At 67.0% G+C, this 55893-nt stretch carries 51 protein-coding genes and 1 tRNA gene (2 of these 52 only partly in view); 15 read left to right on the forward strand and 37 right to left on the reverse strand.

The annotated features are described in order from the left end of the window. The 6 genes in view from SNE35_RS07225 to SNE35_RS07250 are tightly spaced (at most 37 nt apart) and all read right to left on the reverse strand, a layout consistent with a single transcriptional unit that may run on beyond the window. Positions 1-595: the 5' portion of an enoyl-CoA hydratase gene (locus tag SNE35_RS07225; RefSeq protein WP_320422188.1), read on the reverse strand. It extends 194 nt beyond the left edge of the window; 595 of the gene's 789 nt are visible here — the first part of the coding sequence; the start codon lies at positions 593-595; its stop codon lies beyond the left edge, outside the window. Further along, on the reverse strand, positions 592-1653 hold the full coding sequence (locus SNE35_RS07230) for a DUF3108 domain-containing protein (RefSeq protein ID WP_320422189.1): 1062 nt from the start codon (positions 1651-1653) through the stop codon (positions 592-594). The genes SNE35_RS07225 and SNE35_RS07230 overlap by 4 nt, the downstream gene beginning before the upstream one ends. Continuing rightward, entirely contained in the window at positions 1635-3371 is a 1737-nt protein-coding gene (locus tag SNE35_RS07235; RefSeq protein ID WP_320422190.1) for a M61 family metallopeptidase, read from the reverse strand. Before SNE35_RS07235 ends, SNE35_RS07230 begins: the two co-directional genes overlap by 19 nt. A gap of 8 nt (positions 3372-3379) precedes the next feature. Then, positions 3380-3853, reverse strand: coding sequence for a DUF3429 domain-containing protein (locus SNE35_RS07240; RefSeq protein ID WP_320422191.1), 474 nt, complete (start codon positions 3851-3853; stop codon positions 3380-3382). 7 nt (positions 3854-3860) lie between these two features. Then, a complete protein-coding gene (locus SNE35_RS07245) occupies positions 3861-4574 on the reverse strand; it encodes a DsbC family protein (RefSeq protein ID WP_320422192.1) in 714 nt (237 codons plus the stop codon). Positions 4575-4611: 37 nt separating this feature from the next. Then, positions 4612-5733, reverse strand: coding sequence for an FAD-dependent monooxygenase (locus SNE35_RS07250; RefSeq protein WP_320422193.1), 1122 nt, complete (start codon positions 5731-5733; stop codon positions 4612-4614). 102 nt (positions 5734-5835) lie between these two features. Between SNE35_RS07250 and ychF the strand changes: the two genes are divergently transcribed. From ychF to SNE35_RS07265, 3 genes are all read left to right on the forward strand, one after another. Next, the gene (gene ychF, locus SNE35_RS07255; RefSeq protein ID WP_320422194.1) at positions 5836-6927 is read left to right on the forward strand and encodes a redox-regulated ATPase YchF; all 1092 of its coding nucleotides are present in this window, start codon (positions 5836-5838) and stop codon (positions 6925-6927) included. A gap of 43 nt (positions 6928-6970) precedes the next feature. After that, positions 6971-10156 (forward strand): CHASE domain-containing protein, encoded by a 3186-nt coding sequence (locus SNE35_RS07260; RefSeq protein ID WP_320422195.1) that lies wholly within the window; start codon positions 6971-6973, stop codon positions 10154-10156. A 100-nt stretch (positions 10157-10256) separates the two neighbouring features. Then, a complete protein-coding gene (locus SNE35_RS07265) occupies positions 10257-10775 on the forward strand; it encodes a chemotaxis protein CheW (protein WP_320422196.1) in 519 nt (172 codons plus the stop codon). 1 nt (position 10776) lies between these two features. Here the strand turns inward: SNE35_RS07265 and proB are convergent, their stop codons facing one another. The 4 genes from proB to rplU form a co-directional block, all read right to left on the reverse strand. Next, entirely contained in the window at positions 10777-11886 is a 1110-nt protein-coding gene (gene proB, locus SNE35_RS07270) for a glutamate 5-kinase (protein ID WP_320422197.1), read from the reverse strand. 17 nt (positions 11887-11903) lie between these two features. Then, complete coding sequence (obgE, locus tag SNE35_RS07275) at positions 11904-12968, reverse strand: GTPase ObgE (protein ID WP_320422198.1); 1065 nt, start codon at positions 12966-12968, stop codon at positions 11904-11906. Between the two features lie 140 nt (positions 12969-13108). Next, positions 13109-13366 (reverse strand): 50S ribosomal protein L27, encoded by a 258-nt coding sequence (rpmA, locus tag SNE35_RS07280; protein WP_320422199.1) that lies wholly within the window; start codon positions 13364-13366, stop codon positions 13109-13111. Between the two features lie 45 nt (positions 13367-13411). Continuing rightward, on the reverse strand, positions 13412-13723 hold the full coding sequence (gene rplU, locus SNE35_RS07285) for a 50S ribosomal protein L21 (RefSeq protein ID WP_320422200.1): 312 nt from the start codon (positions 13721-13723) through the stop codon (positions 13412-13414). A gap of 288 nt (positions 13724-14011) precedes the next feature. Between rplU and SNE35_RS07290 the strand changes: the two genes are divergently transcribed. Both SNE35_RS07290 and SNE35_RS07295 read left to right on the forward strand, forming a co-directional pair. Then, entirely contained in the window at positions 14012-14941 is a 930-nt protein-coding gene (locus tag SNE35_RS07290; RefSeq protein ID WP_320422377.1) for a polyprenyl synthetase family protein, read from the forward strand. Positions 14942-15010: 69 nt separating this feature from the next. Then, positions 15011-15087: transfer RNA gene (locus SNE35_RS07295), tRNA-Pro, on the forward strand. 58 nt (positions 15088-15145) lie between these two features. Here SNE35_RS07295 and SNE35_RS07300 read toward each other — a convergent pair. Together SNE35_RS07300 and SNE35_RS07305 are read right to left on the reverse strand one after the other, a co-directional pair. Next, positions 15146-15883 carry a hypothetical protein gene (locus SNE35_RS07300; RefSeq protein ID WP_320422201.1) on the reverse strand — a complete coding sequence of 246 codons (738 nt, stop codon included), beginning with the start codon at positions 15881-15883 and terminating at the stop codon, positions 15146-15148. A gap of 138 nt (positions 15884-16021) precedes the next feature. Then, a complete protein-coding gene (locus tag SNE35_RS07305) occupies positions 16022-17056 on the reverse strand; it encodes a pirin family protein (protein ID WP_320422202.1) in 1035 nt (344 codons plus the stop codon). 36 nt (positions 17057-17092) lie between these two features. Here SNE35_RS07305 and SNE35_RS07310 point away from each other — a divergent pair, with 36 nt between their 5' ends. Then, a complete protein-coding gene (locus SNE35_RS07310) occupies positions 17093-17689 on the forward strand; it encodes a malonic semialdehyde reductase (protein WP_320422203.1) in 597 nt (198 codons plus the stop codon). Here SNE35_RS07310 and SNE35_RS07315 read toward each other — a convergent pair. Beyond that, on the reverse strand, positions 17676-18446 hold the full coding sequence (locus SNE35_RS07315) for a ChbG/HpnK family deacetylase (protein WP_320422378.1): 771 nt from the start codon (positions 18444-18446) through the stop codon (positions 17676-17678). The two genes, SNE35_RS07310 and SNE35_RS07315, sit on opposite strands and share 14 nt — an antisense overlap. Here SNE35_RS07315 and SNE35_RS07320 point away from each other — a divergent pair. After that, entirely contained in the window at positions 18438-18863 is a 426-nt protein-coding gene (locus SNE35_RS07320) for a GtrA family protein (RefSeq protein WP_320422204.1), read from the forward strand. The genes SNE35_RS07315 and SNE35_RS07320 overlap by 9 nt on opposite strands. On the opposite strand, the gene SNE35_RS07325 is transcribed toward SNE35_RS07320, so the two are convergent. From SNE35_RS07325 to SNE35_RS07340, 4 genes are all read right to left on the reverse strand, one after another. Next, positions 18811-20319, reverse strand: coding sequence for an ArnT family glycosyltransferase (locus SNE35_RS07325; RefSeq protein WP_320422205.1), 1509 nt, complete (start codon positions 20317-20319; stop codon positions 18811-18813). The genes SNE35_RS07320 and SNE35_RS07325 overlap by 53 nt on opposite strands. Then, positions 20316-21278: a glycosyltransferase family 2 protein gene (locus SNE35_RS07330; protein ID WP_320422379.1), complete on the reverse strand. Its 963-nt coding sequence runs from the start codon at positions 21276-21278 to the stop codon at positions 20316-20318. Before SNE35_RS07330 ends, SNE35_RS07325 begins: the two co-directional genes overlap by 4 nt. 178 nt (positions 21279-21456) lie before the next feature. Continuing rightward, entirely contained in the window at positions 21457-22890 is a 1434-nt protein-coding gene (locus SNE35_RS07335; RefSeq protein ID WP_320422206.1) for a sensor histidine kinase, read from the reverse strand. Beyond that, positions 22887-23549: a response regulator gene (locus SNE35_RS07340; protein ID WP_320422207.1), complete on the reverse strand. Its 663-nt coding sequence runs from the start codon at positions 23547-23549 to the stop codon at positions 22887-22889. Before SNE35_RS07340 ends, SNE35_RS07335 begins: the two co-directional genes overlap by 4 nt. Positions 23550-23765: 216 nt before the next feature. Between SNE35_RS07340 and pilB the strand changes: the two genes are divergently transcribed. The 6 genes from pilB to SNE35_RS07370 are packed head-to-tail and all read left to right on the forward strand — an operon-like array spanning position 23766 to position 29255. After that, entirely contained in the window at positions 23766-25436 is a 1671-nt protein-coding gene (pilB, locus tag SNE35_RS07345; protein ID WP_320422380.1) for a type IV-A pilus assembly ATPase PilB, read from the forward strand. Between the two features lie 34 nt (positions 25437-25470). Further along, on the forward strand, positions 25471-26691 hold the full coding sequence (locus SNE35_RS07350) for a type II secretion system F family protein (protein WP_320422208.1): 1221 nt from the start codon (positions 25471-25473) through the stop codon (positions 26689-26691). A gap of 6 nt (positions 26692-26697) precedes the next feature. Then, positions 26698-27627 carry a prepilin peptidase gene (locus SNE35_RS07355; protein ID WP_320422209.1) on the forward strand — a complete coding sequence of 310 codons (930 nt, stop codon included), beginning with the start codon at positions 26698-26700 and terminating at the stop codon, positions 27625-27627. Positions 27628-27640: 13 nt separating this feature from the next. Then, positions 27641-28276 (forward strand): dephospho-CoA kinase, encoded by a 636-nt coding sequence (gene coaE, locus SNE35_RS07360; RefSeq protein WP_320422210.1) that lies wholly within the window; start codon positions 27641-27643, stop codon positions 28274-28276. 17 nt (positions 28277-28293) lie between these two features. Next, positions 28294-29049 carry a cell division protein ZapD gene (zapD, locus tag SNE35_RS07365; RefSeq protein ID WP_320422211.1) on the forward strand — a complete coding sequence of 252 codons (756 nt, stop codon included), beginning with the start codon at positions 28294-28296 and terminating at the stop codon, positions 29047-29049. After that, complete coding sequence (locus tag SNE35_RS07370) at positions 29046-29255, forward strand: DNA gyrase inhibitor YacG (protein WP_320422212.1); 210 nt, start codon at positions 29046-29048, stop codon at positions 29253-29255. Before zapD ends, SNE35_RS07370 begins: the two co-directional genes overlap by 4 nt. Here SNE35_RS07370 and SNE35_RS07375 read toward each other — a convergent pair. The 3 genes from SNE35_RS07375 to tal are packed head-to-tail and all read right to left on the reverse strand — an operon-like array spanning position 29252 to position 32444. After that, positions 29252-29875, reverse strand: coding sequence for an HAD family hydrolase (locus SNE35_RS07375; protein WP_320422213.1), 624 nt, complete (start codon positions 29873-29875; stop codon positions 29252-29254). The genes SNE35_RS07370 and SNE35_RS07375 overlap by 4 nt on opposite strands. Further along, positions 29872-31494, reverse strand: a complete 1623-nt coding sequence (gene pgi, locus SNE35_RS07380) for a glucose-6-phosphate isomerase (RefSeq protein ID WP_320422214.1) — start codon at positions 31492-31494, stop codon at positions 29872-29874. Before pgi ends, SNE35_RS07375 begins: the two co-directional genes overlap by 4 nt. Continuing rightward, a complete protein-coding gene (tal, locus tag SNE35_RS07385; RefSeq protein WP_320422215.1) occupies positions 31491-32444 on the reverse strand; it encodes a transaldolase in 954 nt (317 codons plus the stop codon). Before tal ends, pgi begins: the two co-directional genes overlap by 4 nt. A 139-nt stretch (positions 32445-32583) precedes the next feature. Between tal and zwf the strand changes: the two genes are divergently transcribed. Continuing rightward, positions 32584-34029: a glucose-6-phosphate dehydrogenase gene (gene zwf / locus SNE35_RS07390; RefSeq protein ID WP_320422216.1), complete on the forward strand. Its 1446-nt coding sequence runs from the start codon at positions 32584-32586 to the stop codon at positions 34027-34029. 2 nt (positions 34030-34031) lie between these two features. After that, a complete protein-coding gene (locus SNE35_RS07395; RefSeq protein WP_320422381.1) occupies positions 34032-34892 on the forward strand; it encodes a MurR/RpiR family transcriptional regulator in 861 nt (286 codons plus the stop codon). On the opposite strand, the gene SNE35_RS07400 is transcribed toward SNE35_RS07395, so the two are convergent. The 17 genes from SNE35_RS07400 to SNE35_RS07480 form a co-directional block, all read right to left on the reverse strand. Then, positions 34880-35206 (reverse strand): STAS domain-containing protein, encoded by a 327-nt coding sequence (locus tag SNE35_RS07400; RefSeq protein ID WP_320422217.1) that lies wholly within the window; start codon positions 35204-35206, stop codon positions 34880-34882. The two genes, SNE35_RS07395 and SNE35_RS07400, sit on opposite strands and share 13 nt — an antisense overlap. Before the next feature lie 3 nt (positions 35207-35209). After that, entirely contained in the window at positions 35210-35866 is a 657-nt protein-coding gene (locus SNE35_RS07405) for an MlaC/ttg2D family ABC transporter substrate-binding protein (protein WP_320422218.1), read from the reverse strand. Positions 35867-35937: 71 nt separating this feature from the next. Next, positions 35938-36783, reverse strand: coding sequence for an MlaA family lipoprotein (locus SNE35_RS07410; protein WP_320422219.1), 846 nt, complete (start codon positions 36781-36783; stop codon positions 35938-35940). Then, on the reverse strand, positions 36780-37286 hold the full coding sequence (mlaD, locus tag SNE35_RS07415; protein ID WP_320422220.1) for an outer membrane lipid asymmetry maintenance protein MlaD: 507 nt from the start codon (positions 37284-37286) through the stop codon (positions 36780-36782). Before mlaD ends, SNE35_RS07410 begins: the two co-directional genes overlap by 4 nt. A 13-nt stretch (positions 37287-37299) precedes the next feature. Continuing rightward, the gene (mlaE, locus tag SNE35_RS07420; RefSeq protein ID WP_320422221.1) at positions 37300-38076 is read right to left on the reverse strand and encodes a lipid asymmetry maintenance ABC transporter permease subunit MlaE; all 777 of its coding nucleotides are present in this window, start codon (positions 38074-38076) and stop codon (positions 37300-37302) included. Then, entirely contained in the window at positions 38073-38903 is an 831-nt protein-coding gene (locus SNE35_RS07425) for an ABC transporter ATP-binding protein (RefSeq protein ID WP_320422222.1), read from the reverse strand. Before SNE35_RS07425 ends, mlaE begins: the two co-directional genes overlap by 4 nt. A 58-nt stretch (positions 38904-38961) precedes the next feature. Further along, positions 38962-39468, reverse strand: coding sequence for an energy transducer TonB (locus SNE35_RS07430; protein WP_320422223.1), 507 nt, complete (start codon positions 39466-39468; stop codon positions 38962-38964). Between the two features lie 125 nt (positions 39469-39593). Further along, positions 39594-44222 carry a pilus assembly protein gene (locus tag SNE35_RS07435; RefSeq protein WP_320422224.1) on the reverse strand — a complete coding sequence of 1543 codons (4629 nt, stop codon included), beginning with the start codon at positions 44220-44222 and terminating at the stop codon, positions 39594-39596. Between the two features lie 72 nt (positions 44223-44294). After that, the gene (locus SNE35_RS07440) at positions 44295-44906 is read right to left on the reverse strand and encodes a hypothetical protein (RefSeq protein WP_320422225.1); all 612 of its coding nucleotides are present in this window, start codon (positions 44904-44906) and stop codon (positions 44295-44297) included. A 41-nt stretch (positions 44907-44947) separates the two neighbouring features. Beyond that, complete coding sequence (locus SNE35_RS07445; RefSeq protein WP_320422226.1) at positions 44948-46063, reverse strand: PilW family protein; 1116 nt, start codon at positions 46061-46063, stop codon at positions 44948-44950. Further along, positions 46060-46470, reverse strand: coding sequence for a type IV pilus modification PilV family protein (locus tag SNE35_RS07450; protein ID WP_320422227.1), 411 nt, complete (start codon positions 46468-46470; stop codon positions 46060-46062). The genes SNE35_RS07445 and SNE35_RS07450 overlap by 4 nt, the downstream gene beginning before the upstream one ends. Positions 46471-46485: 15 nt before the next feature. Then, the gene (locus tag SNE35_RS07455) at positions 46486-47115 is read right to left on the reverse strand and encodes a pilus assembly FimT family protein (RefSeq protein ID WP_320422382.1); all 630 of its coding nucleotides are present in this window, start codon (positions 47113-47115) and stop codon (positions 46486-46488) included. Between the two features lie 2 nt (positions 47116-47117). Then, positions 47118-47573, reverse strand: coding sequence for a type IV pilin protein (locus tag SNE35_RS07460; protein ID WP_320422228.1), 456 nt, complete (start codon positions 47571-47573; stop codon positions 47118-47120). Positions 47574-47826: 253 nt separating this feature from the next. Further along, complete coding sequence (locus SNE35_RS07465; RefSeq protein ID WP_320422229.1) at positions 47827-49302, reverse strand: glutamate synthase subunit beta; 1476 nt, start codon at positions 49300-49302, stop codon at positions 47827-47829. Between the two features lie 12 nt (positions 49303-49314). Beyond that, positions 49315-54099, reverse strand: coding sequence for a glutamate synthase-related protein (locus SNE35_RS07470; RefSeq protein ID WP_320422230.1), 4785 nt, complete (start codon positions 54097-54099; stop codon positions 49315-49317). Between the two features lie 149 nt (positions 54100-54248). Beyond that, positions 54249-54944, reverse strand: coding sequence for a transposase (locus SNE35_RS07475; protein WP_320422231.1), 696 nt, complete (start codon positions 54942-54944; stop codon positions 54249-54251). Positions 54945-54975: 31 nt separating this feature from the next. Then, positions 54976-55893, reverse strand: the 3' portion of a protein-coding gene (locus SNE35_RS07480; protein WP_320422232.1) for a deoxyguanosinetriphosphate triphosphohydrolase. 207 nt of this gene lie beyond the right edge of the window; only the last 918 of its 1125 coding nucleotides appear in the window; the start codon falls outside the window, past its right edge; the stop codon is at positions 54976-54978.

The raw sequence follows: 55893 nt of genomic DNA on the forward strand, positions 1-55893 counted from the left end.
CGGCGGCGGCCAGTGCTTCGGTCATGAGCTGATCGGCCGGGACCACGCGTGAGACCTGGCCGGCGCGTTCGGCCTCGGCGGCGTCCATCATCCGGGCGGTCAGCAGCATGTCCATCGCTTTGCTCTTGCCGACGGCGCGGGGCAGGCGTTGCGTGCCGCCGGCGCCGGGGATGATGCCCAGCTTGATCTCGGGCTGGCCGAACTTGGCGGTGTCGGCGGCGATGATGAAGTCGCACATCATCGCCAGCTCGCAGCCGCCACCCAGCGCGAAGCCGGCCACTGCGGCGATCACGGGCTTGCGCACCTGCAGGATGGTCTCCCAGTTCTTCGAGATCAGGCCGCTCTTGAAGGCGCTCATGAAGGTGTGCGGCAGCATCGTCGGAATGTCGGCGCCGGCGGCGAAGGCGCGCTCGGAGCCGGTGAGCACGATGCAGCCGATGCCGTCGTCGGCGTCGAAGGCCAGCAGCGCCTGGCCCAGTTCGTCCATCAGCTGGTCGCTGAGCGCGTTCAGCTGCTTGGGCCGGTTCAGCGTGATCAGGCCGGTCTTGCGGGAGCCTTCACCGCGTGTCTCGACGAGGATGCATTCGTAGCTCATGGGGAGTCCTTCTGCGATGGGAGTGGCTGAACTATAGGGGCCTCCTGCAGCGGCGCACTGTCCATGCGCAGGTCGACGAAGTTCTGGGCATCCTCGCGGATCAGCAGGCGCACCGGCAGGTACTGCAGGCTCGGCGCCAGCCAGACCTCGGCGACCAGATCGCCGCCGCCGGGGCCTCGCGTCGGCTGCAGGTGCCAGGCGCTGAGCGGGCCCAGCGGCGTGTCCAGCACTTCCTCGCCCAGCACGCGGTAGGCCCACCAGTACTGGCGCCGCGGCAGGGCCAGCGGCAGCTCGACGACCAGGCCCGGCCGCATCTGCTGGCGGCCGGTAAGGAACAGCCAGGTGAGTTGCACGAACTGGCTGGAGGCGTCCTGCACGCCCGGCAGTGCGGGCTCGCGGCGGCCGTCGGCCAAGGTCACACCGTCGGCGTCGAACAGCAAGGTTCGACGCTGGCGTGGTGCGATCAGGATGCGCGTGTCCTCGTCGAAGCGCTGGGGCGCGATGCCGCGCGGGGTCAGCCGGCCATCGCTCATCATCTGGCGCGAGATCAGCGGCGCCACGCGCGGCCCGACGGCCACCTCGAGCCGGACCTGGTAGCGCGAGCCCTGGCGCAACCACTCGACGCTCGAGTGACCGCTGACCGGCCCGCGGAAGTAACCGGTCAGTTGGTAGCTGAGCCGCGTGGAGAGCGGCCACTCCGGTCCGGGCTCGCCATCGGCCGGGGCTTCCACCGGCGCCTGTGCCGTCAGCACATCCAGTTCCGGCGTTGACGCTGCGGCCTCCGGCGCGGGCGGCATGGCGTCAGCGCGATCGACGGAGACAGCAGCAGCATCGCCACTGCCTAGGCGACGCAGGCGCGGCGCGCGCGCGGGCGGCGGCGCACGCGGCACCAGCGGCTGCACGAAGCTGACCTGCAAAGGCGGCGGCATCGGCTCGACGGGCCGCCAGTCGGCCCGCAGCGATTGAAGCCATTCGCCCACGCCCAGGTGGAGCAGCAGCACCGCCAGCAGCAGCGCCGCCAACGCGAGCGGGCGGCGGCTCAGCCGCCCGACAGCCATGCCCGGCGACGGCCGAGCGCAGACTCCGGCGCCTTCTCATCAACGGCGAGCAGCACCGGTGCCGCTTGGCCCAGCTCGGGTAGTTCGGCGTTCAGTTCGACCAGGCGCTGATCGCGCGACACCAGCAGCCGCAGCGCCGCCGGTGCATCGCTCGCCAGGGTCAGCAGCGCGTCGTCCAGCCGGCGCAGCCGCCAGCCATTGCAGCCCAACAGTTCATCGCCGGCGCTGAGGCCCGCCGCCTGCGCGGCCGACCCGGCCAGCACCTGCGACACGCGCACGCCGGTCAGCGCGCTCTCGCTGGCGCGCAGGCCCAGCCGCTGCGCAACGCTGCTGCGGTCCTGGCGCCACTGCACACCCAGCGGCGCAAGCAGCGTCTGCAGCGGCAGGTCGTCGGTGCCGTGGACCCAGTCCTTGAGCGCCTGCGCAACGGCGGTGCCGGCAAGCTTCCCGACCTCCGCCAGCACGTCACCCTCGCCGATCGGCCCACCGCCACTGCGCTGCCACAGCGCGCGCATCAGCGCGTCCAGGCCGGCCTCGATGCCCGCCTCGCGAAGCCGCAGGTCCAGCGCCAGGCCCAGCAGCCCGCCTTTGCTGTAGTAGCTGATCGTGCTGTTGGGCGAGTTCTCGTCCGGCCGGTAGAGGCGCGTCCAGGCGTCGAAGCTCGATTGCGCCAGGCTCTGCGTCTTGCGGCCCGGCGTGGCCAGCACGCCGCTGATGTGGCCGGCCAGCAGCCGCAGGTAGCGGGCCTCGTCGATCAGGCCGGCGCGCACCAGGATCAGTTCGTCGTAGTAGGAGGTGAAGCCCTCGAAGAACCACAGCAGCTCGGTGTAGTTCTCGCGCGTGTAGTCATAACGCGCAAATTCAGCGGGCCGTAGCCGCTTGACGTTCCAGCTGTGAAAGTACTCGTGGCTGAACAGCGCCAGCAACTGCACGTAGCCGTCGGATGCATCAGCCTGGCCGAGCCGCGGCAGGTCGCGGCGCGGGGCGATCAGCGCCGTGCTGGCGCGGTGCTCCAGGCCGCCGTGGCCATCGTCGACGGCGTTCAGCATGAAGGTGTAGTGCTCGAATGGCACAACACCGCCCCAGAGGGCGATCTCCGTCTCGCAGATCCGCTGCACGTCGCCCAGCAGCCGCTCGCCGTCGAAGGACGGCAGCGCGCCGGCGATGACGATGCGATGAGGCACGCCGCCGGCGGTGAACGAGCCTTCCCAGAAGGTGCCAAGCTCGAACGGATGGTCGACCAGTTCGTCGTAGTCGGCAGCGACGAAGGCATCGCCGTCACGGGCGGCCGCGGTGGCGATCTGCCAGCCGGCAGGCAAGCCGCTGAAGCTCAGCCGATGCGGCAGCGCCTCCGCGCCATGTACGCGCAGGCACAGGCTGGTGCCGTTGAAGAAACCGCGCTGCGCATCGAGCCAGGCCGCACGCACCGAGTTGTCGAAGGCGTAGACGCGGTAGCTCAGCGCCAGCGGCTGCCCGGCACGGCAACCGGCCACGGTCCAGCTTGCCTTGTCGAGCTGCGTGACAGTCAGCGCCGAACCGTGCTGCTCGGCCACGAGCCCGTTGAGGTGGCGTGCGAACTCGCGCACCAGGTAGCTGCCGGGAATCCAGACCGGCAGGCTGACGGTGAGCGGGCCTTCAGCCGGTGCATCGACCCGCAGCGTGACGCGATAGACATGCTCCCGCGCCTCGTCCAGCGCGATCTCGTAGCGAATGCCCATGCCTCGATTCAGCTGCCGGCCGCGGCCAGGAAGCAGCACAGCGCGGCCACGGCGCTGAGGCGGAAACGCGGCGTCAGCCAGGCGGCGACGCCCAGCTGCGGATAGAAGCGCCGGTCGACCAGATAGCCCGCGACCAGCATCACGCCGTGCACGACGAGACCCGAGTACGGCGGCATCAGCACGCCGATCCAGGCGACGACCGAGGGCACGATGCCGATGACGAAGGGCCGCGACGGGCCGTCGGGCTGGCGCGCCGCCAAGCCCCAGTAGATGCCACCGAGGAAGGAGATCACCAGCGCCGCATAGCTCGACAGCGCCGTGGTGACGAAGACGTGCTGCTCCAGATCACGATCGCCGATCAGCCAGACCAGGCCGGTGCCAACGATGAAGGGCACGAGGCCCCAGTAGGCGATGCGCAGCGCCACCGGGTTCAGCGGGCGCGCGCTTGCTGCGACGGCAGGGACGGTCGTGGTGGTGCTCATCGCCCGCTCAGGACTTGGCCTGCGGCTGCAGGCGCCGCTCGAGCTGCTCGGCCGTCAGCGCGCCGGGTGCGCGCGAGCCGTCCTCGAAGATCACGCCGGGCGTGCCGTTGATGCGCAGCTTGCGCGACAGCGCCAGGTTGCGTTCGATCGCGGCATCGTCGCAGGCGGCCGTCGTCTTCGGCGGCGCCTTGCCGTCGAGCATCCAGTTCTGCCAGGTGGCCGTCTGCTCCTTCGCGCACCAGATCGCGCGCGACTTCTCCGGCGAATCGCCGCCGAGGATCGGGATCAGGTAGGTGTAGACGGTGATGTCCTTGGTCTCCTGCAGCGCCTTCTCGAAGCGCTTGCAGTAACCGCAATTCGGATCGGCGAAGACGGCGATCTTGCGCGTGCCCTTGCCGCTCTTCCAGACCATCGCGTCCTTCGTCGGCAGGCTGGCGAAGTCCACCTGGTTGATCTTGTCGACGCGCTCCTCGGTGAGGTTCTTGCGGGTCTTCAGATCGATCAGGTCGCCCTCGATCAGAAAGCTGCCGGTGGCATCGGTGTAGCGGATCTCGCTGCCGATGCGGATCTCCCACAGGCCCGGCATCGGCGAAGGCCGGACCTCGTCGACCTTCGGCAGGCCGGCGAGCTTCTCCGCCAGGCTCTTGCGGATCACCTGCTCGTTGGCATGGCTGCCGAAGGACAGCAGCGCGATCAGCGCGGCCAGGGACAACTTCTTCATCATCGACAGCATCTTCGTCTTCCTCAATGTCGGTCGGTCAGGCGCCCAGCGCCTGCGCGGTCAGCCAGCGCTTCAGCGGCGCGGCGGCGTTCAATGCATTCATGCCGGTGTTGCGCAAGGTGCGGGCCAGCGGCATCTCGCTGGCGAACAGGCGCTGCAGGCCATCGGTCAGCTCGCCCATCGCCCAGTTCGCGGCCAGACGTTCGCGCTGGTAGCGGCGCAGCAGGCGCTCGTCGCCGAGCGGCCGCCAGCTCTCGCGTTCGCGCAGCACGCGGGCCAGCGCAGCCACGTCGGCCAGGCCCAGGTTCAGGCCCTGCCCGGCCAGCGGATGGACCAGATGCGCGGCATCGCCCAGCAGTACCCAGCCCGGGCCGACAACCGGCTCCGCGCGTGCCAGCGCCAGCGGCCAGGCCGCACGCCCGCCCGCGAGCTTCAGCCGGCCGGCGGCCATGCCGGTGGCGTCGTTCAGCGCGGCCTCGAAATCCTCATCGCTCACCGCCATCAGCTCGGCCGCACGCGCCTCGGGCAGCGACCAGACCAGGCCGTAGGACGCGGCCGGCTGCGGCCGCTCGAAGGGCAGCAGCGCCAGCACATCCGGCGCGCGGAACCATTGCCGCGCCACGCCCTGGTGCGGGCGTTCGGCCACCAGCCGCGCGGCGATCGCGCGCTGGCCGTAGGGCTGCGCGTCGAAGCGCACGCCCAATTCGGCACGCCGGGCGGAGTCGCGGCCCTCGCACAGCGCGGTCAGTTGGGCTTGGACGTTAGTGGCGTCATCGATCACCTGAACGTGCGGCGAAAAGCGCGCCGCCGCCGCCAGTTGCTGCTCCAGCGCTCCGGCATCGACGATGAAGGCCAGCTCGGCCACGCCCTGCTGCCAGGCCGAGAACTCCAGCACGGTGCCGGGCGCATCGCCGGCCACCTGCATGTCGTAGACGGGGCTCACGGCATCGGCCGGCAGCGAATCCCAGACCTTCAGCTCGCGCAGCAGCGCCACCGAGGCAGCGTTCAGCGCATAGGTACGCAGGTCTTCGCGCTGCGCCGGCGCGGGCTCGGCCGTGCCCAGCAGCGCGACGCGCAATCCCTGGGCGCCCAATGCCAGGGCCAGGCTGCGTCCGACGCAGCCGCTTCCCCGGACCAGGACCTCGTAGATCTGTTGCATGGCGGGCATTGTAGGCAGGCCGTATGAACCCGTATGACGGGCGGATAAAATCACCGGCTTCGCCCCCGGCTCCCGGGGAGCTACCCACCAGAAAGCCCTGCCATGAGCCTCAAATGCGGCATCGTGGGCCTGCCCAACGTCGGCAAGTCCACCCTCTTCAACGCCCTGACCAAGGCCGGCATCGCCGCCGAGAACTACCCGTTCTGCACGATCGAGCCGAACGTCGGCGTCGTCGAACTGCCGGACCCGCGCCTCGATGCGCTGGCCGAGATCGTCAAGCCCGAGCGCATCGTGCCGGCGATCGTCGAGTTCGTGGACATCGCCGGTCTGGTGGCCGGCGCCTCCAAGGGCGAAGGCCTGGGCAACCAGTTCCTCTCGCACATCCGCGAGACCGATGCGATCGTCAACGTCGTGCGCTGCTTTGAGGATCCGAACGTGATCCACGTCAACGGCAAGGTCGACCCGATCTCCGACATCGAGGTGATCCAGACCGAGCTGTGCCTGGCTGACCTGTCCACCGTCGAGAAGAGCCTGCACCGCTACCAGAAGGTGGCCCGCGCCGGCGACAAGGAGGCGATCGCGCTGTGCAAGGTGCTGGACAAGGTGCTGCCGGTGCTCAACGAAGGCAAGCCGGTGCGCGCGCTGGACCTGGCCAAGGAAGAGTGGGCACTGATCAAGCCGCTGTGCCTGATCACCGCCAAGCCGGCGATGTTCGTCGGCAACGTGGCCGAGGACGGCTTCGAGGACAACCCCTTCCTGGATCGCCTGAAGGAATACGCCGCCGCCCAGAACGGCCCGGTCGTCGCGATCTGCGCCAAGACCGAAGCCGAGCTGTCGGAGATGAGTGACGAGGACCGCGCGATGTTCCTGGCCGAGATGGGCCAGGACGAGCCGGGCCTGAACCGCCTGATCCGCGCCGGCTTCTCGCTGCTGGGCCTGCACACCTACTTCACCGCCGGCGTCAAGGAAGTGCGCGCCTGGACCATCCACAAGGGCGACACCGCCCCGCAGGCCGCCAGCGTGATCCACACCGACTTCGAGCGCGGCTTCATCCGCGCGCAGACGATCGCCTTCGACGACTACATCCAGTTCAAGGGCGAACAGGGCGCGAAGGATGCCGGCAAGATGCGCGCCGAAGGCAAGGAATACGTCGTCAAGGACGGCGACGTGCTGAATTTCCTGTTCAACGTCTGACCGCCTTCGCCTGAGCCTCCGTTAGCGGCTACCCTTCGGGGCCATGCCTGCTAACTTCCAAACTGGACGGTATCTGACCGGCTCGCTCGGCCTGGCCTTGGCTTACTTCGCCGTCGGCCTGCTGAGCATGGGGCTGGCGATCCCTCCGGTCTACGCCACGCCGCTGTACCCGGCCGCCGGGCTGGCGCTGGCCGCCATGCTGGCCCTTGGGCCGCGGCAGGCGCCGGGCCTGTTCATCGGCGCGGTGGCGATCAATGCGGTCATCGCGCAGGCCCACGGCGTGCCCTCATGGACGACCGCGGTGGGCGCCGGCGTCGGCGCCGTGCTGCAGGCGCTGTTCGGTGCCTGGGCGATCCGCCGCACGGTGGCGCAGCCGCTGGTGCTCTCCGAGCCGCGCGACCTGGCACTGTTCTTCGGCCTGGGCGCCGGCGTGGCCTGCGTGATCAGCCCGACGATCGGCTGCGCGGCACTGCTCGCGGTGGGCAGCATCAACGCATCGCAATTCCCCTCCACCTGGGCCGCCTGGTGGCTCGGCGACACGCTGGGCGTGCTGATCGGCGCGCCTATCGTTCTGGCACTGATCGGCCAGCCTCGCTCAGCCTGGGCGCCGCGGCGGCTCAGCGTCGCCCTGCCGATGCTGGTGACGACCGGCTTGGTGGCGCTGGCCATCGTCGGCGTGACCGACTGGGAACAGCAGCGTTCGCGCAACGTCTTCGAGCGCGACGCCGCCAGCGCCTCCAGTGCGCTGGAGATCATGCTGCGCGAGCCGCTGATGGCGCTGCAGGGCAGCCGCAGCGCCCTGCAGGTGGCGCCGACCCTGGGCCGCGACGGCTTCCGCAAGGCCACGGCCGCATTCCTTAGCGAGGATGGCCCGCTGCAGGCCCTGGGGCTGGCGCGTCGCGTCGCGCGCGCTGGCGTGCCGGCCTTCGATGCTGCGGCGCAGGCCGAGGGGCTTGCGGGCTACAACATCCACGATCGCCGCATCTCCGACGACGACATGACTCCGCCGGCCGACGAGGACGTCGTCGCGATCCGGCTGATCGAGCCGCTGGCGCGCAATGCGGCCGCGCTGGGCGTCAACGTGCGCTCGGTGGCCGGCTCGCGGGCAGCGCTGGCGCGCAGCACGGCCAGCGGCGAGGCGGCGGCCACGCCCGGCATCCAGCTGTCGCAGGCGGCCCATCGGACGATCGGCGTCGTCGTCTACCAGGCCCTGTTCGATGGCGCGCCGGCCACGGCGGCCGAGCGCGAGGCGGCGCTGCGCGGCGCCGTCTTCGCGACGCTGAGGCCCGACCTGCTGGTGCAGCGCGTGCTGCGCGGCGCACCCGCCTACCTGTCGATCTGCCTGATCGATACCGAACCGGGCACGCTGCGCCCGCGGCTGGCCGGCGACGAGGGCTGTGAGAAGCTCGACACGCGGGCGGTGCCGACGCGGCTGCGACGCCTGGCCTTCGGCGGCCGAGACTGGGAGATCCGCGTCCTCGCACCCAAGGGCATTCCGATCGACGACGGCCGCAGTTGGCCGTTCGCGCTGGTGGGCCTGGTGTCGACGGCGCTGCTGGGCGTGCTGCTGCTGATGATGACCGGACGCGCGCAGCGGATCGAGGAACTGGTGCTCGAACGCACCGACGAGCTGCGGCGCGAGGTGGCCGGCCACGCGGAGAGCGCGCAGGCGCTGGTCGCCAGCGAACGACGCTTCCGCAACATCTTCGAGCACGCGCCGGTGGGCATCGTCTTCACCAATCCCTACGGCGTCATCAAAGACACCAACCCGCATTTCCGCCGGCTCGTCGGCTACACCGAGGAGCATCTGCGCGGCCTGCGCAGCCAGGACATCACGCATCCGGACGATGGCCCCGAGGACCTGCGCCTAGCCCTGCAGCTGCTGAATGGCGAGGTCGAGCAATACCGCCGCCACAAGCGCTACGTCGATCGGCAGGGCCAGATCGTGCAGGTGCGCGTGACCGTCAGCGCGCTGCGCAAGCCCGATGGCAAGGTGCACCGGCTGGTGGGTGTCGTCGAGGACATCGCCGACCAGCTGAAGATGCAGGAACTGGCCCGCGCCGCCCAGGCCGCAGCGGCGGCCAACCAGGCAAAGACCGAATTCCTCTCGCGCATGAGCCACGAGCTGCGCACGCCGCTGAACGCGATGCTGGGCTTCACGCAGCTGATGGACATCGACGCCACCGACCCGCTGGCGCCGCGCCAGCGCGCACGCACGCAGCAGATCCAGCAGGCCGGCTGGCACCTGCTGGAGATGATCAACGACACGCTGGACCTGTCGCGCATCGAATCGGGTGCGCTGAAGCTGGAGCCAGCGCGGCTCGCCCTGCGGCAATTGCTGGACGACGCACTGTCACTGGTCGAGGCCGACGCGCGGGCGCGCAGCCTCGCGATCGGCCGCGACTTCGCGCCCGACGCGCTGTACGCGATGGGCGACGTCACCCGCGTGAAGCAGGTCCTGACCAACCTGCTCAGCAACGCCGTCAAATACAACGCCGAGGGCGGGCACATCACGATCCGCGGCCGGCGGGCCAGCGCCGGCTTCGTCGACATCGCCATTGAGGACGGCGGCGCGGGCCTGAGCGCCGAGCAGCTCGCCGGCCTGTTCCAGCCCTTCAACCGGCTCGGACGCGAGCATGGCGACACCACTGGCACCGGCATCGGCCTTGTCATCGCCAAGCGGCTCGCCGAGCTGATGGGCGGCAGCCTCAGCGCCGCCAGCACCGTCGGCAAGGGCTCCACCTTCACATTGAGGCTGCCGGCCGGCGACGCCGGCCCGAGCCGGTCCCTGTCCAGCGCAACGGCGCCGCAATCCGGCGAGGCCCCGCGCGCGCCGCAGATGACCGGCCGCCGCCGCATCGTCTACATCGAAGACAACGAGATGAACGCCGAGCTGATGCGCGGCGCGCTGGAGCAGCGGCCGCTGATCGACCTGCAGGTTTTCGAAACCGGCCTGGCCGGCCTGGAGGCCGTGCTGGCCGCACCGCCCGACCTCCTGCTGCTGGACATGCAGCTGCCCGACATCGACGGCCTCGACGTGCTGCGCCGCCTGCGCGCGCGCTGGCCGGCGCAGACACTGCCGGTGGTGGTGGTGTCGGCCAATGCGGTGCAGGCGCAGATCGATGCCAGCGCGGCTGCCGGGGCCCAGCACTACCTCACCAAGCCGCTGGACGTGCGCGCGCTGCTCGCGCTGCTGGACCAGCTGCTGGCAAGCCCGAAGGAAGCGTGACATGGCGCACGGAGGCGCGCCGGACCCCGCTCGAATTCGAAGTTAGGCCCTGCACAATCGTGGCCATCGCAGTCCGATCAACAGCCACCGCTGCCTTCACATGAGCTCCACCGAACTCGTCGCCCAGACCTCCGCTTCGTCGTCCCACGCGCTGCAGGTGCAGACCAGCCGCGTGCTGCCCGATGCCAACCAGTTCCTGACCTTCCGCGTCGGTGCCGAGGAATACGGCATGGACATCCTGCGCGTGCAGGAGATCCGCTCCTACGAACAGCCGACCCGCATCGCCAATGCACCGGAATTCGTCAAGGGCGTGGTCAACCTGCGCGGCGTGATCGTGCCGGTCGTCGACCTGCGGCTGCGCCTGGGCCAGAGCGGCGAGTACAACGAGTTCACCGTCGTCGTCGTGCTGAACGTGCTGGGCCGGGTCGTCGGCGTCGTCGTCGATTCGGTCTCCGACGTGCTGGAACTGAGCGCCGAGGAAATCAAGCCGCGGCCCGAGATCGCCGCCGCCATGGACTCGCGCTTCATCACCGGCCTGGGCAAGGTGGGCGAGCGGATGCTGATCCTGCTCGACATCGAAGGCATGGTCGCGAGCCCGGAGTTCGGACTCGTCAACTGATTTACGCGAGAACGAGGTTGTCGCGGTGGATCAACTCAGGTTCGGCCGCATAGCCGAGCACCTTCTCGAACTCGCCTGAGGCCTTGCGCGCAATCAAGCGTGCTTCGGCGCTCGAATAGTTCGTCAATCCACGCGCGATCTCGCGGCCCTGCGGATCGCGCACGGCGATCACGTCGCCGCGGTGGAATTCGCCCTGCACCTCGGTCACGCCGATCGGCAGCAGGCTTTTGCCCTCGCCCTGCACCTTGGCCGCCGCGCCGGCGTCGACACTGACCGCGCCGCGCAGCTGCAGGTGGCCCACCATCCACAGCTTGCGCGCCGCCAGCTTCGGCGTGCTGGCGCGCAGCGCCGTGCCGATGGCCTCGCCGCGCGCCAAGCGCAGCAGCACGTCCGGCTCGCGGCCCCAGGCGATCACCGTGCCTGCACCGCTGACGGCAGCGCGCTTGGCGGCGAGGATCTTCGTGATCATGCCGCCGCGGCCGAGGCTGGAACCAGCGCCGCCGGCCATCACCTCAAGCTCCGGCGTGCCGGCGACGGCATCGTGAATGAAGCGGGCGCTCGGGTCCTTGCGGGGGTCGGCCGAATACAGGCCCTTCTGGTCGGTCAGGATGACCAGCGCGTCGGCCTCGACCAGGTTCGCGACCAGCGCGCCCAGCGTGTCGTTGTCGCCGAACTTGATCTCGTCGTTGACGACCGTGTCGTTCTCGTTGATGACCGGCAGCACACGGTGCTGCAGCAGCGTCAACAGCGTCGAGCGCGCGTTCAGGTAGCGCTCGCGGTCGGCCAGGTCCGCATGGGTCAGCAGCACCTGGGCGCTGCCCATGCCCTGCTCACGCAGCTTGGTCTCGTACATCTGCGCCAGGCCCATCTGCCCGACGGCGGCAGCGGCCTGCAGCTCGTGCAATTCCTTCGGCCGCGTGGCCCAGCCCAGGCGCTTCATGCCCTCGGCAATCGCGCCGCTGGAGACCATCACGACCTCCCGCCCCTCGCCCGCCAGCGCCGCGAGCTGGCGGCACCAGTTGCCGATCGCCTCGGCATCGACGCCCTTGCCTTCGTTGGTGACGAGGCTGCTGCCTACTTTGACGACGATGCGGCGGGCGTCTTTGAGCATGGCGATGAACTTGAGGGTTAGGAGGAGGTTTCCGTTCCGTCGAAGCGGATGTCGGGCTCGACGACCTTGTGCTGCTCGGCGGCCACGTGGTCGTAGATCGCGTGGATCAGCGGCTGGCAGCCCTCGCGGGTCAGTGCCGAGATCTCGAACACCGGGCCCTTCCACTTGTAGCGCTTGACGAAGTCCTTGACGCGCGCGGCGCGCTCGTCCTCCGGCACCATATCGAGCTTGTTCAGCACGAGCCAGCGCGGTTTGTCATGCAAGGCTTCGTCGTACTTCTTCAGTTCGTTGACGATGGCCTTGGCTTCCTTGACCGGATCGACCTCAGGATCGAACGGCGCCAGGTCAACGACGTGCAGCAGCAGCCGCGTGCGTTGCAGATGGCGCAGGAACAGGTGGCCCAGACCGGCACCTTCGGAGGCGCCTTCGATCAAGCCCGGGATGTCGGCGACGACGAAGCTCTTCTCCGGTGCGACGCGCACGACACCCAGGTTCGGGTGCAGCGTGGTGAACGGGTAGTCGGCGATCTTCGGGCGCGCGTTGGACACGGCCGTGATCAAGGTGGACTTGCCGGCATTGGGCATGCCCAGCAGGCCCACGTCCGCCAGCACGCGCAGCTCGAGCTTGACCTTCTTGCCTTCACCCGGCCAGCCCGGCGTCTTCTGACGCGGCGCGCGGTTGGTGCTGGTCTTGAAGTGCAGGTTGCCGAAGCCGCCGTCGCCACCCTTGGCCAGCAGCACCTTCACGCCCGGCTCGATCAGCTCGGCGATCACGGACTCGGTTTCCAGGTCGGTGACGATGGTGCCGACCGGCATGCGCAGGACGATGTCGTCCGCGGCCGCGCCGAACTGGTCGGAACCGCGCCCGGCCTCGCCATTGCGGGCCTCGTGGCGGCGCGCGTAGCGATAGTCGATCAGCGTGTTCAGGTTGATGTCGGCCATCGCCCAGACGCTGCCGCCCCGGCCGCCGTCGCCGCCGTCCGGGCCGCCGAAGGGGATGAACTTCTCGCGGCGGAAGCTCGCGCAACCGGCGCCGCCGTTGCCGGCGACGATATCGATGGTGGCTTCGTCTACGAATTTCATTGTTGTGTGCCTTTCGAGGGAAGGAATCCTCGCAGCCTCAACAAAAACAAGGAAGCCCCGGCTGAGCGGGGCTTCTTCGATCATTCACCGGCGCGCGGCTGCGAGGCGGCCGCCGGTGATGGGCGTGATCCAGTGTTGGATCAGGCCGCCGTGACGAACACCGTCTGACGGTTGTTCTCGCCCTTGACGGCGAAGGACACTTGACCATCGATCAGCGCGAACAAGGTGTGATCCTTGCCCATGCCGACGTTCGTGCCAGCGTGGAACTTGGTGCCACGTTGACGGACGATGATCGAGCCGGCCGAGATGACCTGGCCGCCATAGACCTTCACACCGAGCATCTTCGGTTTGGAGTCGCGGCCGTTCCGTGTGGAACCGCCGCCCTTTTTCTGTGCCATGGATTAGCTCCTTGAAACTGTTGGCGTAGAGGAAGAGGGATTTGCTCAGCCGTTCACCGCGCTGATTTCCAGCTCGGTGAAGTTCTGGCGATGGCCCTGGCTCTTCTTGTAGTGCTTACGACGGCGCAGCTTGAAGATGCGCACTTTGTCGTGACGGCCGTGGGACACGACCTTTGCAGTAATGCTTGCGCCAGCAACCAAGGGAGTGCCAACCTTCAATTCGGCGCCGTTTCCGACGGCCAGAATTTGGTCGATCACGATCTCTTGGCCAACGTCCGCAGCAATCTGTTCTACCTTGATCTTCTCGCCAGCGGCAACTTTGTATTGCTTGCCACCGGTTTTTATGACCGCGTACATATCAGCCCTTTCAGTTGAAACATCTCCGCACCCAAAAGCGCAGAGCCCGCGAGTCTAGCACGGTGGGCGGGAAAACACCAAGCGCCGCCATGAACGACGGCCACGGCACCTCGGCGGGCGCTTTGCGAGGCGGCGCCCTCGGTCGGCCGGGGAGCGGTAACCGCGTGTTCCTATAATCAGCGTTTCGCCCCGCAAAGAGAGCCGAGTGTGCCCGTCGCGTCGCCTGCTTCCTCATCACCGTCGTCTTCCGATCCCGTCGCCGAGGCCCTCGCCGAACTGAACGCGCAGATGCGCGATGTCGACGCGGTCATCGCGCGCCGCTTGTCGTCCGACGTCGCGCTGATCAACCAGATCTCCGCCTACATCGTCCACGCTGGCGGCAAGCGGATGCGGCCCAAGCTCGTGCTGCTGTTCGCCAACGCACTGGGCTGTGACGATGCGAACCGCTTCGAATTGGCCGCCACCGTCGAGTTCATCCACACGGCGACCCTGCTGCACGACGACGTCGTCGACGAATCGGAGCTGCGCCGCGGCAAGCAGACCGCCAATGCCTTGTTCGGCAACGCGGCCAGCGTGCTGGTCGGCGATTTCCTGTATTCGCGCGCCTTCCAGATGATGGTGTCGGTGAACCGCATGCGGGTGCTCGAAGTCCTGGCCGACGCGACGAACGTGATCGCCGAGGGCGAGGTCCTGCAGCTGATGAACATGCACGACCCGGACATCAACGTCGACAGCTATCTGCGCGTGATCCGCTACAAGACCGCCAAGCTGTTCGAAGCGAGTGCGCGGCTGGGTGCAGTGCTCGCCGATGCCGGCCCCGAACTCGAGGAAGCCTGCGCCGCCTACGGCCGCCACCTGGGCACGGCCTTCCAGCTGATCGACGACGTGCTCGACTACGAGAGCGACACGCAGACCTTGGGCAAGAACATCGGCGACGACCTGCGCGAAGGCAAGGCCACCTTGCCGCTGCTGATCTCGATGGAACGCGGCACGCAAGAGCAACGCGCGCTGATCCGCCATGCCATCGAACATGGCGAGCAGGAGAAGCTTGCCGACATCGTCACAATCGTTCGCAGCACCGGCGCCCTGGAAGCCACCCGCGAGGCCGCACGCATCGAAGCACAAGCGGCGCAGGACTGCCTGATTCAACTTCCTGCTTCCAAGTGGAAAAAATCTCTGCTAGAATTTGCGGCTCAGTCGGTTGAGAGATCTTTCTAAAAGACTTCTTGATTTGACGGAGCAGAGTGCATCAAGACCAGGCCGCAATCTGGATTGAAAGACACACATCGGGGTGTAGCTTAGCCTGGTAGAGCGCTACGTTCGGGACGTAGAGGCCGGAGGTTCGAATCCTCTCACCCCGACCAGAATTACCTTGGATGCCAAGGACTTGCAGAGGCCGCGGAAACGCGGCCTTTGTCATTTCTAGCTGATCTTCACCGCAGGGTTCGTGCGATGGCGTGTCGCTACGGCGCCCAACACCAGCAGACCGGCGGCCAGCATCGCGGCTGGCGAGGCCTCGGGAACCGGGGCGGCAAAGCTGGTCATGATCGCCTGGCCCGGTGTGTTCTCGAAGGCGAATGCGTTCAGCGTGATCGTGTAGTCGGCATTGACCGTGATGTCGGCAAAGCCGTAGTAGATGTCGCTGCTCGAGGCGCCGGCCGGGTTGCGCAGCGTGAGGCCGAGGAAGCCGCGACCCACGTCCCAGTTGCCGAAGCTCGGGCCGAGGTCCGGATAGCCGGCGCCCGGGCTCTGGTAGCCGCTGGCGGGGCCGATCGATTGACCCACGCCGAACAGCGCCGGATTCAGGTTGGACGCCGACTGGTAGATCACGCCGTTGCCCCGCGAGAACAGGCCCTGCACATAGACCTCTGCCTCGGCGCTGCCGCTGGAGGTGTCGGTCAGCAGGAAGAACTTGCCGTCTTCGTAGAGGTTGTCCGGGAAGAAATAGCCACGCTCCTCGGCGTAACCCGTCAATGGGTTGAACCAGACGCCCGTGCCGTCGCAGCAACCGCCACCGCTGTTGGGGCTGGTCGTCAGTGCGGTCGGCAGTTGCGTGTAGACCACGTTGGCCTGGGCCGCGCCCGAAGCAACGAGACCGGCGAGGCCGAGCGAGGCCGCGATCAAGGCAGCGGGATAGCGCGCAAACGGGACTGCGGACATGGACGACTCCTCATGGAACAAGTGGGAAAAGCCGACCCACTCTGCCGGCCACCACGGCCTTTGCATCCCCGGGGAAATGCTGGTTGCCCCGCGTTCTCGGGGGGTAGCCAGTAGTCTCGCTACGCCCCAGCTTGAGCACTACGCCCGCTTGCCGGCCCGCTCCACCCGCCCATCCGCGTGCCGCGCAAAGCGCTCGGGATCCGCACCGTGCACGGGCGCTTCATCGGGCCAAGGCCAGCCGCCGAAGCCGGTGCGGCGATAGTCGTCGAAGGTCTGGCGCAGTTCCTGTTCGGTGTTCATCACGAAGGGGCCGTACTGCGCGACCGGCTCGCCGATCGGGCGGCCCTGCAGCATCAGCAGCTCGATGACGTCACTGCCTCCATTGACGAGCGGCACCGCCGCGTCGCCGCGCAGCTCGATCGCCACGTGGCTGCCGATCACCTGGCCGGCGAGCTGCAGACCCTTGCCCTTGAAGAAGTAGAGCTGGCGGCGCGTCGAGTTGCCGCCGGCGGCCGCCGGCAACGTCCATGCCGCACCGGGCTGCAGCTTCAGCGTCCAGATCGCCAGATCTGCCTCGGCCTGCGATGCCCAGGAGTCCGGCGGTGGGGTCAGGCCTTGCGTGGCGTCGCCGATGCGGCCGGCGATGCAGGCGATCTCGACGCCGCTGTCCAGGTGGCGCGGGATCTGCTCGGCCCAGAACATCGTGAAATGCGGCGCCGCCATCTTGCTGCGGGCCGGAAGGTTCAGCCAGATCTGGAACAGCTCCAGCGGATTCGGTGCCTGCTCGTCGAGCAGCGGGAACATCTCGGCGTGGACGATGCCGCTGCCGGTCGTGAGCCACTGCGTATCGCCATCGCCGTAGCGCGCCGTGGCGCCCATCGAGTCGGCGTGATCGATGCGGCCCTTGCGCACGACGGTCACCGTCTCGAAGCCCCGGTGCGGGTGCGCCGGGAAGCCCGGCACCGTCTTGCCGTGGTACATGCGCCAGCCGTCCTTGCCGGCGAAGTCCTGGCCGATCTGCCGGCCCGCCAGCGAGGCTTGCGGGCCGAAGGCGCCGTTGCCGGCCGGATAAGCGTCGTCGTGATAGACGCAGAACAGGAAGGGATCGAGCGTCGGCCAGGGGAAGCCGAGCGGCTGGATGCCGACGATGGGCAACGGGTTTGAAGCGTTCATGGCAGCATTAGACCCTTTCAACATCTCGCCTGCCGCATGACCGCCGAAGCCCTCTCCCCCCAAGCGCTCGACCAGCTCTTCCGCACCGCCCGCACCTTCAACAAGTTCAGTGATCGCCCGGTCGACGAGGCCACGCTGCGCCAGTTGCACGAGCTCTGGAAATGGGGCCCGACGGCGATGAACAGCCAGCCGGCGCGCGTCGTGTTTGTGCAGAGCGCCGAGGCCAAGGAGAAGCTGAAGCCGACGCTGTCGGCCGGCAATGTGGACAAGACCATGGCCGCGCCGGTGACCGCGATCGTGGCCTACGACAGCCGTTTCTACGATCAGCTCGCCACGCAGTTCCCCGCGGCACCCGGCGCCGGTGCGCGCTTCGAGGCCGATCCGCAGGGCGCACTACAGAACGCGCTGCGCGGCAGCACCTTGCAGGGCGCCTACCTGATCCTCGCGGCACGCGCGCTGGGTCTCGATTGCGGGCCGATGGGCGGCTTCGACGCGTCCAAGCTCGACGCGGCCTTCTTCCCCGACGGCCAGTGGCGCTCCAACTTCCTCGTCAACATCGGCTGGGGCGACCCGAGCGGCAACCGCCCGCGCGGCCCGCGGCTGTCCTTCGAGGACGCAGTCAGGATCGTTTGAACGGAAAGGCGCAGAGCACCGCGTACTCGGCGCGCCGCGCGCCGGACAGCGGATCGTCGGCGTCGATGCGCGCGCTGGGGTGGCACATCAGCAGGTCGCCCGGCCGCGCGGCGGCCAGCCAGCCGCGCAGCAAGGCCGCATAGCGCATCGGCCCGCCGCGGAAATCGTAGACGCCCAGCAGGCGGCCGTTCTGCGGGTGGCCAGCCTCGCGCGCCAGCGCAGAGAGCCGTGCGGCGCCGAGACTGCCGATTAGGCGCGCCTTGAAGCCCGCACCCGGCGGCGGCCGCGTCGAGCGCAGGAGCGGCTTCGCCTCGCGATAGCGATAGGCCAGTTCGTCCAGCAGCGCCTCGCGGATCACCGGCAGTTGGTGCACATGCTGGTGGCCATCCACGAAGTCCGGCAGGCGACCCATCACCGCCTCGAAGGCATCGAGCTGCGCACGGACCTCGCGCCGCACGGCAGCCACATCGAGCAGGCCAAGGTAGCTGCTCACGATCAGTGGGCCGACGCCTCGCCGCAGGTCAGCGTCGAACGGGTGCTCGGTGAAATCCAGATGCAGGCCGACATCGATAGCCAGCCGCGACTCGCGCAGCCGCGCCGCGCCCTCGCGCCAGTGCGGCGCGCCGACCATGCAGCCGGTCGCGTCGATCACGCCCTGCTCGGCCAGGCGCAGCACGGCCTCGTTGATGCCAGGGTGCAGGCCGTAGTCGTCCACGCAGATGCAGAAGCTATGCTCGCGCCCGCCACCATGCCGCATCTCCACCACACCCACCGCCTCTGTCGTCCGATGGGCCGCATCGGCTGGTTCCTGCTCGTCGGCTGCGCCGCGGCGGCGGTGCATTGGAGCGTCGTCGTGTTGCTGGTCGAGCATGGTGGCTGGCGGCCGCTGGCGGCCAATGTCGCCGGCTGGCTGACGGCCTTCCTGGTCTCGTTCGGGGGCCATCACCGGCTGACCTTCCGCGCCCACGGCGCGCCGCTGCTGCGCACGATGCTGCGCTTCTTCGCGCTGTCGGCCGGCGGCTTCGCCGTCAACGAGGCGGTCTATGCCTTGTTGCTCGGTCTCGGACAGGGGGCGGGCTATCAATGGATCCTCGCGTGCGTGCTGGTCGGCGTGGCCAGCCTCACCTACTGGCTGAGCCGGCGCTGGGCGTTCCTGCGCAGTCCAGGGCCTTAGATTCGAGACGCCACAGCGTCGTGCCGCGCACAGTGGCCAGCGGCTCGGCAGCGGCGAGCTGCGGCCAGCGTTCGCGCTGCGCGGCCTCGCCCAGGACGAAGCTGACCGGTGCGCTACACAGGGCCGAGCCCAGGTCCGCGGCTTCGAGCAGCCGCGCGCTGGCCGCCGGCTCGAAACGGCTCGCATCGGCCAGCTCCTTGCGCCAGTTGTCGCTGGCCTGCACTTGGGGTGAAGACCAGTCGTCGACCACCGCCACCGGCGCCCGCAGCCGCGCGTAGAACGGCAGGTCGTAGGCGTACTGCTTCAGCATGATCAGCGGCTCGCCGTCCCGCGCATGGGCGTTCAGCACAGCCGCCAGATCGCGCGAGTTCTTCAGCGGATGCACCGCGAGCCCGACGACCAGGCCCACGCTGACCAGCGCCGACAAGCCAACACCCGCGCGCCACCAGCGCTGCGACAGCGCATCGAAACCCTCGGCCATCAGCAAGGCCAGCGGCGCCACGGCCGGCAGCACATAACCGACCAGCTTCGATTGCGGCAAGGAGAAAAAGACGACGATCACGCCGAACCAGACGAACATTAGCATCCGCACGTCGTCGCGCAGCACGTCAGGCCGCCGCAAGAGCGCAACGAATCCCGGCAGCGCCGGCAGGCTCGCCAGCGCCAGCACGGCCGGATAGAACCACACAGGCTGCACATTGTTGAAGCCGCCCTCGGCGAAGCGCTGGAAGTGCTGGACGACGAAGAAGTAGTGCAGGAAATCGGGGAAGCGCTGCTGCATCGCCACGAACCAGGGCGCCGCAATGGCGAGGAACACGAGCAGCCCGAGCGGCGAGAGCAGGCGCAGCAGCGTGCGCCAGCGCCCACCGATCAGCAACCACAGCACGATCACCGCACCCGGCAGCACGAAGCCGATCAAGCCCTTCGCCAGCACGCCCAGCGCGGCTGCGGCATAAGCCGCGAGCAGGCTGCGGCGCGCGGGCAGCGCCCGCTCGATGCGCAGCGCCGCGTCAGCCAGCAGCAGGGTCGTGGCGGTGATGCAGCCGGCCACCAGCATGTCCAGATTCGCGAACTGCGCGCCGATGTAGAACAGCGGCTGCACGGCCAGCAAGACGGCGGCGCGGCGCGCGAGCCGCTCGTCGCACCAGCGGCGCACGAAGGCATAGAGCGCGAAGCCGCCCAGTGTGGCGCCCAGCAGCGAGGCCGCCCGCCCCGCAAAGGCATGCAGGCCCAGCAACTCCATCGCACCGGCCGTGATCCAGTAGAACAGCGGCGGCTTGTGGAAGAAGGGCATGCCGTCCAGGGTCGGCGTCAACCAATCGCCGCTTCGCAGCATCTCCCAGGCCACGCCGACGTAGCGTCCCTCATCGGGCAAGGCCAGCAGGCGCAGGCCGGCCGTCGCGGCGAGCCAAAGCAACAGGGCCGTGGCGGCGATCAATAGATCCCGAGCTTTCATGTCAAACCGCGTCCCATCAGCTTCTTGACGATGTAGAGCGGTCGTGCCTTCACCTCCTCGAAGATGCGGCCGATGTATTCGCCCAGCACGCCGATCGACACGAGTTGGATGCCTGAGAACAGCATCAGGCCGACAACGATCGTCGTCCAGCCGCTGACGACGTGGCCGTACAGCAGGTACACCAGCGTCAAATAGGCGCCGTAGAGGAAGGCGCACAGCGCCAGCAAGCCGCCCACCGCGCTGACCGCGCGCAGCGGCCAGGTGGTGAAGGCCGTGAGCCCGTCGAGCGCCAGGCCGACCAGGCGCAGCGGCCGGTAGCTGCTGGCGCCGTGCGCGCGCTCGGCCGGCAGATAAGGCACGGCCACGGCATCGAAGCCGACCCAGGCGTACAGGCCCTTCATGAAGCGGTTGCGCTCGGGCAGCGCCAGCAACGACTGCACGACGGCGCGATCGATCAGCCGGAAGTCGCCGGCATCCGGCGGCACCTCGAAGCGGTCGCCCAGGTTCAGCAGCCGGTAGAACCAGCGCGAGCCCCACTGCTTGAAGGCGCTCTCGTCCTGGCGGTTCGCGCGCACGGCATAGGCGACGTCGGCGCCGGCCAGCCAGTAGCGGACGAAGCTCGGGATCAGCGCGGGCGGGTGCTGCAGGTCGGCGTCCATCATCACGACGACCTCGCCGCCACTGGCTTCCAGGCCGGCGGTCAACGCCGCCTCCTTGCCGAAGTTGCGCGACAGGCGCAGCACGACGATGCCGGGGCGGGTCGACCATTCGTCGAACAGCGCGGCGCTGGCATCGGTGCTGCCGTCGTCCACGAGGACGATCTCCCAGCCGCTGCTGCACTCGGCCAGCTGCGCCGTCAGTTGCGGCAGCAGCAGCGCGAGGTTGGCGACCTCATTGCGGCAAGGCACGACGCAGGACAGCGTCGGCAAGCGTGGCCGCGGCGTGCGGCCCGCCGGCATCACGCCGAGATCCAGCGGCGTGGCGGTGGTGTAGGAAGCGCCAGGCCCGCGCCGGCGCCAGGCGGTGGTGGGGGCAGGCAGGACACCTTCGGTGGCAAGGGCAGCCACGGCGGGTACATCGGTCATGGCAGGAACGCGGGAAAGCAAACGTCCACGCCAGTGTGGGCGGGCGAATCCTTCAAACGCCTGACGGGCTCGCCCCCACCGCGACCGGAAAACGCACGCTCACCCGCAGGCCGGGCAGCCCGTCGTCGGTGGGCCGGGCCGCGTCGCTCAATGTGACAGTGGCGTGATGCCGCAGCGCCACCTCCTGCACAACCGCGAGGCCAAGGCCGCTGCCGCCCTGCGCGGCACCGGGCGCCTGATAGAAGCGCTCGAAGACCTTGTCGCGCTCGGCCGGCGGGATGCCCGGCCCCTCGTCCTCGACCTCCAGCGCGCTAGCGCCGTCGGCCAGCGTCGAGCAGCGCACCGTCACCCGCCCCTGCGGCGGGCTGTGGCGGATCGCGTTGTGGATCAGGTTGCCGAGAAGCTCGCGCAGCATCCAGACCGAGCCGTGCACCAGCACCGGCTGCGCGTCGTAGCCCAGGTCCACCTGCGAGGCCAGCGCGAAATCCAGCCAGCTCGATGCCGACTCCTCCAGCAGCTGTTGCAGGTCGACGGTGGCGAAGGTCTCGGCCTGAATCGCCTGCGGGCCGGAGCGCGCCAGCGCCAGCATCTGGCTGGTCGAGCGGCCGATGCGCTGCATCGCTTCGTGCAGCGCATCCAGCCGCGCCCGCTGCTGCGGCTCGGCCTCCTTGCGCGCCAGCTCGATCTGCGTCTGCATGCCGGCCAGCGGCGTGCGCAGCTGGTGGGCGGCGACTGACAGGAAAGCCTGCTGCGACTCGGCCGAGGCGCGCAGATTAGCCACCAGGGCATTGATCGAGCGCACCAGCGGCAGCAGTTCGCCGGCCAGGCCGTCGTCGGCCAGCGGGCTCAGGTCGTCGGGCGCGCGTGCCGCGACGACGCCGCGCAGCCGGTCCAGCGGCCGCATGCCCCAGCGCACGCCGAGATAGACGAGGCCCAGCGCAAGCACGACGAGGGCGAGGTCCGGCGTCACCGTGTCGATAAGCACGACGCGCGCCTGCGCATCGCGGCGGCGGGTCGTCTCGGCGACGACCACGGTCAGCGGCCCCCGCGGCGACTGGTGCGGAAAGGTGGCCACGCGCAGGGTCTCGCGGTCATGGCCGTGGTCGGCAAAGGTGCTCCGCTCCGCCCGGTCGGCCGCAGGATCCACGAGCTGCGCCAGCGCCGGGTCGCCGGCAATCACCGAGCTGCCTTCGCCAAGGATCAGGAAGTGCAGCCGGTCGCGGCCGTCGGTGAGCTGCATCGCGGCCATCGTGCGGTCCAGGTGGGGCACCAGGCCGTCATCGTCGGCATCCATGTCCATCCGCGTGGCCAGTGCGATGCAGATGCGCTCCAGCGCCAGGTCCTGGCTGTCCGTGGCCCGGTCGAGCGCACTGTAGTAGTCGTAGAACGAGCTCGCCAGCAGCACCGCCACCAGCGGCCAGCCGACCGTGCGCAGCAGCCGCCCGCGCAGCGTGGGGCGCCGGGTCTTCTTCGTCGCCATCTTCATGCGTCGATGCGGTAGCCGATGCCGCGCACCGTGCGGATGACGAGGCCGCCATCGCCCAGCTTGGCGCGCAGCCGCGAGACGTAGATCTCGACCGCGTTGTCGGTCACCTCCTTGTCCCAGCGGCTCAGCGAATCGGCGAGGCGGCGCTTGGCGACGACCTTGGGTGCGGCCAGCGCCAGCGCCTGCAGCAGATCCCATTCGCGGCCGGTCAGTGGTAGCGGCTCGCCGGCCAGCCAGGCTTCGTGCGTGGACAGGTCCAGCTTCAGCGGGCCCACGGCAAGCAGCGAGCTGGCGACCGACTGGCTGCGCCGGATCAGCGCCTGCACGCGCGCCAGCAGTTCGGGCAGCAGGAAGGGCTTGATCATGTAGTCGTCGGCGCCGTCGTTCAGGCCGCTGACGCGGTCGGACAGGCCGTCACGCGCGGTGAGGACGAGGATGGGCAGCTTGTTGCCGGCAGCACGCAGGCGGCGCACCAAGGTCAGGCCGTCCATGCCGGGCAGGCCCAGGTCGACGATGGCCAGGTCGTGCATGCCGTGGGCCAGCGCGTCGGGCGCCGGCTCGGCGGCGGCGAGGTGGTCCATCTCGTAGCCGGCCTGGCCCAGCGCGTCGCGCAGGCCGGCCGAAAGCAGGGGGTCGTCCTCGACCAGCAGGATGCGCATAGGGAAAACCTTAGGAAGAGCGCGATGCTAACAAGTCATCTTTGCACGGAGCGCGTAACCTCCAAACACATCGGATCCGCCCTTCCGGTTTACAGTGCGAGACAACTACGGCGGCGCGCAATTGCCGGGCGCCGTCGGACCAACAGGAACAGCAGCACCATCGTGGAAACCACCCTCGCCGAGCCGCCCCAGTCTGCCCTTTCCGGGGTCGCGCGCATGTTGGTGGCCGCCGGCAAGCTGCAGTCTCGCGCCGCCGAAGACCTGGTCAAGCAGGCGCGCGAAAAGAAGGTCAGTTTCGTCAATGCGGTGATCGCCGCCAGCGCGGTCTCGCCGGTCGACCTGGCGCACACGCTGTCCACCGCGCTGTCGCTGCCGCTGCTGGACCTGGGCGCGATGGATCCGCAGCGCATGCCGCAGAACATCATCGACAGCAAGCTGGCGCAGCAGTACCAGATCGTCGTGCTCGGCAGGCGCGGCAGCCGCCTCTTCATCGGCGGCGCGGATCCGACCGACCAGGAGGTCGTCGAGCGGATCAAGTTCGCCACGCAGCTGTCGCCCGAGTGGGTGATCGTCGAGCACGACAAGCTCTCCAAGTTCCTGCAGGGCAGCGGCACCAGCGCCACCGAGACGCTGGAATCGATGGCCGGCGAGGACTTCGATTTCGACATCGCCGAGGACACGGCGCAGACGCAGCAGGAAGCGCAGGACATCGCGGACGTCGAGGACGCGCCGGTGGTGCGCTTCCTCCAGAAGATGCTGGTCGACGCGATCAATATGCGCGCGTCCGACCTGCACTTCGAGCCCTACGAGTTCCACTACCGCGTGCGCTTCCGCGTCGACGGCGAACTGCGCGAGATCACCCAGCCGCCGGTGGCGATCAAGGACAAGCTCAGCTCGCGGATCAAGGTGATCTCGCGGCTGGACATCGCCGAGCGCCGCGTGCCGCAGGACGGGCGGATGAAGCTGAAGTTCGGCTCCAAGAGCATCGACTTCCGCGTCTCCACGCTGCCAACGCTGTTCGGCGAGAAGATCGTGATCCGTATCCTGGACTCGTCCTCGGCCAAGCTCGGCATCGAAGCGCTGGGCTACGAGAAGATCGAGAAGGAACGGCTGATGCACGCGATCGCCCGGCCCTACGGCATGGTGCTCGTCACCGGCCCGACCGGCTCCGGCAAGACCGTGTCGCTATACACCTGCCTGAACATCCTGAACCAGCCGGGCGTCAACATCTCGACCGTCGAGGATCCCGCGGAAATCAACCTGCCGGGCATCAACCAGGTCAACGTCAACGACCGGGCGGGCATGAACTTCGCGGCTGCGCTGAAGTCCTTCCTGCGCCAGGATCCCGACATCATCATGGTCGGCGAGATCCGCGACCTGGAGACGGCCGACATCGCGATCAAGGCGGCGCAGACCGGCCACATGGTGATGTCCACCTTGCATACGAACGACGCGCCGAAGACGCTGACCCGCCTGCTGAACATGGGTGTGGCGCCGTTCAACATCGCGTCCAGCGTGATCCTGATCACCGCGCAGCGGCTGGTACGGCGGCTGTGCGAGAACTGCAAGCAGCCGGCCGACTACCCGCGCGAGGCACTGCTGCGTGCCGGCTTCGTCGAGGAAGAGCTGGACGGCAGCTGGAAGCCCTACCGCGCCGTCGGCTGCAACAACTGCAATAACGGCTATCGCGGCCGTGTCGGCGTGTACCAGGTGATGCCGGTCACCGAGTCGATCCAGCGCCTCATCCTGTCCGAGGGCACGGCAATCGACATCGCCGCCCAGGCCCGGGCCGATGGCGTGCGCGACCTGCGGCAGTTCGGGCTGGTGAAGGTGCGGGTCGGCGTGACGACGCTCGAGGAAGTGCTTTCGGCGACCAATGTCGACTGAACGAATGATTGATCGATCGATCGGGGAGATCTGAATGGCGACTGGCGCTCTGGCCAAGAACGTGAAGGACTTTGTCTACGAGTGGGAAGGCAAGGACCGCAACGGCAAGATCGTGCGGGGCGAGCTGCGGGCCGGTGGCGAGGCCATGGTCAGCGCCACGATGCGCCGCCAGGGCATCCTGGTCAGCAAGGTCAAGAAGCGTCGCACCAGCGGCGGCAAGTCGATCAAGCCCAAGGACCTGGCCGTGTTCACCCGCCAGCTCGCGACGATGATGCGCGCCGGCGTGCCGCTGCTGCAGTCCTTCGACATCGTCGCCCGCGGGAGCCCGAACCCGAAGCTCACCCGCCTGCTCAACGACATCCGCCAGGACGTCGAGACCGGTACGAGCCTCTCGTCCGCGTTCCGCAAGCACCCGCTGTACTTCGACGCGCTCTACTGCAACCTGGTCGAGGCTGGCGAGGCCGGCGGTATCCTGGAGCAACTGCTGGACCGCCTGGCGATCTACCAGGAAAAGACGGTTGCGCTGAAGAACAAGATCAAGTCGGCGCTGACCTACCCGGTGGCCGTGATGGTGGTCGCCTTCGTCGTCGTCGCGGTGATCATGATCTTCGTCGTGCCGGCCTTCAAGGACGTCTTCAAGTCCTTCGGCGCCGACCTGCCAGCGCCGACGCTGATGGTGATCGCGATGTCGGAGTTCTTCGTCTCCTACTGGTGGCTGATCTTCGGCGTGATCGGCGGCGGCATCTACTTCTTCCTGGAGAGCTGGAAGCGCTCCGAGAAGATGCAGAAGACGATGGACCGGCTGCTGTTGAAGATCCCCATCTTCGGCGACCTGCTCTACAAGTCCGCCGTCGCGCGCTGGACGCGCACCCTGGCGACGATGTTCGCCGCGGGCGTGCCGCTGGTGGAAGCGCTCGATTCCGTCGGCGGCGCCTCGGGCAATGCCGTCTTCGTCGAGGCCACCGAGAAGATCCAGCGCGACGTGTCGACCGGCTCCGCGCTGACGACCTCGATGCAGTCCACCGGCGTCTTCCCGACGATGGTGCTGCAGATGGCCTCGATCGGCGAGGAGTCCGGCTCGCTGGACCACATGCTCGGCAAAGCCGCCGAGTTCTTCGAGGACGAGGTGGACGAGGCGGTGAAGGCGTTGTCCAGCCTGATGGAGCCTTTCATCATCGTGATCCTGGGCACCATCATCGGCGGCATCGTCGTGTCGATGTACCTGCCTATCTTCAAACTCGGCCAAGTCGTCTGATCCTGCATGTCCGCTGAATATCAATGGTTGCTGAGCCCCTGGGCGCTCGGCGTGCTGGGCCTGTGCGTCGGCAGTTTCCTGAACGTGGTGATCCACCGGCTGCCGCTGATGATGCAGCGTGAGTGGCTCGGCGATGCGGCTGCGCAGCTGGCCGATGCCGAGGAACTGGCCGAGGCCACGCAGATGCCGAGGGGGGAGGCCGACAAGCTGGCGCTCACAGCCACGGCACTGTCCCAGCGGATCGAGAAGCTGCCCAAGCTGGGCATCGCCCTGCCCCGCTCGCGCTGCCCGAACTGCGGCCATCAGCTGGGTGCCGGGGAGAACCTGCCGGTGATCGGCTGGCTGCGGCTGGGCGGCAAGTGCGCGTCCTGCAAGAAGCCGATCTCCAAGCGCTACCCGCTCGTCGAGCTGGCCACAGGCATCGCGTTCGCCGCGCTGTCCTGGCGCTTCGGAGCGCAGCCGACGACGCTGCTCTGGTGCGGCTTCGTCGCCGCGCTGATCGCGCTGGCCGGCATCGACTGGGACACGACGCTGCTGCCAGATTCGCTGAACCAGCCGCTACTGTGGGCCGGCCTGCTCGCTTCGCTGCTGGGCTGGAGCGGCGTGCCGCTGGCCGCCTCGCTGATCGGCGCACTGGCTGGTTACTTGTCGCTGTGGTCGGTGTACTGGCTGTTCAAGCTCGCCACCGGCAAGGAAGGCATGGGCTACGGCGACTTCAAGCTGCTGGCGGCGCTGGGCGCCTGGCTGGGCTGGCAGATGGTGCTGCCGATCGTGCTGATGGCCTCGGTGATCGGTGCCGTCGTGGGCATCGCGATGAAGTTCAGCAGCAGCCTGCGCGAGGGCCGCTACGTGCCCTTCGGGCCCTTCCTGGCAGGCGGGGGCGTCGTGGTGCTGTTCGCCGGCCAGCCGATGGTGCTGGGCTGGCTCGGCTGGTAGACCGCGGATGCGGATGCGGATGCGGATCGGTCTGTCGGGCGGCATCGGCAGCGGCAAGAGCACCGTCGCCGGTTTCTGGCGCGAAGCCGGTGCCACCGTCATCGACACCGATGCGATCTCGCGCGGACTGACCGCCACCGGCGGTGCGGCCCTCCCGGCCATTGCGGCCGAATTCGGCCCGCAGCTGATCCGCGCGGACGGCGCGTTGGACCGCGACGCAATGCGCGCCCTGGTCTTCGCGGACGCCGGCGCGAAACAGCGACTCGAAGCAATCCTGCACCCGATGATCAGCGCCGAGACGCAGGCACAAGCCGCGGCGGCAACAACATCGGCCATCGTATTCGACGTGCCCCTGCTGGTCGAAGCCGGCCTGCGCTGGCGCCAGCGCGTCGAGCGCGTGCTCATCGTCGACTGCGCCGAGCAGACGCAACTCGCTCGCGTGATGCAGCGCCCCGGCTGGACGCGCGAGGCGGCCGAGGCGGTGATCCGCCAGCAGGCCCGCCGCGCGCAACGCCGCGCCTGTGCCGACGCCGTCATCGTCAACGACGAAGGACTCACGCTGGCCACCCTACGCTTGCAGGTCCTGGCTCTCGCGCAACGTTGGGGCTGTGGAACAATCGCGGGGATTGGTGCGAGCACGCACCGCTGACCGATTGGGATGCCGCCTTGGTCCTTTACGAGTACCCATTCAACGAGAGCATCCGCACGATGCTGCGCCTGGAGCATCTGTTCGACCGACTGGGTCAACTGATCGCCCGCGACACACCGCTGGACCATCACTTCGCGCTGGTGACGATCTTCGAGATCATGGACGTCTCCTCGCGCGCCGACCTGAAGGCCGATCTGCTGAAGGATCTGGAGCGACACAAGTCGCAGCTGATGGCCTTCCGCGGCAAACCCGGCGTGGCCGAGGCCGTGCTGGACGAAGTGATCGGCCGCATCGACCACGCCTTCAACGGCCTCAACAACGTGCAGGGCAAGGCCGGCGCGGCGCTGACCGGCAACGAGTGGCTGATGAGCATCCGCAGCCGCATCAGTATCCCGGGCGGCACCTGCGAGTTCGACCTGCCGGCCTACTACACCTGGCAGCAGCTGCTGCCGGTGCGCCGCCGCAATGACCTGGTGCAGTGGACGCAGACCTTGATGCCGATGGCCGAGGCGCTGCAGGTGTTGCTGAGCCTGCTGCGCGACTCCGGCGCGCCGCACAAGGTGGCGGCCACGAACGGCCAGTTCCAGCAGAGTCTGGCCGCCGGGCGGGTCTACCAGCTGCTGCGCATGCGCATCGACCCGAGCCTGGGCTTCATTCCGGAAATCAGCGGCCACCGGCTGATGATCTCGATCCGGCTGATGCGTCAGGACGAGGAAGGCCGGTTGAAGCTCAGCCAGCAGGACGTCGGCTTCGAGCTGACGCTGTGCGCATGAAGGCCAACGATTCCGCGGTGAAGCCGCGCATCGTCCGCTGCCCCACCTGCGGCGGCGACAGCGTGTTCGCGCCGAGCAATCTGTGGCGCCCGTTCTGCAGCGAGCGCTGTCGCCAGATCGACCTCGGCGCCTGGGCCAGCGAGAGCTATGCCGTCGAGGCGAAGCCGCCGAGCCCGGACGACGCCGACGAGCCGTTAAGCCACTAGGCGACCAGCGCCATCAGTTGCGGCCGCACGTCGGCCGCCGACTTGAACAGCAGCGCGTCCCAGCCGAGCGCCTTCGCAGCCTCGATGTTCTCGGGATGATCGTCGAGGAACACGCAGTCCTCGGCCTTCACGCCAAAGGTCGCGCAGGCCAGGTCGAAGATCTCCGCACCGGGCTTCACGTGGTTCACGCGGCCTGAGAAGATGCCCGCCTCGAACCAGTCGTGCAGCGGGAAGCTCGTCTCCAGGTGCGTGGCCATCGGCTTGGGCATGTTGGAGAGGAAGAACAGCCGGTGGCCGGCGGACTTCAGCTCCTCGATCAGCTTGACCGTCTCGGCCTGCAGTTCCAGTTCGGCCGGAATCGCGTCGACCACCGCCTGCACCTCCGCGCGCGGCCAGCCGGTGCGCGCGACGATGCGCTCGATCACCTCATCGGCTTCGGCCACGCCACGGTCGAAATCGCCCCAGGCGCCGCGGTAGTTCTCGAAGAACTCCAGCGCCACGGCGCGGCCCTGCTCCTCGTCGGCCGCGCGATGCGGCCAGATGCGGGTCATGAAGCTCGGCGGATGCCAGCGGAACAGCACGCCGCCGAAGTCGAAGACGATGTTTTTCTTTTTGGTCATGCGCGAAGGTGCTTGAGCAGGCCGGCGGTCGAACCGTCCAGGCCGGTGGAATCGCCGGAGGCTAGGCGCGGCAGCAGGCTGTTGCACAGCGCCTTGCCGAGCTCGACACCCCATTGGTCGAAGCTGTTGATGCCCCACAGTGCGCCGGTGGTGAACACGCGGTGCTCGTACAGCGCGATCAGCGCGCCGAGCGAGCTGGGCGTCAAGCGCTCCAGCACCAGCGTCGTGCTGGGCCGGTTGCCGGGGAAGCTGCGGTGGCGGGCGATCGTTTCGGCATCGAGTTCCTGCGAGGCAGTCGGCGCCTTCTCGGCCAGTGCCTCGTCGAAGCGCTTGCCCTGCATCAGCGCCTGCGACTGCGCGAGGCAGTTGGCAAGCAGCTTCTGGTGCTGGTCAGCCAGGCGCTCGGCCAGCTCGCCCTTCACGTGCGCGCCGAAGTTCGGCGTCTTCACTGCGATGAACTCGACCGGGATCACGTCGGTGCCCTGGTGCAGCATCTGGAAGTAGGCATGCTGGCCGTTCGTGCCGGCCTCACCCCAGACGACCGGGCTCGTGCCATAGGGCAAGGCCTGGCCCGCGCGATCCACGCCCTTGCCGTTGCTCTCCATCTCCAATTGCTGGAGGTAGGCCGGCAGGCGGCGCAGGGCCTGGTGATAGGGCGCGACGCTACGGCTGGTGAAGCCGTGGAAGTTGCGATACCAGACGTCGATCAGGCCCAGCAGCACCGGCAGGTTCTGCGCCAGCGGCGCCTGCGCGAAATGCTGGTCCATCGCATGCGCGCCAGCCAGCAGCGCGCGGAAGTTCTCGGAGCCCACGGCAATCGCGATCGGCAAACCGATCACCGACCACAGCGAGTAGCGCCCTCCCACCCAGTCCCAGAAGCCGAAGGTTGTCGTGATGCCGAAGGCGCCGGCCGCCTGCGTGTTGCTGCTGGTGGCGACGAAGTGCTTCGCCACATCGGTGCCACCGTTCGCCAGGAACCAACTCCGCGCGGCCAGCGCGTTGGCCAGCGTTTCCTGCGTCGTGAAGGTCTTGGAGGCGATGACGAACAAGGTCGTCGCCGGGTTTAGCGGTGCCAGCACCGGCGCGATGTCGTGGCCATCGACGTTGGAGACGAAGTGCAGCTTCAGGCCCGGCCGGCCGTAGGCCTGCAGCGCGATGACGACCATCGCCGGCCCGAGGTCGCTGCCGCCGATGCCGATGTGGACGACGTCGGTGAAGCCCTGCTGCGGCACGCTGTCCGCGAAGGCCAGCATGCTCGCCAGCGAGGCCTGCACCTCATCGGTGAACAGGCCCTGGCCCGCCGGGGCGCGCAGTGCCGTGTGCAGCACGGCGCGGCCCTCAGTCAGGTTGATGGGCTCGCCCTTGAGCATCGCATCGCGCTGCGCTTCCAGACCGCAGTCGCGCGCCAGTTGAAGTAGCAGCTCCAGCGTGGCGGCGTCGATGCGGTTCTTCGACAGGTCCGCAAAGACCTCGGGCGCCTGGAAGGACCATTCGGCGAAACGACCGGCGTCGGCCGCGAAGGCCTCGCGCAGGTCGAAGCTCTTGCCGGTCTGGGCGTAGTGCTGTTGCAGCAGGGACCAGGCCGGGCTCTGGTCGCAGCGCGATGCGATGGATGTCATTTGACGAGGCCCTCGATCATCTTGTCGAGCTTGCCGGAGTCGACGGCAAAGGCGCGGATGCCCTCGGCCAGCTTCTCGGTGGCCATCGCGTCCTGGTTGAGCGCGAAGCGGAAGCCCGCTTCGTCGAAGGAGACGCGCGGAATGTCCATGGCCTCGGCGGCCTTGGCATCCAGCGCCTGGGCCAGCGGCGCCTCGGAGCCCTGCAGCTGCGCCAGCAGCTCGGGGCTGATCGTCAGCAGGTCGCAGCCGGCCAGCGCCTGGATCTGGCCGATGTTGCGGAAGCTCGCGCCCATCACCTCGGTCTTGATGCCGTGCTTCTTGAAGTAGTTGTAGATCTGCGTGACCGACTTGACGCCCGGGTCGTTCAAGCCGGCTTGCGCCGCCTCGTCCCAGCCGGCACCGGCGCTCTTCTTGTACCAGTCGTAGATGCGGCCGACGAAGGGCGAGATCAGCTGGATGCCGTTGTCGCCGCAGGCCACCGCCTGGCAGAACGAGAACAGCAGGGTCAGGTTGGTGTGGATGCCGTCGCGCTCCAGCTCGGCGGCCGCCTGGATGCCTTCCCAGGTGGATGCCACCTTGATCAGCACGCGCTCGCGCGAGATGCCGGCGGCCTCGTACAGGCCGATGATGCGGCGGGCGCGGGCGATATTGGCGAGCTTGTCGAAGGACAGGCGCGCATCGACCTCGGTGGACACACGGCCCGGCACGACCTTCAGGATCTCCAGACCGAAACGCACCAGCACCTGATCGACGATCTCGTCGGTCGGCTTGCCCTTGTGCGCGGCCACCACTTCCTCCAGCAGGTGCGCGTAGTCGGGCGACTGCACGGCCTTCAGGATCAGCGAGGGATTGGTCGTCGCATCGCGCGGCGCGAACTGCGCGAGCTGCTTGAAGTTGCCCGTGTCGGCGACGACGGTCGTGAAGGACTTGAGCTGGTCGAGCTGGTTCATGAGTGGCGCTCCTGGGACTGATTCGGGTAAGCCGCAATTATCGTTTGCCAGGATCGGCCGATTGACCGAGCCAAGAAACTGGGGCATCATAATTCGCGTAACTTCGTTACATCAAGCTCTTCCTTCCCGGATTCCAGACATGTCATTCGATCTCGTTTTCTTCGGCGGCACCGGCGATCTGACCTGGCGCAAGCTGATGCCCGCGCTGTTCCAGGCCTTCCGCCACGGTAAGCTGCCCGAAGGCGGCCGCATCCTCGCCGTCGCCCGCGACGAGATGCCGGACGAGCGCTACCGCGAGTGGCTGAAGGAACGCTTCCGTGAGGTCGACGGCTCCAAGCGCCCGACCGACGAGGAATTCGAGAAGTTCGGCGCGTTGCTGCACTACCGCCGCATGGATCTCTCGCAGCCGGAGCACTATCAGAAGCTGAAGGACTGGCTGGAAGAGCGCAACGCCGACACGGCCGTGCTCTACCTCGCCACGAGCCCGCACCTGTTCACGCAGATCTGCGAACAGCTCGGTGCCGCCGGGCTGAACACGCCCAAGATCCGCATCGTGCTGGAAAAACCGCTGGGCCAGGACCTGGCCAGCGCGCAGCAGATCAACAAGGTCGTGCGCTCGGTGTTCCACGAGAGCCAGGCCTTCCGTATCGACCACTACCTCGGCAAGCCTTCGGTGCAGAACCTGATGGCGCTGCGCTTCGGCAACGCGCTGTTCGAGCCGCTGTGGCGCCGCGAGAGCATCGCCAACATCCAGATCACCCTGGCCGAGAGCCTGGGCGTCGGCACGCGCGGCCCCTTCTACGACCAGACCGGCGCGCTGCGCGACATGATCCAGAACCATGCGCTGCAGTTGCTGACGATGATCGCGATGGAGCCGCCGTCCACCAACGACGCCGACGCGATCCGCGACGAGAAGCTGAAGGTGCTGCGCTCGCTGAAGCCCTTCACCGCGGAGAGCGTGGCCCGCGACGTGGTGCGCGGCCAGTACCGCGCCGGCAACGTCGATGGCAAGGCCGTCGTCGGCTACCTGGACGAAGGCAAGATCCCCGCAGAGAGCGAGACCGAGACCTTCGTCGCGCTGCGCACCGAGGTGCAGAACTGGCGCTGGGCCGGCGTGCCCTTCTATCTGCGTACCGGCAAGCGCCTGGCCGCGCGCGACGCGCAGATCGTCGTCAATTTCCGCGAGGTGCCGCACCCGATCTTCCACGGCGCGAACCAGGCGAACCGGCTGATCATCAAGCTGCAGCCGGAAGACGGGCTGGAGCTGCAGTTGCTGGCGAGCAAGGGCAGCGCCAACGGCGAGGCGCTGACGCCGGTGTCGCTGGACCTGGACTTCGACAAGGCCTTCGCAAGTAACCGCGTGGGTGCTTACGAGCGCCTGCTGCTGGACGCCATCGCCGGCCGCCTGAACCTGTTCGTGCGCAGCGACGAGCAGGAGCAGGCCTGGCGCTGGGTCGAGCCGATCCTCGACGCCTGGAAGGACGACGGCATCGGCCCGCGCCACTACAACGCCGGCTCCTGGGGCCCGGCGGCCGCGAGCGCGCTGGTGGCGCGTGACGGCTTCTCGTGGGCTGAAGAGGCATGAGCATTCTGGAACGGGTCAAGGCGGCTTTGCCGGCCCTTCCGCCGGCGGAGCAGCGCGTCGCCAAGCTGCTGCTGGTTGATGCCCGCGCCTTCGCCAGCCTGCCGGTCACCGAGCTGGCGGACCGGGCTCACGTCAGCAAGCCGACGGTCGTGCGCTTCTGCCGCAGCGTCGGCTACGACGGGCTGGCGGACTTCAAGCTGAAGCTGGCCGGCAGCGTCAACGAGGGCGTGCCCTTCGTGCATCGTGCGGTGGACGAGGACGACAAGCCGGCCGAACTGATCGTGAAGGTCGTGGACAACGCGGTCGCGGCACTGCTGCACTACCGCAACGACGCGGCCTCGCACGCCTTCGAGCGCGCGATCGCCGCGCTGGCCGAATCGGCGCGCAACCACCGGCGCATCGAGTTCTACGGTGTGGGCAATTCAGGCATCGTCGCGCAGGACGCGCAGCACAAGTTCTTCCGCCTGGGCATCAACACCTCAGCCAACAGCGACGGCCATGTGCAGCTGATGAGCGCCACGATGCTGGAGCCCGGCGATTGCGCGGTGATCATCAGCAATTCAGGCCGCAGCCGTGACCTTATCGACGCTGCCGAGATCGCCCGCAAGAAGGGCGCGACGACGATCATCATGACCGCCAGCGGCTCGCCGCTCGCGGCGCTGGGCCAGAGCCCGGGCCAGGTCCTGCTGGCCGTCGATCACCCGGAAGACTACGACCGCTACAGCCCGATGGTGTCACGTCTGCTGCACCTGATCGCGGTAGACGTGCTGACCACAGGCGTCGCGCTGCGGCTGGGTCAGAACCTGCGGCCGATGCTGCAGGAGATCAAGAAGAACCTGCGCAGCAAGCGCTACACGAGCTGAGCGGGAGCCGCCTCAGGCCATAGCAGTTCGGCCACGCCGTAGACCCGCGCCAGTTCGCGCAGCTTGGCGGGCACATCGTGCAGCACCAGCTGCACGCCTTCGGCCTTGCACAGGCGCGCAGCGCTCAGCAGCAGGGTCAAGGCCGCGGAATCGAAAGCCTGCAGCTCGGCCAGGCGGATCTCGACCTGCTGGCCGGCGGCGCTGCGCACCTGGGCGGCTTCGGCACGAAGGCCGGCCTCCAGGCGCTTCCACAAGGCCGGTGCGTCGTCCATGCGGACGGCGTCCGGCAGCTTCAGCATCGTCGTCGCCGACATCGATCAGGCAGCCTTCTTGGCCGGGGCGGCCAGCGCCTTCTTGTTCTTGTCGGCCAGCGCCTTGATCAGGCCGTCGATGCCGTTGGCGCCGATTTCCTGGGCGAAGCTGTTGCGGTACTGGTCTGCCAGCCAGATGCCCAGCACGGACACGTCGTAGATCTTCCAGCCGTCGGCCAGCTTCTCGAGACGGTAATCGAGCTGGATAGGGTCGCCGCTACCGCGGATCTCGGTCTTGACGACGACGTCGGTGGCATCGGCCGGCGCGCGCAGCGGCTTCAGCGCGACGGTCTGGTCCTTCACCTGCGTCAGCGCGCCGGCGTAGGTGCGCATCAGCAGGGTCTTGAACTCGTCCTGCAGCTGTTGCTGCTGCGCGGGCGTGGCCTGGCGCCAGAAGCGGCCGACGGCCGACGAGGTCATGTGCTGGAAGTTGACGTGCGGCATCACCTTGGTGTCGACCAAGGCGATGATCTTGCTGACGTCGCCACCCTGGATGGCCTTGTCGCTCTTCAGCGTTTCCAGGATATCGAGGGACAGCTGGCGGATCAGCTGATCCGGCGCCGTGACGTCGGCCGCGTGGGCGGAAACGCTCATCAGCGCACCGAGACCGACGGCCAGCAGGCCGCCGCAAAGGCTCTTGATCAGGCTACGTTTGTTCATCATGGTGTCCATTCATCATTGCTCATGGGACGGCAGCGCCATCGGGCATCCAACGTGCCAGCCGCACCGGCGGTTCACTGATCGGGGGCGGAAGCTGCAACAGAAGGTGAGCTTGCCGCTGCGGCGCTGGCCGGAGCACTGGCAGCAGCGCTCGCCGCCGGCGCGCTCTGCGACGCGGAAGCTGCCGAGCCGGGCGTCAGCACCTCGTAGTCATCGTCATCGGTGCTGAAGCTGCCGCGGCGCTGCAGGTAGGCATCGCGGATGAAGGTGTACTTGTCCAACGCGATGCCATCCAGCATCTCGCCGGCCTGCAGGTAGTTCGAACGGGTGTTGACCGTCTGCAGCAGGTAGATGCCAACCTTGTCGCGGCCATCGTCGAAGGCCAGCGCTGGCGAGGCGAGGCGGTCCCAGGGCAGCGCCAGCGAGTCGCGCACCGACGAGGGGCCGAAAAGCGGCCAGACGATGTAGGCCCCGGTGCCGAAGCCCCAGCGGCCGAAGGTCTGGCCGAGATCCTGGCTGTTGCGGTCGATGCCGGCCTCGGTGGCAATGTCGAGCACGCCGGCGAAGCCCAGGGTCGAGTTCACCGCGAAGCGGAAGCCCTGCTGGAGGGCCAGCGAGAAGCGCCCCTGTAGCACCAGGTTCACGGCCGACCAGGCGTCGCCGACGTTGTTGAAGAAGTTGCTGACGCCGGTACGCACCGGGTGTGGCACGACGTCCGCATAGACCGTCGCCACGGGCTTCAGCACGTGCTCGTCCAGGCCCTCGTTGAAGGAGAAGACCTTGCGGTTCCACGACTCCCAGGGGTCGAGCTTCTGGCCGGCACTCTGCTTGCCGGAGAAGGTCGCACACCCGCTCATGAATACGGCGACGCACAGCAGCAGCGCGAGGCTGCGCAGCGAACGGAGGCGATTCATCATCATGGCTTGCCTCCGGACGCAGCGGCCGGGGCCGGCGCGGCGGAGCCTGCATCGGCCGCCTTGCTCGACAGGAATTGGCTGATCAGGTTCTCCAGCACGACGGCCGACTGCGTCAGCTTGAACTTGTCGCCATCGGCGAGGTTCTTCTCGTCGGCACCCGGCTCCAGGCCGATGTATTGCTCGCCCAGCAGGCCCGAGGTCAGGATCTTGGCCATCGTGTCTTTCGGGAACGCGAAGTTCTTGTTCAGCGTCAGCACCGCCTTGGCCTGGTAGGCCTTGTCGTCGAAGGTGATGGACTCGACGCGGCCGACGACCACGCCGGCGCTCTTCACCGCAGCGTTGGACTTCAGCCCGCCGATATTGTCGAAATAGGCGGTGACCCGGTAGGTCGGGTCGAAATTCAGGCTCAGCAGGTTGCCGGCCTTCAGTGCCAGGAACAGCAGGGCCGCGGCGCCGAGCACCACGAACAGGCCGACCCAGGCGTCATATTTGGAGCTTTGTTGCACGCTCTTTACTCCCTCAAATCGAGAACATCATGGCGGTCAGGATGAAGTCCAGACCCAGTACCGCCAGAGAAGAAATCACCACCGTGCGCGTCGTCGCCTCCGAGACGCCTTCCGGTGTCGGCCGGCAGGTCCAGCCCTGCAGCAGCGCGACGAAAGTCACCGTCACGCCGAACACCAGGCTCTTGATGACGCCGTTGCCCACGTCGGCGAACACCGCCACGCCGCCCTGCATCTGCGACCAGAACGCACCAGCATCGATGCCCAGCAGCGGCACCGCCACCAGCCAGCCGCCGATGATGCCAACAGCCGAGAAAACCGCCGCCAGCAAGGGCATTGCGATCACGCCGGCCCAGAAGCGCGGCGACAGCACGCGGGTCAGCGGATCGACGGCCATCATCTCCATCGCCGTCAACTGCTCCCCCGCCTTCATCAGGCCGATCTCGGCCGTGAGCGAGGTGCCGGCGCGCCCGGCGAACAGCAGCGCCGTGACCACCGGCCCCAGTTCGCGCACCAGGCTCAGCGCGACCAGCAGGCCCACCGCCTCGGACGAGCCGTATCGCTGCAGCGTGTAATAGCCCTGCAGCGCCAGCACGAAGCCAACGAAAAGGCCCGAGACGCCGATGATCGACAGCGAGCGGTTGCCCACGAAGAAGATCTGCTCGCGCACCAGGCTGAAACGCAGCAGCGAAGTCAGCGAGCGGCTCAGAAGCTGGAAGAACAGGCGCGATCCACCGCCCACGTCGACCAGCTTCAGGCGCACCGCTGCGCCGATGGCAGCAAAGAAATTCATGCCGCCACCCCGAAATCCTCGCCCACCGGCAGCGCCGGCTGGTGGAAGCGCACCGGCCCGTCCGGCTCGGCACCGACGAACTGGCGCACCAGCGGATCGGTGCTGCGGCGCAGTTCGTCCGGCGTGCCCTGCGCGACGACGCGGCCATTGGCCACCATCGCCACCTGGTCGGCAATGCCGAAGGTCTCGTGCAGGTCGTGCGAAACGATGATGCTGGTCAGACCCAACGCATCGTTCAGGTTGCGGATCAGCCGCGCTGCCACGCCCAGCGAGATCGGGTCCAGGCCGGCGAAGGGCTCGTCGTACAGCACCAGGTCCGGATCCAGCGCGATCGCCCGCGCCAGCGCCACCCGCCGCGCCATGCCGCCAGACACCTCGGACGGCATCAGGTCGCGCGCACCGCGAAGACCCACGGCATTGAGCTTCATCAGCACGAGGTCACGAATCATCGCTTCCGGCAGCTTCGTGTGCTCGCGCAGCGGGAAGGCCACGTTCTCGAACACCGACAGGTCGGTGAACAGCGCGCCGAACTGGAACAGCACGCCCATGCGGCGCCGCACGGCGTAGAGTTGCTGCAGATTAAGCGGGGCGATGTCCTGGCCGTCGAACAAGACCTGGCCCTGGATCGGCCGGATCTGGCGGCCGAGCAACCGAAGAATCGTCGTCTTGCCGCCGCCGGAGGTGCCGATCAAGGCCAGCACCTGGCCGCGCTTCAGCGTGAGATTGACGCGTTCCAGGATCACCCGGTCGCCATAGCCAACGGTGACGTCGCGCAGTTCGATCAGGGGCGCCTCAACGGACGCAGATGACGGGGAAATTGCAGGCATGAGCCGAGCATCATAGGGGAAACACCGGGGCGGCGTTTAGCCAGCCTGTGAAGCACGCTCACCGAGGCAGGCCGCGTGATCTCGCTGTCGCGGCCGCATCGAAAACGACCTCCAACCGGATCCACGAACGCACCGGCTGCCCGGCGAGCAGGCCCGGGCTGAAGCGGGCGCGCAAGAACGCATCTTGCACGACAGCCTGCAAGCTTTGCGGCAGGCCTGGTCCGTCGATGCGCACACGCTGGACGGAACCGGCCTCGTCGATGAACAGCGACACCCGTTCCGCGAAATGGCCAGCCGGCGGCCCATCTTCGGGCCAAGGCAGGTCGATCGGTGAGAGCGCGCGCGGCGCCTGGTCGAGTTGCCGCCGCGGCAGGTAAAGGCTGTCATCACCCGGTAGCGGCAACGCCGATGGCAGGCTGTCGAGATCGGGCACAACCGGCATCGGCGCCGGCGCCAATTCCACACGCGCTAGGCGGCTGAGAACCGCCGAGTCGTCAGCCAGTATCAGAAGTGGTGCAACCGGATCTGCTTGTTGAATCTGCCGCGTACTCAGCGCGCGAGGCACCGCACCCGGCTCCGGCCCGCCCGGTCGAAGCGCCGTAGCGGCCGGAGCGCAAAGCAACACTGCGACGTGCAGTCCAACGGAGCCGAGTAGGCAGGTTCGCCAGGCCGGGCTCATAGCACCATCAATCAGTCAGCCAGTTCGCGCCAGGAGGTGCGATGGGCTTGCTTGCCGGGCTGAGCCGAAGGATCGATACCGATCGTTGCCGGAGTCGTGGCATCGGTCTTCGTGACGATGACGACGCCCATGCCGCTTTGCAATTGCACGGCGCTCAGGCCGGCCACCATCGTGCTCATTTCCGTTGCCGTACCCATGCCATTCTTGATGTTCAGCTTGTAGATCAAGGACGTGCCCTTGCCAGCATCGGTGCAATCGGTGGCAACTGCTGCGGGCTTGTTGGCGGCGGCCGTCAACACGTCGAAGGCAAGCAACATGTCCACATTGATGCGCTCGCCGGCGCTCACGAGATCGACATACCAACCATTGCTGCTGGACCAGTTCACGGGTGTCGAGGCATCGCCGACCACCCGTGGCGAGGTATCGCTCACTTTTTGCTTGACCAACTGCGCCGCGGAAGCACGGGCCTTGCCGATACCGGTGCTCGATAGGCTGTCCTTGATGGCGTAGATGCTCTGCTGCCCGGTCGAAGTCACGTCGCTCTTACCGAGGTACCTGCCGGTGCCGACATAGACAACCGGCACGCTAACGCCATCGGAATCGACCTGGGCCAGCATCGGCATCGTCGTGATCGGCTGTGGCGCATCGCTACTGTCCGCAAGTTGCGCAATTGCCAGCGCGGCATTCTTGGGCTCCTGGTTGCCGTCAATGTCAAAGCGCCAGATGTTGCCCAGCAAGTCACCTGCGTAGAAACGCTGAGCGAGGTTCTCGGTGTCCGAATCGACCCAGACATTCAGCTTGCCGAGGCCGCTGGAACTACCGGCTGAGCCAACGCCGGTGTCGATCGTGCCGCTGGTACTGCCGAGCACCTTGGCGCCCGTCAACGCGTTCACCGCGAACAGGTGGCCGCCGCCGTCGGTGTTGTTGTAACCCGAGGTGAAGGCAACGATCCAGGTACCGTCCTTGCGCTTGGTAATGATCGGGTTGCCGAAGCTGTAACCAAGTCTCTGTGCGTCGGTGAATTCCCACAGCGCGATCGGAGCGGTGGGGTCGGTGATGTCCAGTGCGTAGTAGCCCTTGCCACCAGCGTTCAGACCACCGACGAGGATCGTGCGCCATTTGCCCAACGTGGCATCGTAGACGTCACCGACGGCCGGCGTGGCATCGACGAAATACTGGTGCTTGGATGCATAAAAGGTGTCCGCGAGCTGATACACATAAGGCATCACCAGGCGCGGCATATAGGCCCAACGCTCCTTGCCCGAGTCGGCGGTGGCGATGGCATTGCCGTCACCATCCTTGGACATCTCGGCATTGAAGGCATGCAGCATGCCGTCGTTGGCGCCGACGTAGACGGTCGCCTTGCGGCTGGCTTGCTGGGTCTTGAAAGTCGTGTAGTTGTTCTCGGTGTAGTTCATCGATGGCTTGCCCACATACACAGGAGAGGAATTGACGATGTCGCCGAGCACGCTCTTGCGCGCACGGTACTGCGTCAACGTCTGCCCGCGGAGAAAGCTCACCATATTGGCACCCGAGTTGACTGCCGCGTCGTTGGTGGCATTGCCGGTGCACTGGGTCAGACTGGCAGCCTTGCTGCATGCGTTATCGAAGAAGGCTCGCTCGTCGGTCGTCATAGCCGACGTGCTGTAAACCAAGGGCTGCAAGCTACCGGTGAAGCTGTCTGAGACGCCAGAAGGCCGGAAATAGTAGATCGTCCGGACGGTGTCACTGGTGAGCAGCGCCGATGCCGACCAGATGGCCAAGTCCACCGGATTGCCCTTGTCGTCCAGCTTGCTGGTCACGACCGCACCAGTGTTGACGTCCATGGTCGTGTAGGCCTTGAGGTCGCCAGTCCAGTCCTGCGACTTGAATTGGGCGATGAAAACCCCGTTGTCGCCCTTCACCGGTTGCAACGTACTGGTCGCCGCAGCTGACGCCGATCCAATAACGCCGGTGATCGTGCTCAACGTGCCGGCAAGGCTCGAGGCCAGGCTGTTCGGGTCGTTGGCGCTGAAATAACGGCCGCGCCCATTGACCGCCGCGTGCCAGAGGTCGTCGATGTTGACGGCGCCGGCGTCGCTGCTGGGCACCGGCCAGTTGGCCGAACCGTTCTTCACGTTGGCGTAGTCGCCAACCGTCTGCGACTGGTAGTTCGGGTCGTAGAGCATCGTGCCGCTGTTGCCGAGGCTCAGCGTGTACGTGCTCATGTGCAGCTCCTTTTTCGTGTCCTCGTCGAAACCAACCACTGGCTGGCTGGCATCGCAGACGGACTTCTTCAGCGCACCCTGGCAATTTCCGAGGTCGTCGCTGCGCAGCGTGGTCATGTAGTAGTACATCGCCACATCCGCCAGCGAGTTGGTCGAACCGCCGGTGCTGGTGTTGACCGTTGTCGGACCACTGACAGCAACCTGCGTTTGTACCGGGTCAGTGGTCACCGTATAAGGGGTGCCACTGGTCGTCGTCGTGGCCGGGCTGGTGGCGACCGGAGACGAGTAAGTGGTCGTCGTGGTGCCAGCCGGATCCGAGGTAACGGCCGAGGTGGCGCCGGAGGCCTTGGCCGTGGCCGTGGTCACGCAGCTCAGCACGGCGGCGGTGCCGTCGCTGGCCCAGGAACTACTGCTGGAGGACGTAGATGGTGTGCCGACGACCGTGCTCGGGTTGGTCCTCGGTCCGTCCGGATACGGTGCAGAGCCCGTGGTCGCGGAGTCGGTGGTCGAGCTGTTGCTTGTCGTGCCCTGCACCGTCTTGTCTGACTGCTGGATGCCGTTCCAGAGGATCAAGGTCTCGGTATACGGCGTAGTCGACTTGTAATGCGTCGTCTGCGTGACTGGAGCGATCGTTGTGTCCGTGTAGGTCGTGGTCTTCGTCGTCGTCGTGGACGTGAGCGTGCTGATCTGCCCCTGGCTGGACTGCTGCGCCTGGTTCGCCGCGCAGCCGACTGGCGAGTAGAAGCTCGTGCCGTTGCCAGTGATCGAGCTCGGCCGGCTCGTCACCGTGATCGTGTACTGGGTCGTGGAACTGCCCACCTTCGTGATCGGGTAGCTGCCGTTCAGGCTAGACGGGGTCATGCCCGACAGGGTCACCGAATTGCCGGTCGCCATGCCATGCGCGGAACTCGTCGTGATCGTGATCTTGCAGGGATTGGCGCCAACTGCACAATTGGCGACGGTCGAATTGCTGATCGGAGCGTAGTAAGTGCCCGCAGCCGCGTAGAGCACTCGATGCTGGACGGTCGGCGTCTTGTCTGTCTGCGTCACCACCGAGCCAGAGGTCGAGGTGCGCGGCGTGACCTTGGTGCTGTCGTAGGTCGAGACGATGTTCCACTTGGTCGCCGTTGTCGCCACCGACACGTTGCCGTCGTACTGCGGTCGCGTCGTACCCGGGCCATCCTGCTGGCCGACGTAGGTCGTGTTGTCCAGCCCGTAGGGTCCGTAGTTCAGCGCAGCACCCTTGCCGGTCACTTCGACCGGCGTGTTCCAGTAGCCGTCGGTCGACAGGATCGTGAAGTTCTTCTGGCAGGAGTACTGAACCGGGTCGTAGGTCTGCGAGTCCGCCTTCATCGCATAGTAGCGGCCGACCTTGGACAACGCGCCGCGAAGCGGCGTGGAGCCGGTCGGCGAGGCCGACATCAGCTTGGAGTAAAAGCTGGTCTTCTGTGTGCTGTCGAAATCGGAGACGTTAAGGAAGCCGGAGGACGTGACCGTACTGTCGTTGATGGTAGTGAAGCCGATGCGGTAGTCGCTGTTCATCGGCGAAAAGGCCTGGCTCGCAGCGGTCTGCATCATCAGCATCCGCGTGCGATAGAACTTGTACCAGTTCGCGTAATTCTTCGCCTCGCTGGACGAGGGCGTCACAATGACCAGCGTGAACACATCGGCGCCCGGCGAAGAGCCGATCGTGCTGGCGCATTGCGTGTAGAACGTGGAGTTGGTGGTCAGCACATTGCCGGGATAGCGGTAGCTCATCGCCGTGCCGTCCGTCGGCGTCGCGTACTTGTAGTAGTACTGCAGCACCGGCGTGCCATCACCGACGGTGACGTTGTCCAGCTTGCCGGAGCCGACCGAAGCCAGCACGGTGATAGTGATCGCACCGGACGACGCATCCCACGTCTTCACGGTACCCATCATGTAGTTCTGGCTGGTAGACAAGCCGTTGAAGACTGTCACCACGCTGCCCACCGGATACCAGGCCGTGCGCATGTTGCTGACGTTCACTGTCAAGCTCAACGTGCCACTGCTGACGATGCTTAGATTGCTCTGCGTCGTCAGGCGCCGGTTGTAGGTGTTGGCGACCGGGTTCGCGCCGTTCAGGAAGGTCGTCGCGTTGTCGGCCTGCGAAGTGCCATCGGCATTCTTGGGCGTCGTGTACGTGATGGTCGGGTTGTAGGCCACGCCGTTGCACTGCGCCGTGCGGCGGCCGTACTGCACATTGCCATTGCTGCCGCTGGCCGGGACGGCGAAGTCGGCGTCGTCCGGCAGGTAGTCCCAGGACATCGAGCCAGAATCGTCAAGCACGAACATCACGTTCGGCTTGACCTGACTGGTAGACGTAGTGAACAGCGGTGCGGTAGCGATGTCGGTGTCTGCCAGCGCCAGCGGGCTGCCGCCTGCGAGCGCAGCAGTCAGGCCGAGCCAACCCATTGCGGGAAGCCAGCGGCTCCCGGTGGATCGCGAGTCAGATGTCTTTTTCATAAGATTCCCCTGAGACGCCAGTCAGAAATGCACCAAGGTTTCGGTGTAGGCCACGGTCCCGCGCGTTCCGACCGTACGGGTCAGGATGCGGTAGGCCGTGCCATTGGAATAGGTGATGAAGCGCCCGCCCGGCTGCAAAGCGCCGCGTTGACTGGAAGCTGTGGCCTGAGAGGTCACCGGCACGACACAACTGTTCTTGCTGTCGTTGGGGCCGGCACTCAGGCACAGACGTGTGATGACGTAGCTGACGGTCGTATCGCTGCTGATAGTCTGATCGACTGGCGTGAGGCAGACAACGCTGCGGCCGGAAGTGCCCGGCGCGGTGCAGCCAGTCGTACCCCAGTTAACCAGCGTGACGGTGCCGGTGCTGGTTGCCAGGCCACCGCCCGTCGGATCGATGTTGTCCGGCGCGGTGGCGTAGTAGCCCTTCAGCGGTAGATCGGCATCCAGGCCACCGTTGGCCGTGTTGTTCTGCAACCAGGTGATCGCTGTCTCCGTCGCCTGCGACGCCACGTAGACCGCGTCCTTCTTGAAACCAAGATTGCCAAGCACGAGAACGCCGGTATCCACCGATCGCACGAGGGCCACCGCGCCGAGCGTCAGCACAGCCAACGCACACAGCGCGAACAGCATGGAGGCACCGCGTTGATGGCTTGAGTTGGGCCGACGGTTCATCACGAATTCCAGATCTGGTTGCGCAAAGGCACGAGCAGCTCGAAGACCTTGTAGCGATAGTGCTTCCAGTTGCTGTCGCTATCGACCTTCAGCGGGATGCACTGGCTGGTGCCACAGGCGGTGACCCCGGTGGCCGCGGGAACGGTTAGGCCAGAGCCGACATCCCACTGCGGCAGCGTCGTCGTGACCTCATCCTTCTCGTACTGCGAACTGCGCGCCAGCACGACGACGCGTACCGCGCGCACCTGCCGCCACAGGGCACTGGTGGTCGGCGTGACCGCGTCGTAGGTGTCTATCACGCCGCTGCCAGTCGTGTCCTTGCCGTACAGCGCCTTCATGATCACCACGTTCGACTGCAGATCCTGCGTTGTCGCCGTTTGCGTGGCCAGGCTGAAACTGGACTGGCGCAGGCGCTGATCGGCGGTGACGCTGTAGGTGAGGTCCACCAACGTGCCGAGATTGACCAGGTAGGACGTGGCATTGGCCGCCTTGGTCGGGAACTTGCTCGCGTTCCAGCTGTTGGCATCGCGCTTCACTGTATCGACCGCGGGAATCGAGGTCGCCTGGAAGCCCTCACAGGTTGTGTCCGGCGCGTTGTAGACCAGCGCCAGCAGGTCGCCCGCCGCCACGCCAAGCGCAGACTTGACCATAAAGGTCGTGTCCTGCGCAGAGGCCGTCTGGTTCGGGTCGTACAGCGGCGCCTTCACCGGCACCGACATCGCGAAGTTGCGCTTAGAACTGGACAAGATGCGCACCGTGTCGGAAGTGCCCACCGCGCCGGCCGTGATCAGAACCGGCGCCAGCACCGGCGGCGCGCCCGCAATCGCGGATCCGCCGGACTGGATCGTGAACGTGCAACCGGTCGTGGTCACGTCGGTCACGATGCCGTAGCCGGCCATCTTCAGCTGCCGCTCGATCGTATAGATGGCAAGGCCGCCGTTGATTTGCGCATCGGATCCGCTGGTCGTCGTGCGACGCTGGTTTTCCGCATTGATCAGGACTGTGGCGATAGCCAGCGTGATCAACAAGCCTATGGCCATGCCCACCATCAGCTCGATCAGCGTGAAACCGATACTCCTGCAGCGCGGCGTGCTCGTCTTCATCGTCTTGATCACGGCTGCCACACCATCGAGGTCTGGTAGTTATTGCGGTCGCCGCCTTGCGCCCACGATACCGTCACGTTGACCGCACCGCTCGTGCTGGCCGCTGCGACCACGGCTTGTCCCGAAGGCAATGTGGCTTGGACGCGGCGCAGCCAGTCGGCGCACCGCGCATAGTCGGCACACTTCCCGCTAGCGTACTTGTCCATATTGGCCAGTGTGTCGGTCTGGATCAGGCCGAAAAGTTCGGAGGCCAGATTGGATGCGTCGGCGCGGTAGTGGGCAGAGCCCTGGGCGCGCGTCATCGAGGCCTGCAGGCCGATCATGCCGAGGATGCCGAAGGTGAAGATCAGCATGCCCACAAGGGCCTCGATCAGAGCGATGCCACCCTGGTTCCTGGCGCGCTTGGCAAGCGTGGTCATGAGCTGTTCCTCCGCCTACAGATTGGGACAGACACGGGGGTCGTCGCTGGCGACCGCGGGGTCGCAGGTGCGGATCGCGCCGCCGGCCTGCACAACGACGCGCAGCGGGCGGGCGTTGCCGCTGGTCGGCGCGACGTTGATCACCTGGATCGGATTGCTGCCGTCGGCCACCACCTGCCCCAGTCCATTAAAGGTGACATGGTTGGCCGAGTTGTTGCCCGAAGACACGCCGCTGACGCTGAGAATGCTGCTGACCTCGAGTGCCTGTGAGCGGGAGGACAGTTGCAGATCATCGGTCATTGAGGGCTTGGTGTCGCACTTGCCGGCAGGATTCCCTACGCTGACGACCCAGGCCGCGGAGCTGCTGGAGACCGCGCAGTTGGCGCCGGGCACGTTCGAGTTGGCGTCGACCACCATCCAGAAGGTGACGTTGGTGTTGCGGCGCAGCGATTCCATGCGCGCTCGCTCGATGCCACCACGCATCGATTCCGCCGCATTGCGCAGCTTCAGGTTCTGCAGCCATTCAGCGACATAGGGCACCAATTGCGTCAGCACGAGGCCCATCACGATGAGGGCGACCATCACCTCAATGAGATTCACGCCACGCTGACGCAAGCGAATCGGTGCAGAGGCCGCCGGCATCATCTTCAGCACTCATCCCCGCGGATCAGCCAGCAGCTCTTGCCGGTGACGGCAGCGCCCTTGAACATCGTCGTGGAGATCGAGTTCGGGAAGGCATTGAAGGTGTGGCCTGCGGCGCGGGTGCCGGTGTTGCCGGTCGCGGTGAGTTGGTAGCCGGAGGAGGTCAGCGAGCAACTGTAGGTGAAGGTCTTCGTGATGACCGGGAAAGTTGCCCAGCTCGGCGTCGCGCTGCCGCCCTTCGCGCAGTCCCCGCTGCCATAGTTCCGATTGTCTTGGAAGTACTGCTCCATCTTGATCCTGTAGTCCGACAACGCGGAGGTCGCCTCGGGGAGAGAACCCCGCCGGACGTAGTCGGTATAGGCCGGCAAGGCCACGGCCGCGAGGATGCCGATGATCGCCACAGTGATCAGCAGCTCGATCAAGGTGAAGCCGGCAGCAACGCGGCGCGATTGGGTGACCATGGTGTGGGTGTCAGTGGACATAGCGGGTTAGCTCGATGGGGCGAATTCTCTGCACATGGGCTGCAAGTCGGCGTGAACAACTGCACGCATTTCGGCTGGGATGCGACGAACGGAAGCCCGCTGTCGATCAATGGCACCTAGGCGCGGCGCTGATGTAACGGCCTGCAATCCCTAATGTTGCACCGACTCCGTGCAGACGGGAAATGAAAAAGCCACCCGAGGGTGGCTTTCTACCGACTTGGGGGCAGATCGCTCAGCGCGGCAGCTCGCTGACCCCCATCAGGAACTCATCCACCGCCCGCGCCGCCTGCCGGCCCTCGCGGATCGCCCAGACGACCAGCGACTGGCCGCGGCGCATGTCGCCGGCGGCGAAGACCTTTTCGACGTTGGTCGCGTAGCCGCCGGTGAAGTCGGTCGTGGCCTTGGCGTTGCCGCGGGCGTCCTTGCTCACGCCGAAGGCGTCGAGCACGGTGGCGATCGGGGCGGTGAAGCCCATGGCCAGGAAGACGAGATCGGCCTTCAGGGTCTGCTCGGTGCCCGGCACCTCGGTGAGCTTGCCGTCCTTGAACTCGACCTGGACAGTCTTCAGGCCCGTGAGCTTGCCCTTCTCGCCGACGAACTCCTTGGTGGAGATCGCGAACACGCGCTCGCAGCCCTCTTCGTGGCTGGACGAGGTGCGCAGCTTGATCGGCCAGTAGGGCCAGGTCATCGGGCGGTCTTCCTCTTCCGGCGGCCGCGGCATCACCTCGAACTGGGTGACGCTCTTGGCGCCGTGGCGGTTGCTGGTGCCGACGCAGTCGCTGCCGGTGTCCCCCCCGCCGATGACGATGACGTGCTTGCCGTCGGCGCGGATCTGGCCCTTGAGCTTGTCGCCGGCATTGACCTTGTTCTGCTGCGGCAGGAACTCCATCGCGAAGTGCACGCCCTGCAGCTCGCGGCCGGGCACCGGCAGGTCGCGAGAGTTCTCGGCGCCGCCGGTCAACAGCACGGCGTCGAACTGGGCCTTCAGCTCATCGGCGCTGATGACTTCTTTGGCCCAGTTGGTGACCTTGTGGCCCTCGGGGATGCTGCCGACCAGCACGCCGGTCTTGAACACGACGCCCTCGGCTTCCATCTGCGCGGTGCGGCGGTCGATGTGCGACTTCTCCATCTTGAAGTCGGGGATGCCGTAGCGCAGCAGGCCGCCGACGCGGTCGTTCTTCTCGAACACGGTGACGCTGTGGCCGGCGCGCGCCAGCTGCTGCGCCGCTGCCAGGCCGGCCGGGCCGGAGCCGACGACGGCGACGGTCTTGCCGGTCTTGGTCTTCGGCAGTTGCGGCTTGACCCAGCCCTCGGCCCAGGCGCGATCGATGATCGCGTGCTCGATCGATTTGATGCCCACCGCGTCGTCGTTGACGTTCAAGGTGCAGGCCGCCTCGCAGGGCGCGGGGCAGATGCGGCCGGTGAACTCGGGGAAGTTGTTGGTGCTCTGCAGGACGGTGATCGCGTTCTTCCAGTCCTCGGGACGCCCGCGGAAGACGAGGTCGTTGAAGTCCGGAATGATGTTATTGACCGGGCAGCCGTTGTTGCAGAAGGGCGTGCCGCAGTCCATGCAGCGCGCGCCCTGCACCTTCGCCTGCTCGATGTTCAAGCCGATGACGAATTCCTTGTAGTTCTTGACCCGCGCCGGCACGGGCTCGTAGCCCTCTTCCAGACGCTCGTACTCCATGAAGCCGGTGACTTTTCCCATGGCTCTTGTTCCTTAGACTTTTGCGGCGGCCGAGGCGGGAGCCTTGGCGTGGACGATGGCTTCGGCGGCCTCCTTGGCGGCATTGATCTCGCCCAGGGCGCGCTTGTACTCGTGCGGGAAAACCTTGACGAACTTGGCGCGCGAGGCGGCCCAGTTGTCCAGCAGCTCGCGGGCGCGCTGGCTGCCGGTCCAGCGGTGGTGGTCTTCCAGCATCTTCTTGACGATGGCCTCGTCGGTCTGCTGCTCGGCTTCGCCCAGGTGGTGCCAGATGGCCTTGTCCATGCTCGCTTCCTGCTCCGCCGAGGGCAGCAACTTGTCCAGCGCCACCATCGAGGTGTTGCAGCGCTTGTGGAACTCGCCGTCCTCGTCGTACACGTAGGCGATGCCGCCGCTCATGCCGGCCGCGAAGTTGCGGCCGGTCTTGCCCAGCACCATCACCGTGCCGCCGGTCATGTATTCGCAGCCGTGGTCGCCCGTGCCTTCGACAACCGCCGAGGCGCCCGACAGGCGCACCGCGAAGCGTTCGCCGGCCACGCCGCGGAAGAAGGCCTCGCCGCGGGTGGCGCCGTACAGCACCGTATTGCCGACGATGATGTTCTTCGTCGCGTCGCCGCGGAAGTCGATCGACGGGCGCACGACGACACGGCCGCCTGAGAGGCCCTTGCCGGTGTAGTCGTTGGCGTCACCGATCAGGTAGAAGGTGATGCCCTGCGCCAAGAAGGCGCCGTAGCTCTGACCACCGGTGCCTTCCATCTGGATGAAGATGGTCTGGTCGGGCAGGCCCTCGGGCTTGCGGCGGATCAGCTCGCCGGACAGCATCGCGCCGACCGTACGGCGCACGTTCGTCACCTGCTGCATGAACTGCACCTTCTCGCCCTTCTCGAAGGCGGGGATGCACTTCTCGATCAGCTTGACGTCCAGCGCCTTGTCGAGCGCGTGGTCCTGCTTGTCCACGTGGATGCGGGCCACGTCGGCCGGCACGTCCGGGCGATGGAACACGCGGCTGAAGTCCAGGCCCTTGGCCTTCCAGTGGCTGATGCCCTTGCGGGTGTCGAGCAGGTCGGAGCGGCCAATCAGGTCCTCGAACTTGCGGATGCCCAGCTGCGCCATGATTTGGCGCGCTTCCTCGGCGATGAAGAAGAAGAAGTTGACGACGTGCTCGGGCTTGCCGGTGAACTTGGCGCGCAGCACCGGATCCTGCGTGGCGACGCCGACCGGGCAGGTGTTCAGGTGGCACTTGCGCATCATGATGCAGCCCTCGGCCACCAGCGGCGCGGTGGCGAAGCCGAACTCGTCGGCGCCCAGCAGCGCGCCGATGATGACGTCGCGGCCGGTCTTCAGCTGGCCATCGGTCTGCACGCGGACGCGACCGCGCAGGCGGTTCAGCACCAGGGTCTGCTGCGCCTCGGCCAGGCCCAGCTCCCAGGGCGTGCCGCAGTGCTTGATCGAGCTCCAGGGCGAAGCACCGGTGCCGCCGTCATGGCCGGCGATGACGATGTGGTCGGCCTTGGCCTTGGCCACGCCGGTGGCCACCGTGCCGACGCCCACTTCGGACACCAGCTTGACCGAGATGTCGGCGCGCGGGTTGACGTTCTTCAGGTCGTGGATCAGCTGGGCCAGGTCCTCGATCGAGTAGATGTCGTGGTGCGGCGGCGGGCTGATCAGGCCGACACCCGGCACCGAGTAGCGCAGGAAGCCGATGTACTCGCTGACCTTGCCACCGGGCAGTTGGCCGCCCTCGCCGGGCTTGGCGCCCTGGGCCATCTTGATCTGGATCTGGTCGGCGCTGACCAGGTACTCGGTCGTTACGCCGAAGCGGCCCGAGGCCACCTGCTTGATCTTGGAGCGCAGGCTGTCGCCATCCTTCATCGCGTAGTCGGCGGCGATGACCTTGCTGCCCAGCACGTCCGACACCTTGGTACCGTCGGTGATCTTGACGCCCTTGAGCTCGTTGCGATAGCGGGCCGGATCCTCGCCGCCTTCACCTGTGTTGCTCTTGCCGCCGATGCGGTTCATCGCGATGGCCAGCGTCGAGTGCGCCTCCGTACTGATCGAGCCCAGCGACATCGCGCCAGTGGCGAAGCGCTTGACGATATCGGCAGCGGATTCGACTTCTTCCAGCGGAACCGCCTTGGCCGGATCGAACTTGAACTCGAACAGACCGCGCAAGGTCATGTGGCGTTTGCTCTGGTCGTTGATGATCTGGGCGTATTCCTTGTACGTGTCGAACTTGCCCGAGCGCGCGCTGTGCTGCAGCTTGGCGATGGCGTCAGGCGTCCACATGTGCTCTTCGCCGCGCACGCGCCAGGCGTACTCGCCGCCGGTCTCCAGCATCGACTCCATGACCGGGTCGTCGCCGAAGGCGGCCTTGTGCAGGCGGATCGCTTCCTCGGCGACCTCGAACACGCCGATGCCGCCGACCTGCGTCGGCGTGCCGCGGAAGTACTTCTCGACAAAGTCCTTCTTCAGGCCGATGGCCTCGAAGATCTGCGCGCCGCAGTAGGACATGTAGGTCGAGATGCCCATCTTGGACATGATCTTCGACAGACCCTTGCCCACGGCCTTCACGTAGTTGTAGATCGCCTTCTCGGCGCTCAGGTTGCCGGGCAGCTCGGCATGCATGCTGGTGAGCGTTTCCAGCGCCAGATACGGGTGGACCGCCTCGGCGCCGAAGCCGGCCAGCACGGCGAAGTGATGCACCTCTCGGGCGGTGCCGGTCTCGACGACCAGGCCGGCCGTCGTGCGGCGGCCTTCGCGCACCAGGTGGTGGTGCACGGCCGACAACGCCAGCAGTGCGGGGATCGCGATGCGGTCGGCGCTGAGGTGGCGGTCGGTGATGATCAGGATGTTGTGGCCGGTCTTGATCGCGTCGACGGTCTCGGCGCACAGCGAGGCCAGCTGTGCCTCGACGCCTTCACGCCCCCAGCTAGCCGGATAGGTGATGTCGAGCTCGTAGGGTTTGAACTTGCCGTTGGTGTGCGCCTCGATCGCGCGCAGGCGGGCCATGTCCTGGAAGTCCAGGATCGGCTGGTGCACTTCCAGGCGCATCGGCGGGTTCACCGCGTTGATGTCCAGCAGGTTCGGCTTCGGGCCGATGAAGCTGTTCAGCGACATCACGATGTTCTCGCGGATCGGGTCGATCGGCGGGTTCGTGACCTGGGCAAACAGCTGCTTGAAGTAGTTGAACAGCGGCTTGTCCTTGCCCGACAGCACGGCCAGCGGCGAGTCGTTGCCCATCGAGCCGATGCCTTCTTCGCCGTTGGTCGCCATCGGCGCCATCAGGAACTTGATGTCTTCCTGCGTGAAGCCGAAGGCCTGCTGGCGGTTCAGCAGCGGGGTGGCGAACTCGGCGGGGCTCAGGTCGACCGGCGGCAGGTCGTCCAGCTTGACGCGGACGTTCTCGATCCACTGGCGGTACGGGCGCGCGTTGGCGTACTGGGTCTTCAGTTCCTCGTCGTCGACGATGCGGCCCTGCTCCAGGTCGATCAGGAACATCTTGCCCGGCTGCAGGCGCCACTTCTTGACGATCTTGTTCTCCGGGATCGGCAGCACGCCGCTTTCCGAAGCCAGCACGACGAGATCGTCGTCGGTGATGCAGTAACGGGCCGGGCGCAGGCCGTTGCGGTCCAGCGCGGCGCAGACCTGGCGGCCGTCGGTGAACACCATCGCGGCCGGACCGTCCCACGGTTCCATCATCGCGGCGTGGTACTCGTAGAACGCGCGGCGGCGCTCGTCCATCAGCTCATGCTGCTCCCAGGCCTCGGGGATCATCATCATGGCCGCATGGGCCAGCGGGTAGCCGCTCATCGTGAGCAGCTCCATCGCGTTGTCGAAGGTGGCCGTGTCGGACTGGTGCTCGAAGCTGATCGGGTACAGCTTCTGCAGGTCGTCGCCCAGCACCGGCGACTTCATCACGCCCTCGCGAGCGCGCATCCAGTTGAAGTTGCCCTTGACCGTGTTGATCTCGCCGTTGTGGGCGACCATGCGGTACGGGTGGGCCAGCGGCCACTCGGGGAAGGTGTTGGTGGAGAAGCGCTGGTGCACCAGGGCGATGGCCGACACCACACGCGGATCGGCCAGGTCCTTGTAGTAGCGCCCGACCTGGTCGGCCAGCAGCAGGCCCTTGTAGATGACCGTGCGGCAGCTCATGCTGGGCACGTAGTACTCGCGGCTGTGCGTCAGCTTCAGCGCCTGGATGGCGCTGGACGCGGTCTTGCGGATCACGTAGAGCTTACGTTCGAGCGCGTCGGGCACGATGATGTCCGGGCCGCGGCCGATGAAGATCTGGCGGATCACCGGCTCCTTCTCGCGCACGGTGGGCGACATCGGCATGTCGCGGTCCACCGGCACCTCGCGCCAGCCGAGCAAGACCTGGCCCTCGGCCTTGATCGCGCGAATCAGCTCCTGCTCGCAGGCCAGGCGCGAGGCGGCTTCCTTGGGCATGAAGATCATGCCGACGCCGTACTCGCCGGGCGGCGGCAGCTCGATGCCCTGCAGCTTCATCTCGGCGCGGTAGAACTCGTCCGGGATCTGGATCAGGATGCCGGCGCCGTCGCCCATCAGCTTGTCGGCACCCACGGCGCCGCGGTGGTCCAGGTTCTCCAGGATCTTCAGGCCCTGCTGGACGATGTGGTGCGCCTTCTGGCCCTTGATGTGAGCAACGAAGCCGAGGCCGCAAGCGTCCTTTTCGTTTTCCGTGCGGTACAGGCCGTGGGCAGCCAGGTCCTGGATTTCTTGATGCGAGATGGCTGGGCTGACCGTGGCAGCTAGCGGTGTGATCGGGATGAACTTCTGCATGGCGCTCTCCGCTGGAGGAACAGGACGGTCGAAAAACCGCGAGGGCCGAGGTTACTGCGGCGCAGCAAATGCTTCAACAAACAATAAATGGGGTCAGACTCTTATTAATGAAATTGAGTCTTCAACACATCACTTAAATAGGGACATAGTCATTCAGAGCGCACGCGGGGTGGCCGGCCGCGCCGGCGCGGGGCGACGGGTCGCTCGGTCGTGTCGCCAATCGCACGCAAGAAGCTTGCCGATCCGAGGGGCCAGCCCTTCAGGGCGGCCTCACCCAGGCGGCGCGCTTCATCGTCCGCGACGCCCTGCTCCAGCCAGGCCTTGTAAGCGGCTTCGCGCTCGAAAGGCGTGTTGCCCATGCCCCAGAACAGCGCGTGGTCCACGACCAGCGGATCGCGCCGCCGACCCAGATGGTGCGCGGCGCTGGACCAGCGGTAGTCCTCCGGCCGGATCGCATGGCCCAGGCGCTGCGGATTGGTCTCGATGTAGCGCATGCAGGCGAGCAGGTGCGCCTGTGCTTCCAGCGGCGCTGCGCGGAAGCGGCCGTCCCACAGGGTGCCGCTGCGACCATGCCGCTTGTTGAAGGCGGCGACGTAGCGGCGGCCCAGCGATTGCATCATCCGGCTCAGGCCTTCGCCGGTCTCCGGCGTGGCGAGCAGATGCAGATGGTTGTCCATCAGGATGTAGGCGTGCACGGCCACCTTGTGCAGCGCCGCGCATTCGCGCAGCTCGGCCAGCAGGCGCTCGCGGTCCACGTCGTCGGCGACGATGGGCTGGCGGTTCAGGCCGCGCTGGATCAGGTGGTGCGGTTGACCGGCGAGGGTCAGTCTTGCGAGTCGGGCCATGGGGTCGGTTTCAATCTGACCCCAATTATGTTCAGAACAGCCGGCGGCCGGTGAGGCGCTCGTGCTCCTTCATCGCGAAGCGGTCGGTCATGCCGGCGATGTAGTCGGCGATCGCACGGAAGCCGCCTTGCTTGTACTCCTCGGGCAGCAGCGCGGGATCGTTGGCATAGAGCGCGAACAGCTCGCGCAACAGCTCCTCGGCCCGCACGCGCATCCCCTGCACCTGCGGGTGACGGTAGAGATTGGCGAAGAGGAAGCGCTTCAGTTCGCTGCTGGCGGCGCGCATACCGGTGCTGAAACGGATCAGCGGCTTGGGCTGCTGGCGGACAGCGTCGGCGCTGTCCGGCCCCGCCTCGCCAATGGCCGTGCGGCTGGCATCGATGATGTCGTAGACCTGCGCGGACAGCATCCGGCGGATCGTGTCGAACAGCAGACGCTTGCCCTTCAGCGCAGGGAACTCGTCCAGCGTCTCGCGCAGGCAGCGCTCGACCAGCGGCACCTGCCGCAACTGCTCCAACTCAACCAAGCCCGAGCGCACACCGTCGTCGATGTCGTGGGCGTTGTAGGCGACTTCGTCGGCCAGGTTGCACAGCTGTGCTTCGAGGCTCGGCTGCTGCCCGTGCAGAAAGCGATGGGCGACGCCGCCGGGCTCCGCGCCTTCGATAACCTCGGCATTGCGGCGCGCGCAGTGCTTGAGGATGCCCTCGCGTGTCTCGAAGCAGAGGTTCAGCCCGTCGAAGGCCGGGTAGCGCTGCTCCAGCACATCGACGACTCGCAGCGACTGCAGGTTGTGCTCGAAGCCGCCGTGGGGCTTCATGCAGTCGTCCAGCACATCCTGGCCGGCGTGGCCGAAAGGCGTGTGGCCCAGGTCGTGGGCCAGGGCGATCGCCTCGATCAGGTCCTCGTCTAGCCTGAGGCTGCGGCCGATCGAGCGGCCCAGTTGCGCGAC

It is taken from the genome of Roseateles agri (assembly GCF_034043675.1).
In the GTDB taxonomy this organism is placed as follows: domain Bacteria; phylum Pseudomonadota; class Gammaproteobacteria; order Burkholderiales; family Burkholderiaceae_C; genus KK5.

What these genes read in the sequence shown, in the direction of transcription:
- SNE35_RS07230 (WP_320422189.1), bottom strand. Translation starts at nt 1,653, where the DNA reads ATGGCTGTCGGGCGGCTGAGCCGCCGCCCGCTCGCGTTGGCGGCGCTG.
- SNE35_RS07235 (WP_320422190.1), bottom strand. Translation starts at nt 3,371, where the DNA reads ATGGGCATTCGCTACGAGATCGCGCTGGACGAGGCGCGGGAGCATGTC.
- SNE35_RS07240 (WP_320422191.1), bottom strand. Translation starts at nt 3,853, where the DNA reads ATGAGCACCACCACGACCGTCCCTGCCGTCGCAGCAAGCGCGCGCCCG.
- SNE35_RS07245 (WP_320422192.1), bottom strand. Translation starts at nt 4,574, where the DNA reads ATGAAGAAGTTGTCCCTGGCCGCGCTGATCGCGCTGCTGTCCTTCGGC.
- SNE35_RS07250 (WP_320422193.1), bottom strand. Translation starts at nt 5,733, where the DNA reads ATGCAACAGATCTACGAGGTCCTGGTCCGGGGAAGCGGCTGCGTCGGA.
- ychF (WP_320422194.1), top strand. Translation starts at nt 5,836, where the DNA reads ATGAGCCTCAAATGCGGCATCGTGGGCCTGCCCAACGTCGGCAAGTCC.
- SNE35_RS07260 (WP_320422195.1), top strand. Translation starts at nt 6,971, where the DNA reads ATGCCTGCTAACTTCCAAACTGGACGGTATCTGACCGGCTCGCTCGGC.
- SNE35_RS07265 (WP_320422196.1), top strand. Translation starts at nt 10,257, where the DNA reads ATGAGCTCCACCGAACTCGTCGCCCAGACCTCCGCTTCGTCGTCCCAC.
- proB (WP_320422197.1), bottom strand. Translation starts at nt 11,886, where the DNA reads ATGCTCAAAGACGCCCGCCGCATCGTCGTCAAAGTAGGCAGCAGCCTC.
- obgE (WP_320422198.1), bottom strand. Translation starts at nt 12,968, where the DNA reads ATGAAATTCGTAGACGAAGCCACCATCGATATCGTCGCCGGCAACGGC.
- rpmA (WP_320422199.1), bottom strand. Translation starts at nt 13,366, where the DNA reads ATGGCACAGAAAAAGGGCGGCGGTTCCACACGGAACGGCCGCGACTCC.
- rplU (WP_320422200.1), bottom strand. Translation starts at nt 13,723, where the DNA reads ATGTACGCGGTCATAAAAACCGGTGGCAAGCAATACAAAGTTGCCGCT.
- SNE35_RS07290 (WP_320422377.1), top strand. Translation starts at nt 14,012, where the DNA reads ATGCGCGATGTCGACGCGGTCATCGCGCGCCGCTTGTCGTCCGACGTC.
- SNE35_RS07300 (WP_320422201.1), bottom strand. Translation starts at nt 15,883, where the DNA reads ATGTCCGCAGTCCCGTTTGCGCGCTATCCCGCTGCCTTGATCGCGGCC.
- SNE35_RS07305 (WP_320422202.1), bottom strand. Translation starts at nt 17,056, where the DNA reads ATGAACGCTTCAAACCCGTTGCCCATCGTCGGCATCCAGCCGCTCGGC.
- SNE35_RS07310 (WP_320422203.1), top strand. Translation starts at nt 17,093, where the DNA reads ATGACCGCCGAAGCCCTCTCCCCCCAAGCGCTCGACCAGCTCTTCCGC.
- SNE35_RS07320 (WP_320422204.1), top strand. Translation starts at nt 18,438, where the DNA reads ATGCCGCATCTCCACCACACCCACCGCCTCTGTCGTCCGATGGGCCGC.
- SNE35_RS07315 (WP_320422378.1), bottom strand. Translation starts at nt 18,446, where the DNA reads ATGCGGCATGGTGGCGGGCGCGAGCATAGCTTCTGCATCTGCGTGGAC.
- SNE35_RS07325 (WP_320422205.1), bottom strand. Translation starts at nt 20,319, where the DNA reads ATGAAAGCTCGGGATCTATTGATCGCCGCCACGGCCCTGTTGCTTTGG.
- SNE35_RS07330 (WP_320422379.1), bottom strand. Translation starts at nt 21,278, where the DNA reads ATGCCGGCGGGCCGCACGCCGCGGCCACGCTTGCCGACGCTGTCCTGC.
- SNE35_RS07335 (WP_320422206.1), bottom strand. Translation starts at nt 22,890, where the DNA reads ATGAAGATGGCGACGAAGAAGACCCGGCGCCCCACGCTGCGCGGGCGG.
- SNE35_RS07340 (WP_320422207.1), bottom strand. Translation starts at nt 23,549, where the DNA reads ATGCGCATCCTGCTGGTCGAGGACGACCCCCTGCTTTCGGCCGGCCTG.
- pilB (WP_320422380.1), top strand. Translation starts at nt 23,766, where the DNA reads ATGTTGGTGGCCGCCGGCAAGCTGCAGTCTCGCGCCGCCGAAGACCTG.
- SNE35_RS07350 (WP_320422208.1), top strand. Translation starts at nt 25,471, where the DNA reads ATGGCGACTGGCGCTCTGGCCAAGAACGTGAAGGACTTTGTCTACGAG.
- SNE35_RS07355 (WP_320422209.1), top strand. Translation starts at nt 26,698, where the DNA reads ATGTCCGCTGAATATCAATGGTTGCTGAGCCCCTGGGCGCTCGGCGTG.
- coaE (WP_320422210.1), top strand. Translation starts at nt 27,641, where the DNA reads ATGCGGATGCGGATCGGTCTGTCGGGCGGCATCGGCAGCGGCAAGAGC.
- SNE35_RS07370 (WP_320422212.1), top strand. Translation starts at nt 29,046, where the DNA reads ATGAAGGCCAACGATTCCGCGGTGAAGCCGCGCATCGTCCGCTGCCCC.
- SNE35_RS07375 (WP_320422213.1), bottom strand. Translation starts at nt 29,875, where the DNA reads ATGACCAAAAAGAAAAACATCGTCTTCGACTTCGGCGGCGTGCTGTTC.
- pgi (WP_320422214.1), bottom strand. Translation starts at nt 31,494, where the DNA reads ATGACATCCATCGCATCGCGCTGCGACCAGAGCCCGGCCTGGTCCCTG.
- tal (WP_320422215.1), bottom strand. Translation starts at nt 32,444, where the DNA reads ATGAACCAGCTCGACCAGCTCAAGTCCTTCACGACCGTCGTCGCCGAC.
- zwf (WP_320422216.1), top strand. Translation starts at nt 32,584, where the DNA reads ATGTCATTCGATCTCGTTTTCTTCGGCGGCACCGGCGATCTGACCTGG.
- SNE35_RS07400 (WP_320422217.1), bottom strand. Translation starts at nt 35,206, where the DNA reads ATGTCGGCGACGACGATGCTGAAGCTGCCGGACGCCGTCCGCATGGAC.
- SNE35_RS07405 (WP_320422218.1), bottom strand. Translation starts at nt 35,866, where the DNA reads ATGATGAACAAACGTAGCCTGATCAAGAGCCTTTGCGGCGGCCTGCTG.
- SNE35_RS07410 (WP_320422219.1), bottom strand. Translation starts at nt 36,783, where the DNA reads ATGATGATGAATCGCCTCCGTTCGCTGCGCAGCCTCGCGCTGCTGCTG.
- mlaE (WP_320422221.1), bottom strand. Translation starts at nt 38,076, where the DNA reads ATGAATTTCTTTGCTGCCATCGGCGCAGCGGTGCGCCTGAAGCTGGTC.
- SNE35_RS07425 (WP_320422222.1), bottom strand. Translation starts at nt 38,903, where the DNA reads ATGCCTGCAATTTCCCCGTCATCTGCGTCCGTTGAGGCGCCCCTGATC.
- SNE35_RS07435 (WP_320422224.1), bottom strand. Translation starts at nt 44,222, where the DNA reads ATGGGTTGGCTCGGCCTGACTGCTGCGCTCGCAGGCGGCAGCCCGCTG.
- SNE35_RS07440 (WP_320422225.1), bottom strand. Translation starts at nt 44,906, where the DNA reads ATGCTGTTCGCGCTGTGTGCGTTGGCTGTGCTGACGCTCGGCGCGGTG.
- SNE35_RS07450 (WP_320422227.1), bottom strand. Translation starts at nt 46,470, where the DNA reads ATGACCACGCTTGCCAAGCGCGCCAGGAACCAGGGTGGCATCGCTCTG.
- SNE35_RS07455 (WP_320422382.1), bottom strand. Translation starts at nt 47,115, where the DNA reads ATGATGCCGGCGGCCTCTGCACCGATTCGCTTGCGTCAGCGTGGCGTG.
- SNE35_RS07460 (WP_320422228.1), bottom strand. Translation starts at nt 47,573, where the DNA reads ATGGTCACCCAATCGCGCCGCGTTGCTGCCGGCTTCACCTTGATCGAG.
- SNE35_RS07465 (WP_320422229.1), bottom strand. Translation starts at nt 49,302, where the DNA reads ATGGGAAAAGTCACCGGCTTCATGGAGTACGAGCGTCTGGAAGAGGGC.
- SNE35_RS07470 (WP_320422230.1), bottom strand. Translation starts at nt 54,099, where the DNA reads ATGCAGAAGTTCATCCCGATCACACCGCTAGCTGCCACGGTCAGCCCA.
- SNE35_RS07475 (WP_320422231.1), bottom strand. Translation starts at nt 54,944, where the DNA reads ATGGCCCGACTCGCAAGACTGACCCTCGCCGGTCAACCGCACCACCTG.